The organism is Streptantibioticus silvisoli (assembly GCF_027947535.2).
GTDB classification, from domain to species: Bacteria; Actinomycetota; Actinomycetes; order Streptomycetales; family Streptomycetaceae; genus Streptantibioticus_C; species Streptantibioticus_C silvisoli.
In genome coordinates this window covers 1-57671 of the sequence record NZ_JAAGKO020000022.1, presented here as the reverse complement: position 1 = coordinate 57671, position 57671 = coordinate 1, and the positions used below count along the sequence as shown (strand labels likewise).

Below are 57671 nucleotides of genomic sequence, written 5' to 3'. Positions count from 1 at the left end.
TGGGCGCCGAGTGGGTCGTCGGCGTACTGGACCGGCTGCACGCCGCGTATCCCACCGGCCGGTACGCGCCCTGCCCCGAGCTGAACCGGCGGCGACCGCGACGTGGGCCGGCCGGTGTGATCTCATCATGACCATGGCCGAGCCGGACGCTCCTCACGACGCCGTTCCCGACGGTACGCCCAGGCGTGACACGTACACCCCGGAGTCCCTGCTCGCGGTGGCGGTCGAGGTGTTCATCGACCGCGGTTACGACGGCACGTCGATGGAGCACCTCTCACGCGCCGCGGGGATCTCCAAGTCGTCGATCTACCACCACGTGCGTGGCAAGGAAGAGCTGCTGGAACGGGCGGTGGGCCGCGCGCTCGACGGGCTGTTCGGCGTCCTGGACGAGCCCGCCGCCGACCACGGCCGCGCGGTCGACCGGCTGGAGCACGTGCTGCGCCGCACGGTCGAGGTGCTGATGGCCGAACTGCCGTACGTCACGCTGCTGCTGCGGGTGCGCGGCAACACCCGCACCGAGCGGTGGGCGATGGAACGCCGCCGGGAGTTCGACCAGCGGATGGCCGACCTGCTCAAGGCCGCCGTCGCGGAGGGCGACCTGCGCTCCGACATCGACGTCCGGCTGGCGACCCGGCTGCTGTTCGGCATGGTCAACTCCCTGGTGGAGTGGTACCGCCCGGCCGGCGGCGGCACGCTGTCCAGCGACGAGGTGGCCGACACCGTCGTGCGGATCGCGTTCGACGGCCTGCGAACCTGACACCCGCCCCGGCCGGGAGCACCGCCCGACGGTGCCCCGGCCGGGCGCGTACGCCGACGGTGCCCTTGGCCGGGGCGCGTACGCCTGACGCACGCCTGCGCGCCGCCGGGGCGTGAACGTCGGCGGGGGTACGCGGAAGGTCGCCGGGGCGTGAACGTCGGCCGGGGTACGCGGAAGGTCGCCTCAGGCAGACCAACGTCATCGGGGGCACGCCAGCCCCGGCGGGGGCACACCGGCGCCAGTGGGGGCACGTCAGCGCCGGCGGAGGCACGCTAATGCCTCGGCCCGTTTCCGCGCCCTCCCGCGCCTCCTTGCGCCGCGGGGCGCACGCCCGCGCACTCCGGGCACTCCGCGCGCCCCCGGGCCCTGAGCCCCGATCCCGTAGCCCCGCGGACCGTCGACCGCGACCGCCGACTCCGCCGGCCGCGGACCCCGCCGACCGCGCCCTCCCGAGCCCCGCAGACCTCGACCGCGGCCCCCGCAGGCCCCCGCCGCCCCCACCACCCCACCGACCGCCCGTCCGCCCGACCGCCCCCCGCCCCCTCAGCCGTCCACCACGAGGTCCGTCTCCTCGAAGACCAGCAGGGTGCGGCTGCTGAGTACCTCCGGGATCGCCTGGATGCGGGTCAGCACCAGTTCGCGCAGGCTGCGGTTGTCCGCGGTGTGGACCAGCAGCAGGACGTCGAAGTCGCCGCTGACCAGCGCGATGTGCGCGACACCCGGAAGGGTGAGCAGCTGCTCGCGGACCGTACGCCAGGTGTTCTGCACGATTTTCAGCGTGATGTACGCGGACGCCCCCTGGCCGGAGCGCTCGTGGTCGACCCGGGCGGTGAAGCCCCGGATTATGCCGTCCTCGATGAGCCGGTTGATGCGTGCGTAGGCGTTCGCACGGCTGACGTGGACGCGTTCGGCCACCGAGCGGACCGACGCGCGGCCGTCCTCCTGGAGCAGTCGCAGGATGTGCCGGTCGATCGCGTCGAGCGGGCGCGGCGGCTCTTGCGGCACGCCCCCGCGCGGCGGCTCGGCGACCGAGTCGGCCAACTGTTCAGTAGCCATCCCCCGGGGCCTCCTTACCATGGACGTACTGCCTCCATCTCAGGCTGTGGAGAACCGTTTGTCCACAGGCTGATCGCGACTGTGGTCAAAATGCCATCGGCGACCGAACAATCGGTAGGGAGCGGGACCGCCGCTCGACCAGCAGGCACTCGCGAACGGCGGGTGCGCGGACACCGCCCACGAGGAGGTGCGCAATGGCCCGATCGTCCCTGGCCTCCGGCTCGGGAAAGCCCGCCACCCGGTCCGGGAAGCGCCCCGGAACGACCGCCGCCGCGCGGCCGGAGACCACCGGCCCCGGACACACCCCGCCGCCCGGCTGGCGTCCCATGACCGACCCGGCGCCGCTGCTGCCCGACCCGGAGCCGTTCCGCGTGCTGGGCACCCCGGCCGCCGCCGACGCCGATCCGGTCCTGATGCGCGAGCTGTACGAAGCGCTGGTCCGCGGCCGCCGCTTCAACCGGCAGGCCACCGCGCTGACCCAGCAGGGCCGGCTGGCGGTCTACCCGTCGACCACCGGCCAGGAGGCCTGCGAGGTCGCCGCCGCCCGCTGCCTGGGCGAACGCGACTGGCTCTTCCCCAGCTACCGCGACACCCTCGCGGTCGTGGCGCGCGGCGTGGACCCGGTCGAGGTGCTGACGCTGCTGCGCGGCGACTGGCACAACGGCTACGACCCGGCCGCCACCCGGGTCGCCCCGCTCAGCACCCCGCTGGCCACCCAGCTGCCGCACGCGGTCGGCCTGGCGCACGCCGCCCGGCTGCGCGGCGACGACACCGTGGCGCTGGCCCTGGTCGGCGACGGCGGTACCAGTGAGGGCGACTTCCACGAGGCGCTCAACTTCGCCGCCGTCTGGAAGGCCCCGGTGGTCTTCCTCGTGCAGAACAACGGCTTCGCCATCTCGGTGCCGCTCCACAAGCAGACCGCCGCGCCCTCGCTGGCCCACAAGGCCGTCGGCTACGGCATGCCCGGCCGCCTGGTGGACGGCAACGACGCGCTCGCGGTGCACCAGGTGCTCACCGAGGCGGTCGAACGCGCCCGCGGTGGCGGCGGCCCCACCCTGGTCGAGGCGCTCACGTACCGGATCGACGCGCACACCAACGCCGACGACGCCACCCGGTACCGGGACGCCGCCGACCTCGAACCGTGGCGGGCGCACGATCCGCTCGTCCTGCTGGAGAACGCCTTGCGCGACCGTGACCTGGTGGACGACGCGGAGCTGCGCGCCGTCGAGGCCGGCGCCGAGGAGATGGCCGCCGAGCTGCGGCGCCGGATGAACGCCGACCCGGTGCTCGACCCGATGTCGCTCTTCGACCACGTGTACGCCAGCCGTACGACCCAGTTGCGCGAGCAGGCCGCCCGCCTGCGGGCCGAACTCGACGCCGAGGAGGCGTGATGGGCACCGCGACCGCTCCGGCGGCCCCCGCGAAGGCCGCCCGCAAGCCGGCCACCATGGCGCAGGCGCTCAACCGGGCCCTGCACGACTCGCTGGCCGCCGACCCCACCGTGCACGTCCTCGGCGAGGACGTCGGCACGCTGGGCGGCGTCTTCCGCATCACCGACGGCCTGGCCGCCGCCTTCGGGCCCGAGCGGGTCACCGACACGCCGCTGGCCGAGGCCGGCATCCTCGGTACCGCGGTCGGCATGGCCATGTACGGCCTGCGTCCGGTGGTGGAGATGCAGTTCGACGCGTTCGGATATCCGGCGCTGGAACAGCTGATCAGCCACGTCGCCAAGATGCGCAACCGCACCCGCGGCACGATGCCGATGCCGATCACCGTCCGCATCCCCTACGGCGGCGGCATCGGCGGCGTCGAGCACCACAGCGACTCCTCCGAGGCGTACTACCTGCACACCCCCGGTCTCCAGGTGGTGACCCCGGCGACCGTCGCCGACGCCTACGGGCTGCTGCGCGCCTCCATCGCCAGCGACGACCCGGTGATCTTCCTGGAGCCCAAGCGGCTCTACTGGGGCAAGGCCGACTGGTCGCCGGACGAGCCGGAGACGGTGCCGCCGCTCGGCCGGGCCGTCGTGCGGCGCCCGGGCCGCTCGGCCACGCTGATCACCTACGGCCCCTCGGTCCCGGTGTGCCTGGAGGCCGCCGAGGCCGCCACCGCGGAGGGCTGGGACCTGGAGGTCGTCGACCTGCGCAGCCTGATGCCGTTCGACGACGAGACGGTGTGCGCGTCGGTGCGGCGCACCGGCCGGGCGGTCGTGGTGCACGAGTCCTCCGGCTTCGCCGGCACCGGTGCGGAGATCGCCGCCCGGGTGATGGAACGCTGTTTCCACCATCTTGAGGCACCCGTTCTTCGGGTAACGGGTTTCGACATCCCCTATCCGCCGCCCATGCTGGAGCGCTACCACTTGCCCGGAGTCGACCGGGTGCTGGACGCGGTGGCCCGCCTGCAGTGGGAGGACTGATGGCCGCGGTGAAGGAGTTCGCCCTGCCGGACCTCGGTGAGGGACTGACCGAGGCGGAGATCGTGCGCTGGATGGTCGAGGTCGGCGACGTCGTCGAGATCGACCAGCCGGTCGTCGAGGTGGAGACCGCCAAGGCGATGGTCGAGGTGCCGTGCCCGTACGCGGGCGTGGTCACCGCACGCTACGGCGACCCCGGCGACGAGGTGCCGGTCGGCCGCCCGCTGGTCACGGTCGCCGTCGGTGACGCGGGTGACGGTGACGCGGCCTGCGGTGACCCCGCCGGCGCCGCGCCGCAGGAGCCCGCCGACCGCGCCCGCCTCGCCGCCGGGGCGACCGCGCAGGCCGTCGCCGTCGACGACGCCGGCGGTACTGCCGGCTCCGGCTCCGGCAACGTGCTGGTCGGCTACGGCACCGCGGGCGCCGCGCCGCGCCGCCGCCGGGTCCGGATGCCCGCCGACGGCGTGGACACCGGTACCCGGCGCGGTACCGGCCGGGCCGACGACGCGCCCGCCGCGCCGCTGGGACCGGTGGCCGTCGTCTCGCCGCTGGTGCGGCGGCTGGCCCGGGAGAACGGCGTCGACCTGCGGACGCTGCGCGGCACCGGCAGCAACGGGCTGGTCCTGCGCGCCGACGTGGAACGGGCCGTCGCGGACGCCGCCACCGCGTCCGCGTCCGCCGCGAAGCCGGTCGCGGTGACCGAGGGGGAGACCCGGGTGCCGTTGCGCGGGGTGCGCGGCGCGGTCGCCGAGAAGCTCTCGCGCAGCCGCCGGGAGATCCCGGACGCCACCACCTGGGTCGACGCGGACGCCACCGGGCTGCTGGCCGCCCGCGCCGCGATGAACGCCGGCCACCCGGACCGCAAGGTGTCCGTGCTGGCGCTGCTGGCCCGTATCTGCACCGCCGCGCTGGCCCGTTACCCGGAGCTGAACGCGGTGGTGGACACCGCGAGCAACGAGATCGTCCGGCTGGCCCCGGTACACGTGGGGTTCGCCGCCCAGACCGACCGCGGACTCGTCGTCCCGGTGATCCGGGACGCGCACGCCAGGACCACCGAGGACCTGGCCGCCGAGATCGGCCGGCTGACGGCCGCGGCCCGGGACGGCAAGCTGTCGCCCGCCGATCTCACCGGTGGCACCTTCACCCTGAACAACTACGGCGTCTTCGGGGTGGACGGCTCCACGCCGATCATCAACCACCCCGAGGCGGCGATGCTCGGCGTCGGCCGGATAGCCGCCAAGCCCTGGGTGGTGGACGGTGAGCTGGCGGTGCGGCAGGTCGTGCAGCTGTCGTTCACCTTCGACCACCGGGTCTGCGACGGCGGCACGGCGGGCGGCTTCCTGCGCTACGTCGCCGACTGCGTGGAGAGCCCGGCCCTCCTGCTGCGTTCCATCTGACGATCCGATCAACCGACGAACGGCGCTCCGCCGCAGCCGGGTACCCGCCGCAGGGCCGGGCCCGGCCCGGCGGACGGGATACTCCCCGCATGAGTACGCGCAGTGGGGAACGGGAGCCGGCCGACGTCAGCGGTGGACGCGCCGCTGAGGCTGCTGGCGGTGGAGGTGCGTCGGCTGGCGCCGGAGGTGGACGCGCCGCTGAGGCTGCTGGCCAACGTGCGTCTGCTGGCGTCAGCGGGGAACGCGCCGCCGGAGCCGCCGGAGCCGCCGGAGCCGCCGGAGCCGCCGGAGCCGCCGGAGCCGCTGACGCCGCCGGAGGCCACCGTGTTTGTGGCGGCGTCGGCACCGGCCGGTCGCCCGGCGGTGACGGCCGGCCCCGGGAGCCCTTCGACGTCGTCGTGCTGGCCGGGGGTGCCGGGCGGCGGCTCGGCGGTGCGGACAAGCCGGGGCTGCGGGTCGGCGGCAGCACGCTGCTGGACCGGGTGCTCGCCGCCTGTCCCGGCGCGGCCGCCACCGTGGTGGTCGGACCCCGGCGCGGCACCGCGCGCCCGGTGACCTGGACCCGTGAACAGCCCGCGGGCGGCGGTCCGCTGGCCGCGCTGACCGCCGGCGTCCGGCACACCACCGCCGGCCTGGTCGCGGTACTCGCCGCCGACCTGCCGTTCGTCACACCGGCGGCGGTCGGCGCGCTGCTGGACGGCGTGCCGGCCGGTGCCGACGGCGTGCTGTACACCGACCCCGGCGGGCGCGACCAGCCGTTGCTCGCGGTCTACCGGGGCGAGCCGCTGCGCCGGGAGATCGCGCTGCTGGCCGCCGAGCACGGCGGCACCGGCGGGCTGCCGCTGCGGCTGCTGACCGCCGAACTCACTCTGGGACGGCTGGCCGATCCGGGTGGCGTGGCGACGTTCGACACCGACACCTGGGAGGCGCTGACCGCGGCCCGCTCCCGGATCAGGGAGCATGGACGGGTGCTGGATGAATGGATCGCCGCAGTCAAGGCCGACCTCGGGATCGATCTCGACGTCGACACCGCCGCCCTCCTCGACCTCGCCCGGGACGCCGCGCACGGTGTGGCCCGGCCCGCCGCGCCGCTGACGACGTTCCTGGTCGGCTACGCGGCCGCCCTGGCCGGCGGTGGCCGCGAGGCGGTCGCGGAGGCCGCCGCCAAGGCCGCCGCCCTGGCCCGCCGCTGGGAGGAGGAGGCCGCTCCCGGCAGCCCGGGGGACGGTGGCGCCGGATGACCGCGCCCGCGCCGGACGCCGCGCGTGTCGCGCCGGCCCCGCACCACGAGACGGACTGGCGGACGGCCCGCCGGATCGCCCGCGACACCGGCCGGCCGCGACCGCCGGTCGACCGGCCGCTGCGCGACGCGCTCGGCGACGCGCTGGCGGCACCGCTGACGGCGCTGACCGACCTGCCCGCGTTCGACACCGCCGCGATGGACGGCTGGGCGGTGGCCGGACCCGGGCCGTGGCGGCGGACGGAGACCGGCGCGCTGCTGGCCGGCCACGGCACCGGGGCGGCGCTGGCGGACGGCGAGGCGGTCCCGATCGCCACCGGCGCGCCGCTGCCGCCGGGCGCGACGGGCGTCCTGCGCCGCGAGCACGGGGAGACCGGCCCCGGTGACGCCGGCCCGCTGCGGGTGCGCGAACCGTACCCGGCGCCCGGCCCGGGCCACGAGGTGCGGCCGCGCGGTCAGGAGTGCCGGGCCGGCGAACGGCTGCTGGAGCGCGGCACGGTCGTCGGACCGCCGGTGCTGGCGCTGGCGGCGGCGGCCGGTTACGACGTGCTGCCGGTGGTGCCGAGGCCGCGGGTGGACGTGCTCGTGCTGGGCGACGAACTGCTCACCCGCGGACTGCCCGACGACGGCCGGGTGCGGGACGCGCTCGGTCCGCTGCTGCCGCCGTGGCTGCGCCGGCTGGGCGCGCGGGCGCCGGAGGAACCGCGGCGGATCGGCGACGACGCCGAGGCGCTGCGGCAGGCGGTCGCCCACAGCACCGCCGATCTGATCATCACCACGGGCGGTACGGCCGCCGGTCCCGCCGACTTCGTGCGGCCGGTGCTGGCCGGGCTGAAGGCGCGCGTCCTGGTCGACGGCGTCGCGGTCCGCCCGGGGCACCCGATGCTGCTGGCGGTGCTGCCCAGCGGCCGTCCGCTGGTGGGCCTGCCGGGCAACCCGCTGGCGGCCGTCTCCGGCGTGCTGACCCTGGTCGAGCCGCTACTGCGCACCTTGACCGGCCGCGCCGACCGCGAGCCGCGCTCCGGCGCCCTGGAACAGCAGGTGCCCGGCCACCCGCACGACACCCGCCTGGTCCCGGTGGCCTTCCGCTCCGGCGGCCGGGTCGCGCCGCTGCGGTTCCACGGCCCCGCGATGCTGCGCGGCCTCGCCGAGGCGGACGCCATGGCCGTCGTCCCACCGGGCGGCGCCCCGGCCGGCACGGAGGTCGAGCTGCTGCTGACGCCGTGAGGCGGACGGCGTGGCGTGGGACGGCGTGGCGGGAGACAACGTGACGTGGGACGGCGATACGTATGACCGTCTGATCTGTGACCGGCGTGACCGGCGTGACCGGCGTGACCGGCGTGACGGCGTGACGGCGTGACGGGGCGAAGGCGTGAGGCGTGAGGCGTGACAAACGTGCCGGGGCAACGGGCCGAAGGCGCGACGGCGCAAAAGCGCGAAGCCGTCACGCCGGAGCACCCGTCACTCCGTAAACGGCACCGCCCCGCACCGCGGTCGCCGCACCGGAAGCCACCCCGTGCCCCGCGTCCGGCGCGGCCCCGTACCGCCGTGACCGCACTCAACGCCGCGCCCCGTGCCGTCCTCACCGGTGGCGGATCGCGGGGGTAGCCTCGCGGCATGTACGCGATCACGATTCCGGAACCCGGCGGCCCCGAGGCCCTGGTGTGGGCCGAGGTGCCCGACCCCGAGGCGGGCGAGGGTGAGGTGGTGGTCGAGGTGGCCGCCGGCGCCGTCAACCGCGCCGACCTCCTCCAGCGGCAGGGCCACTACCCGCCGCCGCCGGGCGCGCCGGTCTACCCGGGACTGGAGTGCTCGGGGCGGATCGCCGAGGTCGGCGAGGGGGTGACCGGCTGGTCGGTGGGCGACGAGGTCTGCGCGCTGCTGGCCGGCGGCGGGTACGCCCAGCGGGTCGCGGTGCCGGCCGGCCAGTTGCTGCCGGTGCCGGACGGGGTCGGCGTCGTCGAGGCCGCCGCGCTGCCCGAGGTGACGGCGACGGTGTGGTCCAACGTCTTCATGGTCGCCAACCTCCGTCCCGGCGAGACCCTGCTGGTGCACGGCGGCGCCAGCGGCATCGGCACGATGGCCGTCCAGCTCGCCAAGGCCGTCGGCGCGCGCGTCGCGGTCACCGCGGGCGGCCCGCAGAAGCTGGAGCGCTGCCGCGAGCTGGGCGCCGACATCCTCATCGACTACCGCGAGCAGGACTTCGTCGCCGCGCTGAAGGACGCCACCGACGGCGCCGGGGCCGACGTCATCCTGGACATCATGGGCGCCAAGTACCTGTCGCGGAACATCGACGCCCTCGCTCTCAGCGGCCGGCTCGCCGTCATCGGCATGCAGGGCGGGTCGAAGGCGGAACTCGACCTCGGCAAGCTGCTCGCCAAGCGGGCCGCGGTCACCGCCACGTCGCTGCGCGGCCGCCCGCGCGGCGAGAAGGCCGCCATCATCGCCGCCGTGCGCGAACACGTCTGGCCGCTGGTCGCCGACGGCAAGGTCCGCCCGGTCGTCCACGCCTCCGTGCCGATGGAGAACGCCGCCGAGGCGCACCGCGCCCTGGATGCCGGTGACCACGTCGGCAAGATCCTGCTCACCGTCTGACCCCCGCCGCGCCCCCTTCCCGGTGATCCCGCACGCGCCCCGGCCGGTTCCGGGATGCCGCGCCGGTCGCTCCGTGTGACCCTGGGTATACGGAACGATCCCACCGGACGGTAAGGGGGCCGGCGTGCCCGTCGCTCGCCGTATCCGACGCAGACTCCCCCCGGCCCGCCTCGCGTCGGCCGTCCCGCTGGCGGTGGCCGCCGCGCTGGCCCTGGCCCCGGTGGCGTGCGCGGCCGACGCGCCCGCGTCCGGCGGGGTGTCCGGCGCCGCCCGGCCGTGGCCCGCGGCGTCCGACGGCCGGGCCACGGCGTCCGGCCCCCCGCCCCCCGCCGCCGGCGTGCCGCCCACCGCCGACCCCGCCTCCGGCTCGCCGACCGCCCGCCCGCCGGGCCACCGCACCCCGGGCCACCGCGCAACGGCCGCCCGCGCCCCGGGCCACCGCACCCCCGCCCCCGGTGACGCCCCCTCCGCCGACCCCGACCCGCCCCACGACGGCGGTACCGCCGCGGACGACGCCCCCCGAGCCGATCCCTACGCCCCCTGGAGCCCCTTCACGCAGGTCAGCGCGTCGTCGGCGCCGGGCGGTGGCGGCATGGGGCTGGTGGCCGACGACGCGGTCGGCGCGGTCGTGGCGGACGGCGGTGAGCAGCAGCACCCGGCGCCCGGCGGCGATCCGGCGCTGGCCGGCAACCGGGCCGGTGAGGGCCGGCCGCACCCCGGGCGGGACGCGGATCACGACGAGCTGGGCCTGCCGCTGGGCCGCGGCGCCGTCTGGCAGCTCACCTCCGGCGACGGGCCGGACGGCGCGGGACCGGACGGCGGAGGAGCGGACGGCGTGGGGGCGGGGCCGGCCGGCGGCGCCGACCTGCCGCGGCAGGCGGACCCGGGAGCGGAATCGGGCGCGGACCCGGGCACGGAGGCGGGCGCGGCCACCGGGCAGGTTGTTCCCGCGCTGCCCCCGGTGCCGGGCGGTGCGGCGAGGAACAGCACGGCATGGCCGCCGGGCGGGGCGTCGGGCGGTTCGTCGGCCACACGGGCGCCCGGTGAGCCGGTTCCGGGGCGGTCCGGGCCGGCCCGGGCGGCCGGGGAGGAACCGCAGACGGCGGCCGGGCCGGCCGGGCGGGCGCTGCGGGTGCTGCCGTTCGGCACCGGCCTGGCGCTGCTGGGCGCGGGGCTGGGCGTGCTGGCGGTGCGGCAGCGGCGGCGCTGAGGCGTTGCCGGCGGGCGGCCGGGCGGGCGCCGCGGGGGTCCAGGGACGGCTCCGGGACGGCCCCGGGACGGTTCGCATCCCGGACCGGGACGTGGACTGCGTCATACGTGCGAGACAATGAACGTATGGATACGCCGATGAACGAACGGTCGCAGGACGGGGGCCCGCACGTGCTGGTCGTCGGCCCGGACGGAATGGCGCTGGGCAACGCCGGCCGGGGTGATGACGGCGAGCCCCGCGAGATCCCGGTGACGGAGATGGTCGAGCAGCCCGCGAAGGTCATGCGCATCGGCAGCATGATCAAGCAGCTGCTGGAGGAGGTCCGCGCCGCACCTCTCGACGAGGCGAGCCGGGTCCGGCTGAAGGAGATCCACCGAAGTTCGGTCAAGGAGCTGGAGGAGGGCCTGGCGTCCGAACTGGTCGCCGAACTCGACCGGCTCTCCCTGCCGTTCACCGACGACACGGTGCCCAGCGAGGCCGAACTGCGCATCGCGCAGGCCCAGTTGGTGGGCTGGCTGGAGGGGCTGTTCCACGGCATCCAGACCGCCCTGTTCGCGCAGCAGATGGCCGCGCGCGCCCAGTTGGAGCAGATGCGCCGCGCGTTGCCGCCCGGCGTCGGCGGTGACGGGGAGTCCGAGGACCCCGCCACCCACCCGGGTGCCACCCGCACCGGACCGTACCTGTGACACCGGTGCGGCCCTCACGTACCGGTCCTTCCGCCGGGACGTGACGGATCGCCGCACGACACGGATCGCCGCACGACACGAACCGCCGCACGACACGGAACGGCCCCGGCGCACGCGCCGGGGCCGTTCCGTTCCGTTCAGGTCCGCTCAGATCCCGCCCAGGAGGCAGGGCGGCGGGGAGGGTCAGTCCAGCTTGCCGGTCGAGACGTACAGCACGATCTTGGTCGTCTTCGGGTTGAACGAGTCGTACGGGGAGGGGTTGCTGTCCATCACGGTGCCCTTGCCGAACAGGTGCTCGTCGGTGGGCACCTCCCGGTACTTCCAGCCGGCCCGGTCCAGGCACGCCTTCACCGAGTCGATGTAGGTGAAGTCCAGGTCGGGCATGGTGACCGTGCTGCCGCCGCCCATGCCCTCGTTGGCGTCGGTGCACTCCGAGGCGTTGATGGTCTTGCTCGGGTCGCCCATGGTGACCGACGGCGCCGGTGCGGTCGACGCCCCGTAGGTGTTCGTCGTCGGGTCCGGGTCCGTGCTGCCGTTGTTCTTGTTGGTCAACGCGCCGATGACCAGCAGCAGCACCACCGCCGCGATCACCGCGATGATCCCGAAGATCACCAGCGGCTTCCAGTTGCCGCCGCCGCTCGGGGGCGTCGGCGGCTTCTGGGTGTAGGCCGGGGACGGGCCCGGGCCCATCGGCCGCTGCTGCACCGGGGGCGCCGGCGTCTGGTAGTTCATCGGCGCGTACTGCTGCGGCATCGGGTTGGGCGTCGGCGGCCCGTAGCTCATCTGCTGCGCGAGCGGCTGCTGTTGCGGCGGCGGGGTCTGGGACGGCTGGGACGGGTAGGGCGGCGGGGTCCGCGGGCCGTCGACGGTCGCGTTGGGGAAGACCGCGAACGAGTCCGGGTTGGTGTGCTGGTAGCCGTGGTGCGCCTTGGGGCCCTCGCCGATCACCAGCGGCGTCGCGGCGTGCGCGCTGCCCGCCACCCGCACGCACTCGTCCTGCATCGCCTCGGCGGTCGGGAAGCGCTCCGCCGGGTTCTTCCGCAGCGCCCGCGCCACCAGCGCGTCCACCGCCGGCGGCAGCGAACGGTTGATCGACGACGGGACCGGCGGCTCCTCCTGCACGTGCTGGTAGGCCACCGCCAGCGGCGAGTCGCCCTCGAACGGCAGCCGTCCGGTGAGCAGTTCGAACAGCATGCAGCCGACCGAGTACAGGTCGGAGCGGGCGTCCACCCCGCGGCCCAGCGCCTGTTCCGGCGACAGGTACTGCGGGGTACCGACCACCATGCCGGTCTGCGTCATCGACGTCACCCCGGACTGGAGGGCCCGCGCGATGCCGAAGTCCATCACCTTGACCACGCCGCGCCGGGTCAGCATGACGTTGCCCGGCTTGATGTCCCGGTGCACCAGGCCCATTTCGTGACTGGCGGTCAGCGCGGCCAGCACGTCGGCGGTGATCTTCAGCGCCCGGTCCGTGGGCATCGCGCCCTGCGCCGCCACGTCGCGGTCCAGCGCGTCGCGCAGCGGGTCGCCGTCCACGAGCTCCATCACGATGTACGGGACGGAGCGGCCGTCTATCTCGTCCTCGCCGGAGTCGTAGACCGAGACGATGTTGGTGTGGTTCAGCTTGGCGACCGCCTGCGCCTCGCGGCGGAACCGCTCGCGGAACGACGCCTCCCGGCCCAGCTCGCTGTGCAGCGTCTTGACCGCCACCGGCCGGTCCAGCACGGTGTCGTGCCCCAGGTGCACCGACGCCATCCCGCCCTCGCCGAGCATGCGGCGCAGCTGGTACCGGCCGCCTCCCACGGTGCTGCCCGAGAAGTCGCCGCGCGCGTCCCCGCTCATTGAACCGCTTCCCCCTTGGCGGGTTCGCCCGCACGTCACACGAAGACCTATGCTTACCTGTCCGCCAAGTGTGCCGGAGAGCGGATATGCGTCAAGTTGCTTGACCGTTCCGTCACCGGATGACCCGGAAACCGTGTCCCAACTGTGAAGCGGCCACCGAGCGGACGTGCGACGGGCGCCTCCGGCTTTTCTGCCGTCCGCGCCGAGACGGTAGGTTCGTCTCCTAAGCACTCAGCACCACTTGGCACTCAGCACGTCCAGGTACCGAGAGCCCACCTGGCACGCAGGCGATGAGCGACGGCGAGGACTGATGGACCACACGCAGGCCGCCTCCGACGACCCCGACCAGTCCAAGGCCCCCGGGGACCCGACCGGGCGGCCAGCCGGTCCGGGGGACGACACACCGGCCGAATCCGTCGCCCAGTTCGGCGACAACGGGCTGATCGGCGACGGGCGTTACCGCCTCACCCGGCGTCTGGGCCGCGGCGGCATGGCCGAGGTCTACGCCGCCGAGGACGTCCGGCTCGGCCGCACCGTCGCGGTCAAACTGATGCGCGGTGACCTCGCCGAGGACCCGATCTCCAAGGCCCGCTTCACCCGTGAGGCCCAGTCCGTGGCCGGCCTCAACCACCACTCCATCGTCGCGGTCTACGACTCCGGCGAGGACCGGTACGGCCAGGACACCGTGCCGTACATCGTGATGGAGCTGTGCGAGGGCCGCACGATCCGCGAACTGCTGGTGGACTCCGACGCGCCGCCGGTCGAACAGGCGCTGGTCATCGTCTCCGGCGTCCTGGACGCGCTGGCCTACAGCCACCAGCACGGCATCGTGCACCGTGACATCAAGCCGGCCAACGTCGTCATCACCCACGCCGGCGCCGTCAAGGTCATGGACTTCGGCATCGCCCGCGCGCTGCACGGCGCGTCCACCACGATGACGCAGACCGGCATGGTCATGGGCACCCCGCAGTACCTGTCGCCGGAACAGGCGCTCGGCAAGGCCGTCGACCACCGCAGCGACCTGTACGCCACCGGCTGCCTGCTCTACGAACTCCTCGCGCTGCGCCCGCCGTTCATGGGCGAGACCCCGCTGTCGGTGGTCTACCAGCACGTCCAGGACGACCCCCGGGTGCCGTCCACCGTCAGCGACCGGGTGCCGCCGGAGCTGGACGGCCTGGTGCTGCGCGCGCTGGCCAAGGACCCCGACGACCGCTTCCAGAGCGCCGAGGAGATGCACGGCCTGGTCCAGTACGCGCTGCGCATGCTGGCCGAGAGCGGCGGCTGGACCGGGACCTGGGACACCGGCTACGTCGACCACGCCGCCACCACGGCGCTGCCCGGCCCCGCCGCCACGACCGTGCTGCCCGGTCACTCCGGCAACACCGCCGAACTGGGCCCGCCGCTGATCATGGGCCCGCCGATCGGCCCCGACGAGCCCGCCTACGGCTACGCCGACGCCGCGCCCGCCCACCGCGGCCGCAACGTCTTCCTGGTGCTGGTCGCCGCCCTGGTCGCCATCGGCATCGGCGTCTTCATCGCCCTCAACGCCGCGCAGAACCACGGCAACGGCCACACCCCGCTCAGCCCGGCCTCCCCCCGGGTCGCCGACAGCGGCGGCCCGGCCTCGCAGCCGACCCGGACCGGCTCGCAGGACGGTGACCAGTCGACGGCCTCGCCGTCCTGGACGCGGACCGACCAGCCGTCCAACCCCTACCCGTCGAAGTCGGCCACCACGTCCCAGCCGCCGTCCACGGCCCCGGCGTCCACCCCGCCGGCCACCACCCCGCCGCCGTCCACCCCGCCGCCCAGCACGCCCCCGGCGTCCGACGGCGGCTCGGACGGCGGGAGCTCCCCGTCGCTGCCCCCGATCCTCGGCGGCAGCAGCGGCGGCAGCGGCGGCGACAGCAACGGCCAAGGCGGCAACGACACCTGAGCGCCCGGCCCGAAGCCCGCACCGGCGCCCCCGGCGCCGGACGGGTGAGGGCCGGCACCGGGCCGCACGGCACACGTCACGCGGCACGCGGCTCACCGGTGGAGGGCCGATCGCGGCTCACCCGGTGAAGGCGTCGACCGGGAACGCGGGGGCAGCCGGTGAAGGCTCCAGCCGCGAACCACGCGGGCCCACCCGGTGAAGGCCCCGGCCGCGGAACCCGCCGCGCCCGCGCCCGGTGTGGCTCGCGCAGCACACCGGCTCACCCGGTGAAGGCGCCAGCCGGGAACGCGGGGGCACCCGGTGAAGGCTCCAGCCCCGGCCCCGGCCCACGCGGGCCCACCCGGTGAAGGCCCCGGCCCGCCAACCACACCCGCTCACCCCGTGAAGGCGGCCAGCACCGCCTCGTACTCCCGGGTCCACCACACCACGAGGGCCGCGGCGGCCGGGAAGAGCGGGTCGGCGCGGCAGTCGAGGCGCTGGTAGCGCCAGCGCAGCATCCACAGGTCGTTCAGCCGCTCCCACCACACCCGGCGCACCGCGGCGGCCAGGTCGTTGGCCGGTACGCCGGTGGTGAGCCGGTACGCCCGCGCGTAGGCGCGGACCTTGGCGAGATCCAGTGCGCCGTCCGGCCCGAGGAAGAAGATCACCGCCGCCCGCACCGCCTCCTCGGCGCGCGGCTGGACCCCCAGCCGGTCCCAGTCGATGATCGCGGCCGGCTCGGCCCCGCGGTACAGCAGGTTGAACGGGTGGAAGTCGCCGTGCACCCAGCCGCAGGCCGGCGCCGCCGAGGCGGCCGGCCGGCGGTGCGCGTACCGCTCCAGCAGCGCGCGGCGCTCCAGCAGCCGCCGCTCCGCCAGTACGTCCATCGGATCGCGCGGCCGGTGCCGCCCGGCCAGCCGCAGCAGTTCGCCGATCAGCGTGTCGGTCTCCTCCGCCCGCGCGCTGCCGGACCCGGGCCCCCCGGCGCCGCCGGCGCCCGCCATGCCCGCGGTGATGCCGGCCAGCACGCGTTCCAGTGCCAGGTGCACCCGGCCCAGCAGCCAGCCCAGCCGGCGCGACTGGCCGGTGGTCAACTCGCTGCCCGCCCGGTGCCGCCCGTCGACCCAGGGGTAGAGCGCGTACGGACGGCCGCCCAGGACGTACACGGTCCGGCCGTCGCGGCCGGTCAGCGGCGCCGCCACCGGCAGGCCGAGGGCGCCGAGCCGCAGCGTCGCGCGGTGCTGGCGGACGATGGTCGCCGGATGGGTGGCCCGCCGTTCGGGCCGGTCGGGGTCGTCCAGATAGTGCTTGAGGAAGAACGACCCGCGGGTGGTGCGCAGGCGGTAGCCGTGGTTCAGCAGCCCCTGCGCCACCGGTCGGCACGCCAGCGGATCGCCGGCGCCGTAGTGGTTCAGCAGGCTGTGGAGCGTGCGGTCGGAGGGCATGGCGACCGCCGGACTGCGAGGAGGCACCCGGCGAATGGTAGATCACTCAGCGTGTCCGTGTGATCACACCCCCGCTTGGCCCTTACGTCATCGACCGTCCCGGGATACCGTGCGGGTGTCCCGGTGGCCTGCGGTAATGCGCCGTCGAAGCGGTTTGCTAGGAAATCAAAGCAAAACCGCAGGTAGACGCCCAATCGCGCGCTCGTGTGAAGTGTGGGTAACGTCTGTTGCGCAGGCCGTGTCCGGGGCGGAAGTCACGCCCGGACCGGGCCTGTCGCACACACCCCGTGCGCCGAGCCGATTTGGGTGATCCCGCACGGCGCCCGGCGGACCCCGGGGCCGGCCAGACGGAGGAGCAAGACGTGAGCGTGAAAAGCACTGCCGCGCGCAGCAGCCGCGGCGGCGCCAAGCGCCGAGGGGGAGCCGGGGCGCAGCCCCCGCTCGTGCAGTTGCTGACCCCGGAGGGCGAGCGTGTCGAACACCGCGAGTACTCCATCGACCTGACCCCCGAGGAACTGCGCGGTCTGTACCGCGACATGGTGCTGACCCGCCGCTTCGACGCCGAGGCGGTCACCCTCCAGCGGCAGGGCGAGCTGGGCCTGTGGGCCTCGCTGCTCGGCCAGGAGGCCGCCCAGATCGGCTCCGGCCGGGCCACCCGCGCCGACGACTACGTGTTCCCCACGTACCGCGAGCACGGCGTCGCCTGGACCCGCGGCGTGGACCCGCTGAACCTGCTCGGGATGTTCCGCGGCGTCAACAACGGCGGCTGGGACCCGAACGAGAACAACTTCCAGCTCTACACGATCGTCATCGGCTCGCAGACCCTGCACGCGGCCGGCTACGCCATGGGCATCGCCAAGGACGGCGCGGACTCCGCCGTCATCGCCTACTTCGGCGACGGCGCCTCCAGCCAGGGCGACGTGGCGGAGGCGTTCACCTTCGCGGCCGTCTACAACGCCCCCGTGGTGTTCTTCTGCCAGAACAACCAGTGGGCGATCTCCGAGCCCACCGAGAAGCAGTCCCGGGTGCCGATCTACCAGCGCGCCGCCGGCTTCGGCTTCCCCGGCGTCCGGGTGGACGGCAACGACGTGCTGGCGGTGCTCGCGGTGACCCGGGCCGCCCTGGAGCGCGCCCGCACCGGCGGCGGCCCGATGCTGGTCGAGGCGTTCACCTACCGGATGGGCGCGCACACCACCTCCGACGACGCCAGCCGCTACCGGCTCGACGACGAGCGCGTCGCGTGGGAGGCGAAGGACCCGATCCTGCGGCTGAAGGCATACCTGACCAAGCAGGGCGTCGCCGACGAGGCGTACTACGCCGAGGTCGACGCGGAGAGCGACACGATGGCCAAGCGGGTCCGCGAGGGCGTGCGGTCCATGCCCGACCCCGACCCGATGTCGATCTTCGAGAACGTCTACGCGGACGGCCACAGCCTGGTCGACGAGGAGCGGGCGGCGTTCGCCGAGTACCAGGCCTCCTTCGAGGACCACCAGGAAGGGGCGGCCCGATGACCTCCATGACCCTCGCCAAGGCACTCAACGAGTCGCTGCGGCACTCCCTGGAGTCGGACCCCAAGGTCCTCATGATGGGTGAGGACGTCGGCAAGCTCGGCGGCGTCTTCCGCATCACCGACGGCCTGCAGAAGGACTTCGGCGAGGAGCGGGTGATCGACACCCCGCTCGCGGAGTCCGGCATCGTCGGCACCGCGATCGGCCTGGCCCTGCGCGGCTACCGCCCGGTGGTGGAGATCCAGTTCGACGGCTTCGTCTTCCCGGCGTACGACCAGATCGTCACCCAGCTGGCCAAGATGCACGCCCGGGCGCTCGGCAAGATCAAGCTGCCGGTCGTCGTGCGCATCCCCTACGGCGGCGGCATCGGCGCGGTCGAGCACCACTCGGAGTCGCCGGAGACGCTGTTCGCGCACGTCGCCGGCCTGAAGGTGGTCTCCCCCGCGACGCCGTCGGACGGCTACTGGATGCTCCAGCAGGCCATCGAGTGCGACGACCCGGTGATCTTCTTCGAGCCCAAGCGCCGCTACTGGGACAAGGGCGAGGTCGACACCGCCGCCGTCCCCGCGCCGCTGCACCGCGCCAACGTGGCCCGCGAGGGCCGGGACCTGACGCTGGCCGCCTACGGGCCGATGGTCAAGGTCTGCCTGGAGGTCGCCAAGGCCGCCGAGGAGGACGGGCGCAGCCTGGAGGTGCTGGACCTGAGGTCCATGTCGCCGATCGACTTCGACGGGATCCAGGCCTCGGTGGAGAAGACCCGCCGGCTGGTCGTGGTGCACGAGGCCCCGGTGTTCCTGGGCACCGGCGCCGAGATCGCCGCCCGGATCACCGAACGCTGCTTCTACCACCTGGAGGCACCGGTGCTGCGGGTGGGCGGTTTCCACGCCCCGTACCCGCCGGCCCGGGTCGAGGAGGAGTACCTGCCCGGCCTTGACCGCGTGCTCGACGCCGTTGACCGCGCGCTGGCCTTCTGAAAGCCGAGGAGATCAGTGACCGTGATTGACACAGCGCAGCGCTTCCGCGAGTTCAAGATGCCCGACGTGGGCGAGGGACTCACCGAGGCCGAGATCCTCAAGTGGTTCGTCGCCGTCGGTGACACCGTCTCCGACGGCCAGGTGGTGTGCGAGGTCGAGACGGCCAAGGCCGCCGTCGAGCTGCCCATCCCGTTCGACGGCGTGGTCAGCGAGCTCCGGTTCCCCGAGGGCGACACCGTCGACGTGGGCACCGCCATCATCTCGGTGGACACCACCCCCGGCGCTCCCGTCGAAGAGCCGGCCCCGGCTCCGGCCCCCGCCGCCGCGCCCGCAGCGTCGGCCCCGGCCGCGCCGGCCGCCGACGAGCCGGCGCCGAAGCGGCAGGCGGTGCTGGTGGGCTACGGCGTCGCCACCACGACGTCCAAGCGCCGCCCGCGCAGGACCGCCGCCCCGGCGTCGGCAGCCGTGCGCGAGCAGGTCCAGGCCGAGCTGAACGGCACCGCCGCGCCCGCTGCCACTCCGGTGCCGACCGCTCCGGTGCCGGCCGCGGCGCCCACCGCGGCCCCGGCGTCCGGTGACCGGCCGCTGGCCAAGCCGCCGGTGCGCAAGCTGGCCCGGGACCTCGGCGTCGACCTGGCCGCCGTACTGCCGACCGGGCCGCACGGCGACATCACCCGGGACGACGTGCACGCCGCCGCCGCTCCGGAGCCCGCCGCGCCGCAGGCCGCCCCGGCCCCGGCCGCGCGGGTCGAACAGCCGACCGCCCCGGCGGCCGGCGCGGGCGCGGATGTTTCACGTGAAACACGCGTTCCGATCAAGGGCGTCCGCAAGGCGACCGCGCAGGCCATGGTGGCCAGCGCGTTCACCGCGCCGCACGTCACCGAGTTCGTCACCTTCGACATCACCCGCAGCATGCGGCTGGTGCAGGAGCTGAAGCTCGACCCGGCGTTCGCCGGCCTCAAGGTCAGCCCGCTGCTGCTGGTGGCGAAGGCCCTGCTGGTCGCGATCCGGCGCAACCCGGACGTCAACGCGGCCTGGGACGAGGTGAACCAGGAGATCGTCCGCAAGAGCTACGTCAACCTGGGCATCGCCGCGGCCACCCCGCGCGGGCTGATCGTGCCGAACATCAAGGACGCGAACGCCCTCACCCTCCCCCAGCTCGCCGCCGCGCTCGGCGACCTGGTCGGCACCGCCCGGGAGGGCAGGACCACCCCCGCCGCCATGCAGGGCGGGACGGTCACCATCACCAACGTCGGCGTCTTCGGCGTCGACACCGGTACGCCCATCCTGAACCCGGGGGAGTCCGCGATCCTCGCCTTCGGCGCGGTCAAGGACCAGCCCTGGGTGCACAAGGGCAAGGTCAAGCCGCGCAAGGTCACCACCCTCGCGCTCTCCTTCGACCACCGCCTGGTCGACGGCGAACTCGGCTCCAAGGTCCTCGGCGACATCGCCGCGGTCCTGGAACAGCCCAAGCGCCTGATGACCTGGGCGTGACGGCCAGGGCGTGAACGCCCGCGGGGCCCGGACGGCGGTGACGCGGTCCGGGCCCCGCGGCGTGCCGGGCCGGGCGCTCAGGTCGCGTCGCCGTTGAAGTGCCAGCGCGTCTGGCTGAACTCGCCCTTGCCGAAGCCGAAGGCGGTCACCGGGGCGACCTCGTAGACCAGGGCGCGGCCGTGGCCCGGTGCCCGGCCGGCGGCCGGCAGGACGAACGCGCCGTCGTGGACGTCGTAGTGCCAGCCGGCGCCGTACTTGTCCTCGTAGGCCTCGGCGATCCGGACCAGCCGCGCGTGATCGGTGATGTTGACGGCGTCGCCCTCCACGGTCAGGTCGAAGCCGCTGCCGTAGTCGTTGGCGCCGGTGGTCATGACCACGTGCGGGTTGGCGGCGAGGTTGCGGGCCTTGCGCTCGTCCGGGCCGGTGCAGAAGTACAGCGCGTCGTCGACCCAGACGGAGATCAGCGGCGTGACGTGCGGGCGCCCGTCGGGCCGCACCGTCGAGAGCCAGAAGACCTCGGCCGCCCGCAACCGGTCACGGGCCCGGACCCAGTCGGCCGGCCGCGCCTGCGGATCGCTGTACCGGGCGTCGAGTTCGGTCACCGGTTCGGCCTGCTTGCTGTGCGCCATCGCGAATCTTCCCCTCGTCGGCGTCCCGGGCATCCCTTCCAGGCTGGCACCGAACGTCGCGACGCGCCGCTCCAGACCGGCGCCGAACGTCGCGCCGGGCCGCGCGGGCGGGCGCGGCGGGCCGGGGACGGGGGCGCGGCGGCTGCGCACGGGGGCGCCGCGGCCGGGCCGGGACGGGCCGCGGCGCGGGCGCGCGCCCCTCGCGCACCGACGCGTTGGAGCGCGGCCGGAGCGTTGGGTACCGGCCGCCGACGTGTTGTATCTATGATGCGCGCATGATGAGCACGTCATCGGCCTCCGGCGCCCCGGCCAAGCGTCCCCCCGCTGCGGAACGGGTCTACGCGCACGTCAAGCAGGCGGTCCTCGACCGGTCCTACGAAGGCGGCACGCTGCTGACCGAGGGCGGCCTCGCCGAAGCGGTCGGCGTCTCGCGCACCCCGGTCCGCGAGGGACTGCTGCGCCTGGAGGCCGAGGGCCTGATCAAGCTCTACCCGAAGAAGGGCGCCCTGGTGCTGCCGGTCTCCGCCCAGGAGATCGCCGACGTCGTCGAGACCCGCCTGCTGATCGAGGAGCACGCGGTCCGCAAGGTGCTGCCGGCCGGCCGCGAACTGCTGGCCCGCCTGGAGGAGTTGCTCGACGAGCACGAGGAGCACCGGGAGACCGGCGACCTGGCCCGCGCCGCCGACTGCGACCGCACCTTCCACGCCGAGATCGTCCGCGCCGCCGGCAACGCCATCATGGCCACCCTCTACGACCAGTTGCGCGACCGGCAGTTGCGGATGGGCGTGCAGGTGATGCGCGCCGACCCGCGCCGCATCGCCCGCAACATCGAGGAGCACACCGAGCTGCTGGCCGCCCTGCGGGCCGGCGACGGCGACGCGGCCGCAGCCGCGGTACGGCGGCACGTCGGCCGGGTCAAGGCGATCGCGCGCGGGGAGGAACCGTGAGCCTGGCGGCCGGCGCCGGGCGCGACGGGCCGTCCGGCGACCCGCCGGGCGGCCCGCGCACCGCGCTGATGTGGGGCCTGGGCGTCCTGGTCCACCTGGTGGCCGTGGTCCACCGCTCCAGCCTCGGCGTCGCCGGCCTCGACGCGGCCCGCCGCTTCCACCTCGGCTCCTGCGCGCTGTCCGCCTTCCCCGTCGTCCAGGTGGTGGCCTGCGCCGGCCTCCAGATACCCGCCGGTGCGGCCGTCGCCCGGTTCGGCGCCAAGCGCGTGCTGTCCCTGGGCCTGCTGCTGCTGACCGCCGGTCAACTGGGCTTCGGCTGCGCCCACGGCTACCTGCCCGCGCTGGCCGCCCGCGCGGTGCTCGGCTGCGGGGACGCGATGACGTTCGTCGGCGTGCTGCGACTGGGCGCGCGCCGGCTGCCGGTGCGGCGCGGGCCGCTGACGGCGCAGAGCACGGCGCTGTTCGGCATGGCGGGCAGCCTCGTCAGCACCCTGCTGCTGTCCCGGCTGCTGGGGTCGGCCGGCTGGACGGCCACCTTCACCGGCACCGCGCTGGCCGGCGCGGCGGTGCTGGTGCTGGTCCTGCTGCTGCCGCGCGACCACCCGGCGGCCCTCGCCCCCGCGCCGCCCGAACGCGGCCCGCGCGACCGCGGCCCCGGCTCCGACTCCGACCGTGACCGCGTGCGCGGCCGGCTGTCCGCCGCCTGGCGCGAACCGGGGACCCGGCTGGGCACCTGGGTGCACTTCACCGCGCAGTTCCCCGCGATGGTCTTCCTGCTGCTGTGGGGCCTGCCGTTCCTGGTCCAGGAAGAGGGGCTCTCCCAGGCCGCGGCCGGTGAACTGCTCACCGTCGTCGTGCTGTCCACCGTGCTGCTGGGCCTGGTCTACGGCCAGGTCGTGGCCCGCCACCACGGCGCCCGGCTGCCGCTGGCGCTGGGTACGGTGGCCGCCACCGCGACGGTGTGGGCGGCGGTGCTGGCCCGTTCCGGCCCGGCCCCGCTGTGGCTGCTGGTGCTGCTGTGCGCGGTCCTGGGCGGCTGCGGTCCGGCGTCCATGATCGGCTTCGACCTCGCCCGTCCCGCCAACCCGCCGGAACGTTTCGGCACCGCCTTCGGCGTCGTCACCATGGGCGGCTTCACCGCGTCCGTGACGGCCCTGCTGGCCATCGGCGCCCTGCTCGACGCGACCGGCGGCGACTACCGCGTCGCCCTGTGCAGCGTCTTCGTCCTCCAGGCCGCCGGGCTCACCCAGATCCTCCGCCTGCGCCGCGCCGCCGCCCGCCGCGAACGCGAACGCGTCCCGGTCAGCCGCGTCCACGCGGTCCACACGGCGACCGCACGGGCGTGAGCCGGAGTCCCGCGGGCCCCGCCCCGGCCGGGTACGGCCGCTGAGCGCGTTCCCGGGCCGTCACGGCGCGGCGGCATCCCGTCCGGCACGTCGTCATGGCCCGGGGACGTCACACCGCCGGGGCGGCGGGGCTCACGGGGTGACGGAGAGGCTGGTCAGCAGGCGGTCGGCCAGTTCCTCGTCGCCCTCGATCTTGACGCGGTCCGGCACCCGGCCGCGGACCCGGCCGGTGGTCAGGCGCAGGAACGTCTCCCAGTCGAGCGTCAGCGTCACGGCCGGCCCCAGCGAGACGCTGCCGTCGATCGACACCTCGCCCTCGCCGCTGACCCGCACGGTCCGCATGAACTCCAGCTCGCCGTGCACGTCGAAGACCACCGCGGTGTACGGCCGCAGGCCCAGGTCGATCGCCACCTGCGGCAGCCGCGGCAGGATCACGTCCCGGGCGATCAGCGCGCCCGGCGAGCCGAGGTTGCCCGGCCTGCCCAGCGCCCGCCGCAGGTCCTGCTCGTGCACCCACACCTCGAACGCCCGCGTCAGCATCACGGTTTCCAGCGACGCCTGTTCCCCCATCAGCCAGCGCACCTTGGTCTCCGGCGGCCGCGACTCATTGCGCATCTGCCGGGCCCGCCGGATGATCGTGTAGTCCAGCTCGGCGACCTGCTCGGGGGAGGTGTGGCAGCGGCGGACGTCGACGTGCACCTCGGCGTACCGGCTGAAGTCGTCCTTGACGTGGTACAGATCGCGCGGCAGCGAGTGGATGGGCCGCGGGTCGCCGTACGCCTCGGTCTCGAAGCCGATGATGTGCGAGATGATGTCCCGCACCGACCACCCCGGCAATTCCGTCGCCCGGCTCCAGTCGCTCTCCGGCAGCGGGGAGACCAACTCCAATATGGATTCGACGGAGTGGGTCCAGGCTTCGACGTACGGCTGGAGCTGGCTGTGGACGGTCACGGGACCCCTCGACGGATCGGTGCGCGGTCGTGGTGCGGGCGTGGTGGTGTACGCCCAAAATTACGCGGTGCGCTGGCACCATGGCAGTGCTTTGGTAGGACGATCGTAGGCCCGAACGAGGAGTCCCAACTCATGGACGGTGGTACGGTGCGCGCCAGCCTTATCCAGATCGACGTCAAGCCGGACGAGCCGGTCGAATCGCGGCGGTCCCGTGCGGCGGACCTGGTACGCGAACAGTCCGGGGCCGACCTGGTGGTTCTGCCGGAACTGTGGACGGTCGGCGCCTTCGCGTTCGAGGAATTCGCCGCGCACGCCGAGCCGTTGGACGGACCGACCTCCGCCGCGATGTCGGACGCCGCCCGGGACGCGGGCGTGTGGCTGCACGCCGGCTCGGTGGTGGAACGCGGCGAGGGCGGCGCGCTGTACAACACCGCGCTGCTGTTCGCTCCCAGCGGTGCCCTGCACCGCACGTACCGCAAGATCCACCGCTTCGGCTTCGACCGCGGCGAGGTGAAAGTGATGACGGCCGGCAAGGAGATCGTGACCGCCCGGCTGGAGAGCCCGGACGTCACGCTGGGCCTGGCCACCTGCTACGACCTGCGCTTCCCCGAGCAGTTCCGGCTGCTGACCGACGCCGGCGCCGAGATCATCGTCCTTCCGGCCGGCTGGCCCGCCCGCCGCCGCGCCCACTGGTCCCTGCTGGTCCGCGCCCGCGCGGTGGAGACGCAGACCTACGTGCTGGCCTGCGGCACCGCCGGCACGCACGCCGGCGTCGAGCAGGCCGGGTACAGCGTCGTCCTCGACCCCTGGGGCGAGGTGGTCGCCGAGGCCGGCGCCGGCGAGCAGGTCCTCACCGCCGACTTCGACCCGGCCCGCGTCGCCGAGACCCGCGAGCAGTTCCCGGTGCTCCGCGACCGCGTCCTGGGGCTGCCGACGCCGCCGCCGAGGGCGTGACGGGGCACGGCGGCGCCGGGGGCGCACACGGAGTGCGGAGGGCGTGACGGGGGCGGCCGACGCGGCGGTGGCGCGCGTCCGGCGGAGGTCCGGGGCCGACCGGTGTCCCGGGGCTGACGTGCGCGTACCGCGTTCGGCTCAATCCGGCGTGCGGCGCGGCGTGTCGGCGGACATCGTGAGGGGGCGGTCGCAGTATCACGCGCGACAACGGATTCGCTCCCCTGGAGTCGGCAGTGTTCGGTCACACGTCTCGTTCCCCGCGCGCTCTGCGCGTCCTGGCCTGCGCGTTCGCGGTGTGCGCGCTGTCGGCGTCGGGGGCCGCCGCCCCCGCCGCCGCCCCGCGCGCCCGGTCGGGACCGCCGCCGCTCGTGCGGTACGTGGCGCTGGGCGACTCCGAGGCCGCCGCGCCCGGCGTGCCCCGGCAGGTGGACGCCCGGTGCGAGCGCTCCAGCAACGACTACCCGTCGGTCGTCGCCGCCCGGCTGCGCCCCGCGTCGTTCACTGACGTCACCTGCACCGGCGCGCGGACCACGGACCTGGCGCGCGGTCAGTTCCCGGCACTGCGCCGCGACACCACGCTGGTGACGCTGACGATCGGCGCCAACGACTTCGGGTTCGCCGACATCGCCGTCAAGTGCAGCGCTCTCGGGCTGTTCGACGCGGCCGGCGCGCCCTGCCGGCACCTCTACGGCAGCCGGCTCGCCGGGCGGATCGCCGCGACCGCGCCGAAGGTGTCCGCCGCGCTGCGCACAGTGCACCGGCTCGCCCCGAACGCCCGCGTCCTGCTCGTCGGCTACCTCAACCTCATCCCCGACGACCACCGCGGCTGCCGTCCGCGCGAGCTGTTCGCCGCCGGTGACCTGCCGTGGCTCGACGCGGCTGAGAACAGCCTCGACGCGACCCTGGCGCGCACCGCCCGATCCGCCGGCGCCGCCTTCGTCGACCAGCGGCGGATCAGCGCTGCCCACGACATCTGCCGCCCCGACGGCGTCCGCTGGACCGAGGCCATCCGTCCCACCCGCCCCGCGATCCCCTTCCACCCCAACCAGCTCGGCGAGGCGGCGATGGCCGGCCAGGTGCTGACGGTCCTCGCAAGCCGCTGACCGGCGCGAACGGCGGTATACGGCACGAACGCGAGACGCGGAACGCTGAGCGGCGAACGCCGATGGAACGCGGTACACGGGACGAAACGCGCGGTACACGGCACGCGGCCGACGACCGGACGGAACCGGACGGCAACCGGACGTGACCCGTATGTCAACGCGATGATCGTGCACTCACCCCATCCCCTGCGTCCGTTACGTCCCGCTTTCGACAAATCCGTCGGTCTGTGCTCCATTGGAGTTGAGGCGCGGGAGGTGACCGTCGATGACCGAGGTCGATGTACTGGTGGTCGGAGCGGGACCGGTCGGTCTGACGGCGGCGGTGGAACTGCGGCGGCACGGTGTGGACTGCCGCGTCGTCGACCGGCTCCCGGACCCCGTGCCGTACGCGAAGGCGGTCGGCGTGCAGCCGCGCACCCTGGAGGTCTGGGACGCCATGGGGCTGGCCCGGGAGGTGCTGGACGCCGCGGAGCCGTTGATCGGACAACTCGGCTACGTCAACGGCCGTACCGCCTCCCGCCTCGAACTCGACCTGCCGCCGGACATCCCGTACGGATTCGCCGCGCTGCCGCAGTACGAGACCGAGCGCCTGCTCGCCGAACACCTCGCCACCTTCGGCACCCAGGTCGAACGCGGCACCGAACTCGTCTCCCTCGAGCAGGACGCCGAACACGTCCGCGCCCGGCTGGCCCTGGCCCCCGGCAAGCTGGAGGAGGAGGTCACCGCCCGCTATGTGATCGGCTGCGACGGCGCCCACAGCACCGTCCGCCGGGAGCTCGGCCTGCGGTTCGAGGGCGACGCGTTCCCCGAGGAGTACATGCTCGGCGACGTCGAGGTCGACTGGGACCTGCCGCGCGGCTACGCGGTCCGCTCCACCCACCAGGGCGACGGCGGCACCGACGACCTGCTGGTCTGCGTCCCGCTGCCCGGTGAACGCCGCTACCGGATGTCCATGCTCGTACCGCCCGAGCTGTCCCAGGCGCCCGGCGGCGGACCGGGGGACCCGGCCGGGGCCGACGAGGTCCAGCACGGCCTCGAATCGCGCGCCGCGCCGGACCTGGCCGACATCCAGCAGGTGCTGGACCGCCTCGCGCCCTGCCCGGTCACCGCCTCCCGCCTGCGCTGGTCCTCGGTCTTCCGGATCAGCCACCGGCTGGTCGACCGCTACGGCAGCGGCCGGGTCTTCGTGGCCGGCGACGCCGCGCACATCCACCCGCCGACCGGCGCCCAGGGCATGAACACCGGCATCCAGGACGCGTACAACCTCGCCTGGAAGCTCGCCCTCGCCCTGAAGGGCCTGGCCGCCGACCGGCTGCTCGACAGCTACCAGGCCGAACGCCACCCGGTCGGCGCCGAGGTCGTCGGCCGGACCGTCCAGCACGCCCGCACCGGTTTCGAGACCGACGCGGAGGACGTCGCCACCGTCATCCGACGGGAAGCCCAGCTGCTCATCGGCTACACCGACAGTCCGATCGTCACCCCGACCGTGCCGCACACCGACCCGGACGACGCCGTACCGCCCTTCCCCGGCGACCGCGCCCCGGACTGCGGCGGCCTGCGCGGCGACATCGCCACCTACCCGGTGCGGCTGTTCGACCTGCTGCGCGGCGGCGACCATACCCTGCTGCTGTACGCGGCTCCCGGCGCCGATCCCGACCCGGTCACCGCCTTCCCCGACCTCGCCGCACTCGGCCACCGCCGGGCCCGCGGCCACCTGACCGCCTACACCGTGCTGGCCCCCGGCCTGCTCCCCGACGGCGCGCCGGGGCTGCCGACCGCCCTGCGCGACACCGCAGGCGAGTTCCGCGCCGCCTACCGCCCGCACACCGCCGAGGCGTTCCTCGTCCGCCCCGACGGCCACCTCGGACTGCGCTGCGCACCGACCGACACCGCCGCGCTGCGCGACCACCTGAGCGCGATCTTCGCGGCGGTGTGACCGTACGGTCCTGCGACAAGCCCTACGGCTGCCGCCGGTCCTACGACGGCGTGACGATCGCCCTGCGCCGTTTCTCCGACCGTCCTACGGCACGTTCGTACGTCAGGTCGTACGGCATTCCTCCGACCGTCCTACGACAGGTCGTACGACGACGTGACCGCCGGGCGCCGGAGGACCGGGTGCCGTCAGTGGTCGTGCTCCTCGCGCTCGTGTTCCTGCCGCTCGTGCTCCACGAGCCGGTCGACGCACACCGCGATCGCGATCAGCATCGACGGGTCGGCGTCCTCCCGCTCGATGTGCACGGCGTAGGTGTCCCGCAGCCGGAACCACTTGCGCGAGATCCGTGCCAGCCGCTCGTCGCCGTACTCGATGTCGTACTCCTTGTCCACGATGTCGCCGCGGATCTCCAGCTCCTCACCGGAAGCCAGCTCCGCGCGGTACTTGTCGTGGAACGGGTTGAACATCTTCTTGCGCACGCTGACCAGCGTCTGGCCGTCCCGCTCGACGGTCATCGTGTCGCGCACGCTCAGCATCTTCTTGTGGATGACGCACAGCTCGTTGCCCTGCGGGTCCTGCACGACCAGCGTCTCGCGGATGCGCAGCACCTTGCCGTCCACGTAGAACGCCTTGTTGCCGTGCTCGTCCTCGATCCAGAAGTCGTCGCCGATCGAGAACATCTTCTCGCGCACCAGATACTTCATCCGCAGCCCATCCTTCGTTGTTCGCTCGCCTTCGGGCGCTTATACCCGCTGTCGGCGCGTTCTTGTGCTTCCCGCGGCCCGCCCGGCGACAGCGGCCCGTCACGATCGGACGCGCCGTCACGGGAACGGACGCGGGAAGGCCGGCCGGCGGTTCACCGGCCCCGGCCCAGGATGCCGTGACCGGACCGCCGCCGGGCCGCGGCCGGCGCGGCCACCAGCGTGGCCGTCGCGGGCCGCGGTGAACGGCGGGCCCCGCCCAGGAATGAAAATCCGGCGCCGCGGTGTTCACCGCGACATGGCAACACGTGCGCGCGTCCGGGCCCCCGAGCTGGTCGGCAGGGGTGGCTGGCTGAACACCGGCGGTAAGGAAATCACACTGGCGGACCTGCGGGGATCGATCGTGATCCTCGACTTCTGGACGTTCTGCTGCATCAACTGCCTGCACGTGCTGGACGAGTTGCGGGAGCTGGAGGCACGGCACCGCGACACCGTGGTGATCGTCGGCGTGCACTCGCCGAAGTTCGTGCACGAGGCGGAGCACGCGTCGGTGGTGGACGCGGTCGAGCGGTACGGCGTGGCGCACCCGGTGCTGGACGACCCGGACCTGGCGACCTGGAACCAGTACGCGGTCCGGGCCTGGCCGACGCTGGTCGTCATCGACCCGCAGGGCTACGTCGTCGCGCAGCACGCCGGCGAGGGGCACGCGCACGCCATCGGGAAGCTGGTGGAGGAACTGGAGGCGGAGCACACCGCCAAGGGCACGCTGCGCCGCGGCGACGGACCGTACGTGCCGCCGGAGCCGGAGCCGGCGGACCTGCGCTTTCCCGGCAAGGCGATCCTGCTGCCCGGCGGAAACCTGCTGGTCAGCGACTCGACACGGCATGCCCTGGTGGAACTGGCCGCCGACGGCGAGACCGTCGTGCGCCGGATCGGCACCGGGGAACGCGGCCTGGCGGACGGCACCGCGGACACCGCGCGGTTCAGCGAACCGCAGGGCCTCGCGCTGCTGCCGGACGGCCGTACCGTCATCGTCGCCGACACCGTCAACCACGCGCTGCGCGCCGTCGACCTGGCCTCCGGCGCGGTGACGACGCCGGCCGGCACCGGACGGCAGTGGATGCACGGCGCGCCCGTCAGCGGTCCGGCCGGGGACGTCGCGCTGTCGTCGCCGTGGGACGTGGCGTGGTTCGACGACCGGGTGTGGATCGCGATGGCCGGCACGCACCAGCTGTGGACGTACGACCCGGCGGCCGGCACGGTCGGCGTCGCCGCCGGTACGACGAACGAGGGGCTGGTCGACGGTCCGGCGGCGCAGGCGTGGTTCGCGCAGCCGTCCGGGCTGGCGGCGGCCGGCGACCGGCTGTGGCTGGCGGACTCCGAGACCTCCGCGCTGCGGTACGTGACGAAGAACGCCGATGGGGATGGGGACGGGGACGGGGACGGGGACGCCGACGGCGACGGGGAGAAGGGCGGCTACCGGGTGCGGACGGCCGTCGGCACCGGGCTGTTCGACTTCGGCCACCGGGACGGCGACGCGGACCAGGCGCTCCTCCAGCACCCGCTCGGCGTCACCGTGCTGCCCGACGGCTCGGTCGCGGTCTGCGACACCTACAACCACGCGCTGCGCCGCTACGACCCGGTCACCGGCCAGGTCAGCACCCTCGCGACGGATCTGCGCGAGCCGTCCGACGCGGTGGTCGTCGACGGCGACGTGGTGGTCGTGGAGTCCGCCCGGCACCGGCTGACCCGGCTGCGGCTGCCGCAGGAGGCGGTCCGGGTGGAGTCCGCCGCGCACCGCACCCGGCGGCCGGTCACCGACGTGGCGCCGGGACGCCTGCGGCTCGACGTGGTCTTCTCCGCGCCGGCCGGCCAGAAGCTCGACCAGCGCTACGGTCCCTCGACCCGGCTGCTGGTTGGCGCCACGCCGCCGGAACTGCTGGTCGCCGGGGACGGCAAGGGCACCGACCTCTTCCGCGACCTGGAGGTGAACCCCGAGGTCACCGAGGGCGTGCTGCACGTCTCCGCGATGGCCGCGTCCTGCGACGACGACCCGGACAACGAGTACCCCGCCTGCCACGTCCACCAGCAGGACTGGGGCGTCCCGGTCCGGATCACCGGGGGCGGCACGTCCCACCTGCCGCTGGTGCTGGCCGGCCTGGACCCGACGGACCACCCGCGCGACCCCGGCTGAGGCCCGGCACGGCCCGGCACCCGGCGCCAGCGCCCCGGCCCCGGCACGTCCCCCGTCCCGCGCGGCCCCCGCGCAGGACCTCCCCGTGCGCGCCTCCGCGCAGGAGCAGGCCCTACCCCTGGAGGAACGCCGTGATGGCCCGGGCCAGCAGGGACGGGTCCTGGGCGCCGCACAGTTCGCGGGTGGAGTGCATGGACAGGATCGCGATGCCGACGTCGATGGTGGTGATGCCGTGCCGGGCCGCGGTGATCGGGCCGATGGTCGTACCGCAGGCGGTGGCGTTGTTGGAGACGAACGACTGCCACGGCACGCCGGCCCGCTCGCAGGCGGCGACGAACAGCCCGCGGCCCTGGCCGTCGGTGGCGTAGCGCTGGTTGACGTTGACCTTGAGGATCGGGCCGCCGTTGGGCACCGGGTGGTGGCCGGGGTCGTGCCGCTCGGCGTAGTTGGGGTGCACGGCGTGGCCGGTGTCGGAGGACAGGCAGACGGTGGCGGACAGCGCGCGGGCCCGCTCGTCGAAGCCGCCGCCGCGGGCGTAGACCGAGCGGTCCAGCACGGTGCCCAGCAGCGGGCCGTCGGCGCCGGTGTCGGTCTGGCTGCCGGTCTCCTCGTGGTCGAACGCGGCCAGCACCGGGATGTACGCCAGTTCGGCGCCGGAGGCGGCGACCGCGGCCAGCGCGGTGGCACCGGCGTGCACCGAGACCTGGTTGTCGAGCCGGGCGGCGGCCAGCAGTTCCTCGTCGCGGCCCAGGTAGGCCGGCGGCTGCACGTCGTGGGTCATCAGGTCCCAGCCGACGACGTCGGCCGCCGCCAGGCCCGCCTCGCCGGCCAGGAAGCCGATCAGGTCGCCCTCGCGCGGCTCCCCGAGCCCCCAGATGGGCTGGAGGTGGCGCTGGCGGTCCAGCGCCAGGCCCTCGTTGACCGAGCGGTCGAGGTGGATGGCCAGTTGCGGCACCCGCAGCAGCGGACGGTCGACGTTCACCAGGTGGTGGGCGCCGTCCCGGGTCACCAGGCGGCCGGCGAGGCCCAGGTCGCGGTCGAGCCAGGAGTTGTTCAGCGGGCCGCCGTAGATCTCCACCGCGACCTGCCGCCAGCCGTGGCCGCCGCTGTCCGGGCGCGGCTTGACCCGCAGGTTGGGCGAATCGGTGTGGGCGCCGACGACGCGGAACGGGGTGGCGGGACCGGCGTTGTCCGGGACGTACCAGGCGATGATCGCACCGCCGCGCAGCAGGTACCTGCCGCCGGGCGTGCCGTTCCAGGCGTCGCGCTCCTCGACCCTGGTGAAGCCGGCCGCCTCCAGCCGGGCGGCTGCGGAGGCCACCGCGTGGTACGGGGTCGGGCTGCCCGCGACGAAAGCGATCAGGTCGTCGGCGTGGGCGCGGGCTCTGTCAGGGCTCATGGCTCACCAGCATAGGAGGGACGGTTGCCGCAAACCGGCCGCGGGTCCCGCGTCACCGCAGGTGTACGCGTGAGCGCCGGCGCCGGACGCCGGGCGGGTCACGGCACCGCCCGGCGGGTGGGGTTGCCCGCCGAACGGTGCCGCGCTGTCACAGCGGTCGGACCGCCGGTACCGTCAGAACGCCTCCTCGGGCAGTTCCATCAGCTCACCGGTGACGGTCTCGGCCAGTGCGCGCTGCACGCTCAGGCCGGGCAGCACGGTCTCGGCGAAGAACTTCGCGGCCGCGATCTTGCCCAGGTAGAACGCCTTGTCCTTGGCGTTGGCGGTGGCCAGCTTGCCGGTGGCGACCGCCGCGCCGCGCAGCAGCAGGTAACCGACGATGACGTCGCCGGAGGCCAGCAGCAGGCGGGTGGTGTTCAGGCCGACCTTGTAGATCGACTTCACGTCCTGCTCGGTGGCGGCCAGGTCGGTCAGCATCGCGCCGACGATCGCCTCCAGGTCGACCGCTGCGGTGGCCAGCTTCTCGCGGGAGCCGGCCAGCTCCTCGCCGCCCGCCGCCTCGGCCAGGAACTTCTTGATCTCGCCGGAGACGGTGGTCAGCGCCTGGCCGCCGTCGCGGACGATCTTGCGGAAGAAGTAGTCCTGGCCCTGGATCGCGGTGGTGCCCTCGTAGAGGGTGTCGATCTTGGCGTCCCGGATGTACTGCTCGATCGGGTACTCCTGGAGGTACCCGGAGCCGCCGAGGGTCTGCAGCGACTGGGCCAGCTGCTCGTAGGACCGCTCCGAGCCGTAGCCCTTGACGATCGGCAGCAGCAGGTCGTTGAGCCGGTGCTCGGCGGCGGTGTCCTCGCCGGCCGCCTCCTTGACCTGGATCGCGTCCTGCACGGTGGCGGTGTACAGCACCAGGGCGCGCATGCCCTCCGCGTACGCCTTCTGCGTCATCAGCGAACGGCGCACGTCGGGGTGGTGGGTGATGGTGACGCGCGGCGCGGTCTTGTCGGTGAACTGCGCCAGGTCGGCGCCCTGCACGCGCTCCTTGGCGTACTCCAGCGCGTTGAGGTAGCCGGTGGACAGGGTGGCGATCGCCTTCGTGCCGACCATCATGCGGGCGAACTCGATGATCTTGAACATCTGGCGGATGCCGTCGTGCTTCTCGCCGAGCAGCCAGCCCTTGGCGGGGTGGTTGGCGCCGAAGGTCATCTCGCAGGTGTTGGAGGCCTTCAGGCCCATCTTGTGCTCGACGTTCGTGGCGTACACGCCGTTGCGCTCGCCCAGCTCGCCGGTCGCCGGGTCGAACTCGAACTTCGGCACGATGAACAGGCTCAGGCCCTTGGTGCCCGGGCCGCCGCCCTCGGGACGGGCCAGCACGAAGTGCACGATGTTCTCGGACATGTCGTGCTCACCGGAGGTGATGAAGCGCTTGACGCCCTCGATGTGCCAGGTGCCGTCCTCCTGCTGGATCGCCTTGGTGCGGCCGGCGCCCACGTCGGAGCCGGCGTCCGGCTCGGTGAGCACCATGGTCGAGCCCCACAGGCGCTCGGTCATCAGCTCGGCGATCCGGTGCTGCTCCTCGGTGCCCTCCTCGTACAGCACGCCGGCGAACGCCGGGCCGGAGGCGTACATCCAGATGGCCGGGTTCGAGCCGAGGACGGTCTCGGCGAAGCCCCACAGCAGCGAGCGCGGCGCGTTGGTGCCGCCGATGCCCTCCGGGATGCCCAGCCGCCACCACTCGGCGTCCATGTAGGCGGAGAAGCTCTTCTTGAACGACTCCGGCACCGGCGCGGTGTTGGTGGCCGGGTCGAAGACCGGCGGGTTGCGGTCGGCGTCCGTGTAGGACTGCGCCAGCTCGTTCTCCGCGAGCCGGCCTATCTCGGCGAGCACGCTGCGCGCGGTCTCCCCGTCCATCTCGGCGAACGGACCTGTGCCGTAGACGGCGTCGCGACCGAGGACCTCGAACAGGTTGAACTCGATGTCGCGCAGGTTCGACTTGTAGTGGCCCATACGGCTGGCTCCGTCTGCTCAGGAGGGCTGTCCCTCGCACATGTACTGCTGGGTGTCGCTGTCGCTTTCCATGATGCTACCCGTCGGTAATAAGAAGCAAGCCCCTTGGGTGCACCTCACACTCGTTACTCTGTACGTCGTGTACGGCTACGACCAGAACGCCTCCCCCGGAGCCGCGCCGCCCAGCGGCGCGCCGGGGATGTCCGGCATGCCGGGCGGAATGCCCGGTGGCATGGCGTCCGGGATGCCGGGAGCCCCGGGGCCCGGGGGGTACGGCGCGCCGCAGCAGCCGCTGTATCCCGAGCCCTCGCCCCCGTCGCTCGCCGACGCGGTGCGGGCCTTCACCACCGGCTCGATGTCCGCCGAGGACTTCCAGAGCATCTTCTCCACCTCCAAGGTGTACTGCCCGCGCGGCGACAACCCCGGATTCCTCGCGCTGCACAACACCCAGCAGCCGGTGATCCCGATGTTCAGCTCGCTCAAGGAGCTGCGCCGGTACGCGGGCAAGGAGTCGAAGTACTTCGTCATCACCGGCGCCGAGGTCATCGACCTGCTCCCGACCGGCTACGGCTTCGTCCTCGACATGGAGGGCGACCACCGCATGGTCTTCGACGCCAAGGCCGTCGAGCAGATGGTCGACTTCGCGATGCGCCGGATGTACGGCTGACGCGGTCGGCTGCGCGGTGCGCCCGGGTGAACGGCTGACGCGGCCGGCTGCGCGGTGCGCTCGACGTACGCCCGACGCGGTCGACCCCGCGCGCCCGGCGTGGCCGGCCGGGCGGGTGACCGTGCATATCACCGGAGGATTCCGGCATGCCGGGGAAATCCGCACGTATGAGTGACGGATTCCGCCGCCCGGTGAGCGGTTCGCGGACCGGACGCGTACGGGAGCGGGACAGGTCCCCCGAACCCCACCGGCCGAGGAGTCCATGAACGGCACCGGAGCACTCCAGCTCACCGACTGGCGCCGCCGCGTCGGCGAGCTGTACGCCGTGACGCGTACCGCGTGCGCCACCGACCCGGAAGGCGGTCACGCGCTGTGGCGGTCCGGGCGCGACGCGCTCTTCCGCGACCACCCGCAGTCCCCGCTGGCCCCCGGCGACCCGTTGCGCGACACCGGGCTGCCGTACTGGCCCTACGATCCGGCGCTGCGGTTCGAGCTGCCGCTGCTGCCGGCCGCCGGTGACGCCGAGCTGGGCCTGCCCACCGGCGCGGACGGCACCACGACGCTGCGCCCGGCCGGCCGGGTCCGGCTGCCGGCGCCGGTGGAGGCGGCGGTCGGCGTGTGGTGGCTGGCGCAGTACGCCGGCGGCCTGTTCCTGCCGCTGCGCGACGGCACGTCCGGCACCACCAGCTACGGCGGCGGGCGGTACCTGCTCGACACCGCCAAGGGCGCCGACCTCGGCGGTGGCGACGGCGCGCTGGTGGTCGACCTGAACTTCCTCTACCACCCCTCCTGCCGCTACGACGCCGCGTGGCAGTGCCCGCTGGCGCCGGCCGGCAACGTGGTCGGCGCCCCGGTGCGGGCGGGGGAGCGGCTGGGCTGACGGCGCCGCGGGCGGCGACCCGCACCGGCAACCGTCCGGCAGCCCACCGGCAGGAGTGCCACTGCGGGCTGCCGGGAATCGATGACGCCTTGCAGGTTGTTCACTGTTCAATTAACTTGGACGATGAAGCCGAGGAGGCCGTCATGCCAGCTGTGACCACAGACAACCCGCTGACCCTGCCGCGAGTGGCGGCGCCGGCGGACGCCAGGCAGCGTCCGGTGCTGGGTGTCGCGACCGCGCCCCAGGGTTTCGAGGGTGAGGGGTTCCCGGTGCGGCGGGCCTTCGCGGGCATCGACCACCGCCACCTGGACCCGTTCATCATGATGGACCAGATGGGCGAGGTGGAGTACGCGCCCGGCGAGGCCAAGGGCACCCCCTGGCACCCGCACCGCGGCTTCGAGACCGTCACCTACCTGATCGACGGCACCTTCGTGCATCGTGACTCGCACGGCGGCGGCGGTGTGATCAACGGCGGCGACACCCAGTGGATGACGGCCGGCAGCGGCCTGCTGCACATCGAGGCGCCGCCGGAGGAACTCGTGGTCACCGGCGGCCTGTTCCACGGCCTCCAGCTGTGGGTCAACCTGCCGCGCGAGCACAAGATGATGCCGCCGCGCTACCAGGACATCGGCGGCGGCCAGGTCAAGCTGCTGACCTCCGCGGACGGCGGCGCGCTGCTGCGGCTGATCGCCGGCGACCTCGACGGCCACCGCGGACCCGGCTCGACCCACACCCCGATCACCATGATCCACGCCAGCGTCAACCCCGGTGCCCAGCTCACCCTGCCGTGGCGCTCCGACTTCAACGCCCTGGCGTACGGCCTGGCCGGCCGCGGCACCGCGGGCACCGGCGGCCGGCCGTTCGGCACCGGCCAGTCGGTGGTCTTCGGCGCCGGCGACTCGCTGACGCTGACCGCCGACGCCGCGCAGGACGCCCACACGCCGAACCTCGAGGTCGTCCTGCTCGGCGGCCTGCCGATCCGCGAGCCGATGTTCCACTACGGCCCGTTCGTGATGAACTCCCACGCCGAACTCGCCCAGGCCTTCGACGACTTCCAGGCCGGCCGCCTCGGCAGCATCCCCGCCGACGACGCCCCGCGGACCGCGCCGAGCACCGCGCCGAAGACCGGGGAGTGACCACCGCGGTCCCTTCGGCACCCTGAACGGCCTCCCCCCGGCGTTCCGCACGCCGGGGGCCCGGCCGGTGTCGCGGCGCCCGGCGCGGCCGGTCAACGCCGGAAGCCATCGCACCGTCAACCCGGCGGCGCCGGTGCGGCCGGTCAACGCCGGAGGCCACCACACCGTCAACCCGGCGACACCGGTGCGGCCGGTCAACGCCACCCCCGTCCGCCGGAAGGCACCCCCCTCAACCCTCCTCCGGTGTCTCGTACAGCTCGAACCAGATCGACTTGCCCCAGCCCGACGGCATCACGCCCCACGCGTCGGCCAGTTCCTCCATCAGCAGCAGGCCGCGCCCGAAGGAGGCCATCTCGCCGGGGTGGCGCAGGTGCGGCATGTCGTCGCTGCGGTCGGCCACCTCGGCCCGCATCCGCCGGACGCCGGGGCGGCCCAGCACCTCGACGCTCAGCAGCGCGTCGCCCTCGGTGTGCACCAGGACGTTGGTCACCACCTCCGACACCAGCAGCGCGGCGACGTCCACCCGTTCGCGGTCGGACCAGTCGTACAGCACGGCCCGCACCTCGTCGCGCGCGTCGCGGATCTGCCGCGGTTCGTCCTGGCCGACGGTCAGCACGGTCCGGCGCGGCGGGTACGACAGGCTCTCCTCCGCCGCGCCGCGCCGCAGCAGCATCAGCGCCACGTCGTCCTCCCGGCGGTCCGCCAGCCGCCCGGTGGTGTGGTGGGAGGCGGGCCCGTGCACCGCGGTGACCAGCGCGTCCGCCAGCGTCTCCAGATCGTCGGCCGGGCCGTCGCGGAGCACGTCGAGCAGCCGGCGCCAGCCGGAGTCGAGGTCGTGGCCGCCGGTCTCGATCAGCCCGTCGGTGCACAGCAGCAGCACCTCACCGGCGTCCAGCTCCAGTGTGGTCGTCGGATAGTCGGAATCCGGTGCGACGCCCAGCGGCGGGCCGCCCGGGGTGTGCCGCACGATCGTGGTGCCGTCGGCCAGCCGGATCGCCGGGTCGGGATGGCCGGCGCGGGCGACCTCCAGCGTGCCGCTCTCCGGGTCCGCCTCCAGGTACAGGCAGGTGGCGAACCGCTGGTCGACCAGGTCCACGTCGGCGGGCTGCTCGGCGCCGTGCGGCCCGAGGTACCGGGACGCCGACAGGCCGGCCAGGAACCGCGAGGCCCGCGACAGCACCGCGTCCGGCCGGTGCCCCTCGGCCGCGTAGGCCCGCAGCGCGATCCGCAGCTGACCCATCAGCCCGGCGGCCCGCACGTCGTGCCCCTGGACGTCGCCGATGACCAGCGCGGTCCGCCCGGACGGCAGGTCGATCACGTCGTACCAGTCGCCGCCCACCTGGAGGCCGCCGCCGGTCGGCACGTACCGGGCGGCCAGGGTCAGGCCGGCGATCTCCCGCTCGTGGGTGGGCATCATGCTGCGTTGCAGGCCCGCCGACAGCTCGTGCTCCGACTCCTGGAGGTAGGCCCGCGTCAGCGCCTGGGACAGCATGCGGGCGATCGTGGTGAGGACCGACCGCTCATCCGGGGTGAACTCCACCGGCCCCTGGAAGGCCGCCATCCACGCCCCGGTGGTCCGCCCGGCGGTCACCAGCGGCAGGAACGCCCAGGCCGCCCGCCCCAGCGGCTCCACCATCGGCCAGAACCGCGGGAACCGCTGCCGGTAGGACTCCGGCGTCGGCAGGTACAGCGCCCGCCCGGTGCGGGTCACCACCGCGGCCGGGTAGGGCGTGTCCAGCGGCATCTCCAGGAACGGCTGCACGACGCTCTGCCGGTAGCCGTGCTGGCCGACCATCCGCAGCCGGTCGCCCTCGGCCGCGAAGACCGCCTGGCCCTGCGGCTCGAACCCCGGCATCGACAGCGACGCGGCCACCCGCAGCACCTCGGTGGTGCCGGCGGCCTCCGCCAGCGCCCGGCCCGCGTCCAGCAGGAACGCCTCGCGCGAGCGCCGTTCGCCGTCCGGCTCCTGCCGGAAGTACCCGGCCTGCGCCACCTCCACCAGGGTGCCGGCCGCCACCGTCGGCGCGGCCCCGTCGGCCGGCGGCACCCAGGCCAGCCGGGTGTGCAGCAACCGGGTCACCCGGCCGCCCTCGCCCACCACCCGCATCCGCGCCTCGGCCACCGTGTGCTCGGCCAGCCCCAGCGAGACCGCCGCGTTCAGGTCCACGTAGTCCTCGGGCTTCAGGCAGGCGCGCACCGCGCTCGTCCGCACGGTCCCGCAGTCCGCGGGCAGCCCCAGCAGCACCGCGGCACGCCCGTCGAGGGCGACCGTCCCGGCCGCGTTGTCCCAGCGCCACAGCCCGGTGCCGACGGTCGCCAGCACGTCGTCGGCCCGGAGCAGTTGGAGCGCGCCGTCGGTGGACATCGGGACCACTGTAATAAGACATGACCGGATATGCCCCTCGGGCCGACCGCCGTCCGGACCTCCCCGCACACGGAGAGTGAATCTCGCCGGTGCTCCGCGCGACCCGCGATGCCACGGCCCACGGTGCCACGGTGCCACGGTGCCACGGTGCCACGGCCTGCGGTGCCACGGCCCGCGGTGCTACGGCCCGCAGTGCCACGGCGAGGCGTGCGGTGTCCGGACGCGCGCCGTCCGGGAGGCGTCCCAGCGGGAACCCGGCGCCGTTCGAGCAGCAGCGGTACGTCACCCGTGCGCCGTCCGAGGGGAACCCCGCGCCGTTCGAGCAGCAGCCGTACGTCATCCGTGCCGCGTCCCGGCGGAAGTCCGGCGGAAGCCCGGCGGAGGCCGGCGCCGTCCGCGCCGCCCGCCGCGCGGTGGTGGGCGGCGAGTGGGTGGCGACCGGGCGCCGGCCATGCATATGCCGAGGACTGCGGCCATGTATATGCCAAGGACTTCGGAGGAAACGCCACGGTACCCTTGCCAAGCCTGACACCGGCCCGTTGAGGGGCTTCCCGCGATCCGACCTTGGATGGACGATGCATCGGTACCGTTCCCACACCTGCGGCGCGCTGCGCGCCAGCGACGTCGGCGCCACCGTGCGCCTGTCGGGCTGGCTGCACAACCGACGGAATCTGGGCGGCATCCTCTTCGTCGACCTGCGCGACCACTACGGCATCGTCCAGCTGGTCGCCCGCCCGGACACCCCCGCCTACGAGGCGCTGGAGCGGCAGTCCAAGGAGTCCGTGCTGCGCGTCGACGGCGTGGTGCTCGCCCGCAGCGCGGAGAACGTCAACCCCGAGCTGCCCACCGGCGCGATCGAGGTCGAGGTCTCCGCGATCGAGGTGCTCGGCGCCGCCGACCCGCTGCCGTTCCCGGTCTTCCCGGAGGACAACGCCAACGAGGAGGCGCGGCTGAGCAACCGCGTCCTGGACCTGCGACGCCAGCGCATGCACCGCAACATCATGCTGCGCTCGGCCGTCATCGCCTCGATCCGCCGCCGGATGACCGACGCCGGGTTCAACGAGATGGCCACCCCGATCCTGTCGGCCACCTCCCCCGAGGGCGCCCGCGACTTCCTGGTCCCCTCCCGGCTGCACCCCGGGAAGTTCTACGCGCTGCCGCAGGCGCCGCAGCAGTTCAAGCAGCTGCTGATGATCTCCGGCTTCGACCGCTACTTCCAGATCGCGCCGTGCTTCCGCGACGAGGACAGCCGCGCCGACCGCTCGCCCGGCGAGTTCTACCAGCTCGACGTCGAGATGAGCTTCGTCGAGCAGGAGGACGTCTTCCAGGTCATCGAGCAGATGATGACCGGGCTGTTCGAGGAGTTCGGCGGCGGCCTGCCGGTCACCTCGCCGTTCCCGCGCATCCCGTTCCGCGAGTCGATGCTCAAGTACGGCTCCGACAAGCCCGACCTGCGCGCCAAGCTCGAACTCACCGACGTCTCCCACGTCTTCGCCGGCTCCGGCTTCAAGGCGTTCGCCGGCAAGCACGTCCGCGCGCTCGCCGTGCCGGACACCGCCGGCCAGCCGCGCAAGTTCTTCGACCAGCTCGGCGACTACGCGGCCGAGCAGGGCGCCAAGGGCCTGGCCTGGGTCCGGGTCGGCGACGACCTCGCCCTCAGCGGCCCGATCGCCAAGTTCCTCACCGAGGAGGACGTCAAGGCGCTGCTCGGCGAGCTGAACGCCGGCCCCGGCCACGCGATCTTCTTCGGCGCGGGCGAGTTCGACGAGGTCTCCAAGATCATGGGCGCGGTCCGCGTCGAGGCCGCCAAGCGGGCCGGCCAGTTCGAGGAGAACGTCTTCCGGTTCTGCTGGATCGTCGACTTCCCGATGTACGAGCGCAACGAGGACACCGGCGCGGTCGAGTTCAGCCACAACCCGTTCTCCATGCCGCAGGGCGGCCTGGAGGCGCTGGAGACCAAGGACCCGCTGGACATCCTGGCCTGGCAGTACGACATCGTGTGCAACGGCGTCGAGCTGTCCTCCGGCGCCATCCGCAACCACGAACCCGACGTCATGTACAAGGCGTTCGAGATCGCCGGCTACTCGCGCGAGACCGTCGAGGCCGAGTTCGGCGGCATGCTGCGCGCCTTCCACCTCGGCGCCCCGCCGCACGGTGGCATCGCCCCCGGCGTCGACCGCATCGTGATGCTGCTGGCCGACGAGCCCAACATCCGCGAGACCATCGCGTTCCCGCTCAACCAGAACGCCCAGGACCTGCTCATGGGCGCGCCGAGCGAGGTCGGCGAGGCCCGGCTGCGCGAGCTGCACCTGAACATCCGCAAGCCGGCCGCCAAGGCCTCCGGCAAGCCGGAGTAATCCCGCGCTACGGTTCGACGGGCCCCGGTGACCACGGTCGCCGGGGCCTCGTCCGGGTCCGCCGACACGGGCTGCCGGGACGGGACGAGAGGCGGGGCGGGCGATGACGACGTGGCACGAGGTGGAGCCGGCCGGCGGCCCGGTGGAGATCCGCGGCGCGCTCGACCTGGAACGCACCCTGGCCGGCGTCCTGCCGCGTCGGCTGCCGGCCTGGACCCGGGCCCAGTACCCGGGGCCGTTCCTGGACGCGGTCACCATGACGCCGTCCGGGGTCCGGCTGGCCTTCCGCACCGCGGCCACCGCGGTCGAACTGCGGCTGCTGACCACGGTCTCGCCCACCCCCGACGACACCCGGCGCCCGGACCCCGGCACCGTCGACCTGGTGGTGGACGGCGAGCTGACCGGGTCCGCCGCCGCGCCGGCCGGCAACGTCCTGTGGCCGGACGGCGAGCTGGAGGCCGGTGAGCCGGGGACCGTACGGTTCGACGGGCTGGCGTCCGGTGCCAAGGACGTCGAGCTGTGGCTGCCGCAGGACACCCCCTGCGAACTGGTCGCGCTGCGCGCCGACGCGCCGATCACCGCGCCGGGCCCGCACGGCAGGCGCCGCTGGACGCACTACGGCAGCTCCATCAGCCAGGGCCCCGGCGCGGACCGGCCCACCGGCACCTGGCCGGCCGTGGCGGCCCGCGCGGCCGGCGTGGAACTGCTCAACCTCAGCCTGGCCGGCAACGCCGTGCTCGACCCGTTCGTCGCCCGGACGATCCGCGACACCCCCGCCGATCTGATCAGCGTCAAGATCGGCATCAACGTCGTCAACACCGCGACCTTCCGCCGCCGTTCGTTCGCCCCCGCGGTGCACGGCTTCCTCGACACCGTCCGCGACGGCCACCCCGAGGTGCCGCTGCTGGTGGTCTCACCGGTCTCCTGCCTGGCCGTCGAACACCACCCCGGCCCCACCGGCGCCGGCCCCGACGGCACGCTCGTCGCCCTCGGCGACCCCGACGACGTCGCGGCCGGCGCGCTGACCCTCACCGTCATCCGCGAGGAGCTGGCCGCCCTCGTGCGGGACCGCGCCGCCGACGACCCCCACCTGCACCACCTCGACGGCCGCGCCCTCCTGGGCCCGCACGACACCGCCCACCTGCCCGACGGCCTCCACCCCGACGCCGTCGCCCAGCACCGGATGGGCCGGCGCTTCACCGCGGAGGTCTTCGCCCGGCCGGGCCCCTTCGCCGGCCGGGACTGACACCGGCGACCGTCGCGGGTGCCGGGACCGTCGCGGGTGGCGTGGTCGGAACGCTGCCGATCCGACGTGAACAGCGCGGCGGAAACGGTCAGCGGCTCCCCACCTCCGGCCCGGGGCGGCGGCTCACGCCCCGGCCGGAGCCTGCGACTCCCCGTCCGCGTTCAGGTAGATCGCCGACACCTCCTCGGAGCGGCCGTTCTTCGACCGCAGCGCCGACTCGACCAGGACGATCCCGCCGGGCTTCGCGGTGAACACCGGCGGCTGGAAGCCGGGCGGGAGCGCCGCGGTGAAACGGGCGACGCGGGCGCGCTGGGCGTCGGTGAGGTCGGCCTCGGTGAGCACCCGCAGCTCGCCGCCGAGGAACGCGGTGACCTTGGCGGCGTTGTCCGGGTTGCCGGTGGACAGCCGCGCCCACGAGCCGTCGGCGAACGTCAGCCGGACGTCCATCCGCGCCTCGCTGTAGACCAGGTGCTCGGCGTCGGCCAGCCGGTCGCGCGGGATCTCGGCGAGCACGTCGGCCGGCCCGAGACCGGCGCCGACGCCCAGCAGCACCAGGCGCCGGTCGGTCAGTACGGCCTCGGTGCGGTACCCGGCCGGCCGGCGCCCGGGGTCCAGCTGCCACGGCAGGGTCCTGGCCAGGGTGCCCGGCGCGGCCCACAGCACGGGGAAGTCCTCCACCTCGTCGGCGGGCTCCTGCGGCGAGCCGTTGCCGTCGCTGCCGCCGAACGGGGTGCCGAGCGCGCCCAGCACCTCGGCGGCCAGGTTGAGCACCAGCGGGATGCCGATGCCCAGCGCCCGCCCGGTGCGCCGCGCGGCCCGGTCGCCCCTGGAGTGCGGGGTGAACTGCGGACCGGGCGGCCAGCCGGCCAGCTCCCCCTGGATGTCCCGGCGCTCGGGGTCGCGGAAGTACCGCTGGCCGGCCACGGCCGGGTGCAGCCCGGAGGCGAAGTTGGCGGTGAATCGCACGACGACCGTCTCGTCCGCGTCCGGGTACCAGTTCATTGCCTCGGTCTCCTTCACCGTCTCGCCGTGCGCGGGGCCCGCGCCGTTCGCTTCGTCCGCGCCGTCAGGTTGTCGGGCCATCGGGTCGTCGGGTCGTGAGGTCGTCGGACGTCGGGTTTTCACATCGTCGGGTCGTGAGCTCTTCCGGTGGTCACGTCTTCGGGACCTACGGTTTTCCGGACTTCACGTCTTCGGGACTTCACGTCTTCGGGACTTCACGTCTTCAGGACTTACGGTTTCCTGGACTTCACGTCTTCGGGACATGAGGTTGTCGGATGGTGCGGTCTTCGGGACTTCACGTCTTCGGATGTCATGCCGCTCAGATCATCACGCCGTGCGGATCATCGGATCGTGCGGATCATCACGCCGTTCGGATCGTCAGGCCGTCGGCCCCACCGCGCCGGACGGCGACTCGGCGTCCTCCTCCGCCGGGAACGCCACCGACGCCAGGATCGCGCCCATCAGCGCGCCGAAGTCCTCGACGTGCTCGACGGCCGCGGTGTCCATGGTGAAGACCGCGGTGTACGGCGCCGCGGGGAACGGTACGTACACCTGGAGCTGTCCGCTGGTCACGGTGACGTCCTCGCCGCTGGCCGTGTAGGCGCCGTCGATGACCACGCTGCGCGAGGTGGTGACCGACACGCCGGGACCGCACGGCAGGTCGAGCCACTGGACGTCGTGCAGCGGGCGCCGGCCCCACAGCTCACGCAGGCCGAGCGCGGCGATCTCGGCGTCGGGCTGGCCGGACGGCATCGCGCCCACGGTCAGCGAGCAGTGGCCGACCTGGCCCTCCCCGACGTCGAACAGCCCGATACCGGTGAAGGCGACCCCGGCCGCCACCAGGTCCTCCGCCACCTGGCCGTAGACCGCCTGAAGGACGGTCCACAGGTCGGCGTCGCCCTCGGGGAAGATGTCGCGGACCAGTTCGGCCACCGCGGCGCCGCGTTCGGCGGCGTCCAGCGGCAGCGGTACCGCGTGCAGGCCCTCCGGCACCCCGAAGGTCATCGGTGGCAGCCGGACCCCGCCGGCGGGGCCGGAGCCCGGATCCGGGCCCGCGCCCGGCGCGAAGCCGGCCGCCGTGTCCGTCATGGCGTCCCTCTCAGTGCGCCGGGACCGGGGAGGCCCCGAGCCCGAAGTCGTTCTTCGCGATGCCGTGGATCTTGCGGGCCGTCATCGCGCCCTTGACGGTGGCGTCGATGCCCCGGCCCAGCCCGCTCATCGGCGCGATCAGCTCGGTCGATTTGATGAACGGCAGCTTGGTCAGCATGTTGACGCCCTTGGAACCGAGCAACTGCCCGCCGCGCACGTTCTGGTACGCGCCCTCCATGGCCAGCGTGGCGCGCCCGGCCGCGTTGTTGGCCCTGAGCACGGGGAACGCCTTGAGCGGACCGAAGAGCTTGAACTGCTTGCTGATCCCGGTCACCCCGCGCACGTCGTCACCGAGCTGCCCGGCGCGGGCCGCCACGTCGGCGCCCTCGGCGAGCTTGACGCCGGAGGTGGCGCCCTTGATGCCGGGGATGAGGCCGACCGCGTCGAAGGCCAGGTCGGCCCAGCTGACGTCGGCGCCCTCCAGCTTGGCCAGGCCCTGGGTCAGCAGCGCCGCGCCGCTGAACGCCATCGCGCTGGCGGCGAAGATCGCGCCCAGCGGCTCCAGCGGCGCGGTGATGATGGCCAGTACGCCGAGCACGCTGCTGATGGCGCTCAGGATGTCGCCGATATGGGCGATCATGTCGGCGTGGTCGTGCAGCCACTGGGCGCAGTCCGTCCAGGCGCCCTCCACGTCGTGGACCATGCGGCTGAAGAAGCCCGGCTTGTCCGGCGCGATGTCGCCGGCCTTGTGCAGCTGGCCGCCGATCGCCTTGGCGGCCGAGTTGTAGCGGTCCTGGAGCTCGTGGGCGCGGCTGATGACGCCGTTCAGCGCGGAGTCGGCGTCGCTGAGGGCGTGCTGCTTGCGCTTGGCGTCGGCGGCCGCGGCGGCCGCCTGCGCGGCGGAGGGCTGCGGCGCGGTTTCGGGGGACGGGCTGGGCACCGGGCGGTGGCCGTCGACGCTGACACCGGCCGCCGCCTGCGCGGACGACAGCGCGGACTTCTTGGCGGCGGCCTCGCGCTCCAGCGCCCGGGCCTCCTGCTGGAAGCCGTCCAGCCTGCTCGCCCAGTTCGCCATCGCGTGCGAGGAGTGCTCGAAGGACTCGTGCGCCTTGCGCAGCAGCGGTTCGACGTCGTGCGCGACGTGGTCGGCGAAGGCCTTGGCGGCCTTGCCCTTCCAGGCGCCGCACTCGATCTGGTCGATCTCCTGGACGGTGGTGCCGAGTTCGGTGGCTATGGAGCCCAGCTGCCGTGCCAGACCCCGGGTCAGGTCCACGTCGCCGGGGGCCGGGTCGAACCCGAGGGCGGGGAAGTCGTGCGCGGTGGTCACTTGGTCGCCTTGTGCAGTGAGTTGGCCAGTTTGATGTCGGCGTCGTCGAACGTCTTGCCGATCTGGTCGATGGTTTCCACCGTGCTGTGGGTGTGCTGGCCTATCTGGCCGATGCCGTACTTCCAGTCGTTCGCGTAGTCGTGCACCGCGTCGATCAGCGAGGGCGCGCCGACCACCGTGCCGTCGGCGTTGGACAGCGCCTTGCGGGCGGCGTCCATCTGCTGCGTGATGTGGCTGAACGTGCGCTTCAGGTCGTCGAGGACCTCGCTGTGCACCGTCAGATCCGCCATGCCGAAATCCTCCCCGTCAAGCCATGGCAATGGTTGAGCATGTCAAACGGGACACCCGAAGTGCCCCCAGAAGTTGCGTAGATGGTGTGAAGACGTGGGGCGGGTACGCCGATGCCCCGGAACGCGGTGGGTGTTCCGGGGCATCGGCGGACGATCGGTGCGGTGCCGACCGCCGGTCGCCGGGGCCGCACGCGCGCGGCGCCGGCCGACGGCGGTCGTCAGGCCGTCGCGTCCGGGTCGCCGCCGAAGCGCTCGCGGAAGGCGTCGAGGTCCTCGTCGGTGATCTTGGCGAACAGCACCGGCGGCACGGTGAACGGCGTGCCGGCCGGGACGGCGTCCAGCGCGCGGGCCCGGTCGGGGCCGACCCAGGTCGCGGTGTCCGACTCCAGCGTGAAGGCGTCGCGCATCGCCCGGGCGGAGGAGGGGATGAAGGGCTCGGAGACCACCGCGTACAGGTGGATGAGGTTCATCGCGGTGCGCAGGGTCAGGGCGGCGGCGTCCTGGTCGGTCTTGATCTCCAGCCAGGGCGCCTTCTCCTCCAGGTAGGCGTTGCCCGCGCTCCACAGCGACCGCAGCGCCTGCGCGGCCTTGCGGAACTGGAGCGCCTCCAGCTGCTCCTCGTACTCCGCCAGCAGCGCGGCGATCTGCTCGCCCAGCTTGTGCTCCGCCTCGCCCGCCGGGCTGCCGGCCGGGACCGCGTCGCCGAACCGCTTGCGGGAGAAGGACAGCACCCGGTTGACGAAGTTGCCGAGGGTGTCGGCCAGGTCCTTGTTGACGCCGGCCGCGAACAGCTCCCAGGTGAAGCTGGTGTCGTCGGACTCCGGGGCGTTGGCCATCAGGAAGTAGCGCCAGTAGTCGGCCGGCAGCACCTCCAGCGCGGCGTCGGTGAAGACGCCGCGGCGCTGCGAGGTGGAGAACTTGCCGCCGTAGTAGTTCAGCCAGTTGAACGCCTTGACGAAGTCCACCTTCTTCCACGCCGCCCGGGTGCCCAGCAGGGTCGCCGGGAACATGACGGTGTGGAACGGGACGTTGTCCTTGGCCATGAACTCGGTGTAGCGGACCGTGTCGTCGGCCTCCCACCACCACGAGCGCCAGTCCCGGGCGGCCGGGTCGAGGTCGGCCCACTCCCTGGTCGCGCCGATGTACTCGATGGGCGCGTCGAACCAGACATAGAAGACCTTGCCCGCGGCGGCCAGCTCCGGCCAGGTGTCGGCCGGGACCGGGACGCCCCACTCCAGGTCACGCGTGATGGCCCGGTCCTGCAGCCCCTCGGTCAGCCACTTGCGGGCGATGGAGGAGGCCAGGTTCGGCCACTCCTTGCCGTGCTCGTCCACCCACGCCTCGACCTCGGCGGCCAGCAGCGACTGGAGCAGGAACAGGTGCTTGGTCTCGCGGACCTCCAGCCGGCTGCTGCCGCTGATCGCCGAGCGGGCGTCGATCAGGTCGGTCGGGTCCAGCACCCGGGTGCAGTTCTCGCACTGGTCGCCGCGCGCCTTGTCGTAGCCGCAGTGCGGACAGGTGCCGACGATGTACCGGTCGGGCAGGAAGCGCTCGTCGTCCAGCGAGTAGACCTGCCGGATCGCCCGCTCCTCGATGAACCCGTTGCGCTGGAGTTCGCGGGCGATCTCCTGGGTGGCCTCGTGGTTCTGCGGCGAGGAGCTGCGGCCGAAGTAGTCGAACGAGATCTGGAAGCCGTCGTAGACCGCCTTCTGCGCCCGGTGCTGCTGCGCGCAGAACTCGGCGACCGGCAGCCCGGCCTCCTTGGCGGCCAGCTCGGCCGGGGTGCCGTGCTCGTCGGTGGCGCAGATGTACAGCACGTCCTGGCCGCGCTGGCGCAGGTACCGCGCGTAGACGTCGGCGGGGAGCATGGAGCCGACCATGTTGCCCAGGTGCTTGATGCCATTGATGTACGGCAGGGCGCTGGTGATCAACTGTCGGGCCATGAGCCAGGTGCTCCCAAGTCGCTACGAAGCGTGAGGATTCCGCTGAACGGGGTGCCGGCGGAGTGCGGCAATCGTATCCGACCGTCCCCCGCCCACCCGCCCGATTCCCGTCCCGCACAAGGCTTCCGGGCCGTCGCGCGGCCCGCGCGGGCGGTACGCGGCGATCGCGGACCGGAGGTCACGCCCGGTTCGCGAGCAGCTTCTCCAGCACGAGCGCGACGCCGTCCTCGTCGTTGCCGGCGGTGACCTCGTCGGCGACCGCCAGCAGCTCGGGGTGCGCGCCGTCCATCGCGACGCCGTGGCCGGCCCAGCGCAGCATGGGGATGTCGTTGGGCATGTCGCCGAAGGCGATCGTGCCGGCCGCCCGCACCCCCAGCCGCCGGGCGGCCAGCGACAGGCCGGTGGCCTTGGTCAGGCCGGGCGGCAGCAGCTCCACCATGCCGGGGCCGGCCATCACCACGTCGACCAGGGCGCCGACGACCGCGCGGGCGGCGGCGGTCAGCTCGTCGTCGGACAGCACCGGGTGCTGGAGGAAGACCTTGCCCAGCGGTTCGGCCCACACCTCGGCGCGGTCGGTGAACGTCCGCACCCGCTGGCCGGGGTAGTAGGAGTACCCGGGGCCGGCCAGGAAGGTGCCGTGCAGCCCGTCGCGGGTCGCGGCCACGAAGACCTCGCCGACCTCCGCCTCGATCTTCTCCAGCGCCGCCGCGGCCGACCGGCGGTCCAGCGTGACCGAGGTCAGCAGCCGCCCGGCGCCGGCGTCGTAGACCTGGCCGCCCTGCCCGCAGACCGCCAGGCCCTGGTAGCCGAGGGCCTCCAGGACCGGCTGGGTGCTGGCGGCGGACCGCCCGGTGACCACGATGTGCGCCGCGCCCGCCGCGGTGGCCGCGGCGAGCGCGGAACGCGACCGTTCCGAGACCGTCAGATGATCAGACCGCAGCAGGGTGCCGTCGAGGTCGGTGGCGATCAGCCGGTACGGAAAAGGGGCGCCGCTGTCGTTCACTTGGCGACCGGCTCCAGCACGTCACGCCCGCCGAGGTACGGACGCAGCACCTCGGGCACCGTGACCGAACCGTCGGGGCGCTGGTGGGTCTCCAGCAGCGCGACGATGGTCCGCGGCACCGCGCACAGCGTGCCGTTGAGGGTGGCGAGCGGCCGGGTGACCTGCTTGCCGTCCTTGTTCTCCCGCATGCGCACCGACAGCCGGCGGGCCTGGAACTCGTTGCAGTTGGAGGCCGAGGTCAGCTCGCGGTACTTGCCCTGGGTGGGGATCCACGCCTCGCAGTCGAACTTCCGCGACGCCGAGGCGCCGAGGTCGCCGGTGGCCACGTCGATGACCTGGTACGCCAGCCCCAGGCCGGACAGCCACTGCTTCTCCCACTCCAGCAGCCGGGTGTGCTCCGCCTCGGCCTCCTCGGGGGCGACGTAGGAGAACATCTCGACCTTGTCGAACTGGTGCACCCGGAAGATGCCCCGGGTGTCCTTGCCGTACGTGCCGGCCTCGCGGCGGAAGCACGGGCTGAACCCGGCGTAGCGCAGCGGCAGCTGGCCCGCGTCGATGATCTCGTCCATGTGGTACGCCGCGAGCGGGACCTCGGAGGTGCCGACCAGGTAGAAGTCGTCCTTTTCGAGGTGGTAGACGTTCTCGGCGGCCTGGCCGAGGAAACCGGTGCCCTCCATGGCGCGCGGCTTGACCAGCGCCGGGGTCAGCATCGGCGTGAGGCCGGCCGCGGTGGCCTGCGCGATCGCCGCGTTGACCAGGGCCAGCTCCAGCAGGGCGCCGACACCGGTCAGGTAGTAGAAGCGCGAGCCGGACACCTTCGCGCCGCGTTCCACGTCGATGGCGCCGAGGCCCTGGCCCAGCTCCAGGTGGTCCTTGGGCTCGAAGCCCTCGGCGGCGAAGTCGCGCGGGGTGCCGACGGTCTCCAGGACGGTGAAGTCCTCCTCACCGCCGACCGGCACGTCGGGGTGCACGACGTTGCCCAGCCGCAGCAGCAGCGACTGTGCCTCCTCGGCGGCCTGGTCCTGCTCGGCGTCGGCGCTCTTGACCGCGGCGGACAGCTCGGCGGCCTGCCGGAGCAGCTCCGCCTTCTCCTCGCCGGACGCCTTGGGCACGCGCTTGCCGAGCGCCCGCTGCTCGGCGCGCAGCTGGTCGAAGCGGGAACTGGACGACCTGCGCCGTTCGTCGGCGGAGAGCAGCGCGTCGACAAGGCCGACGTCCTCTCCACGGGCGCGCTGGGAGGCGCGCACACGGTCGGGGTCCTCACGGAGCAGGCGAAGGTCAATCACGGCGACAGGCTACCGGGCCCGGCCCGCGCTGCGATAGCGAGTTCTGATGCGGATATGTGGTGATCTGTCCCTTGTAAAGGAATGCCCGGGTGATCTCCGGACGCCGCCGTGCAATGGCGCCCGACCGCATTCCGTCCGATCCGCCGAACGGCGAGCCTTCCACGGTCCGCGCGGGCTCCGCGGTGCGGCGGAACGCTGGTTATCCACAGGCTGGTTGGGGATGGTTCACGCGTTGTCCACAGGGTGTGCGAGGGAACTGTGGATGTCGGGCCCGATCGTTTCCAGCGATTTTCGCGGCGCTCATGATTCCCGAGGCAAACCCGGTTAACACTCACTTTCGAGTGAGAATGGTTACCTCTATAGAGTTGATCGGAGCAATTGGGCTGACGAATAATGATCTGATGCCCTGTGAGCGATCTGCTGACTTCGGGGTGATTTGTCGATCCGGCCGCGTTTCGGCGCCGACCGACAGGTCGACTTTTCCCCAGGCGGCGCAACGGCCTGTGGATAACTTGCGGATCATGCACAGCCGCCCTGAGCCCCGGATTCCGCTGACCGTGCGGGGCCCGCCCCGCACGGTCAGATACGGCCGTCGAGCGCCCGCCCGAGCCACTCCGACGCCTCGGTGAACTCCGCGTCGGTGGTGCCGGGCCGCACCTGCGGGCGGACCTCGTCGGCGCGCGGATAGGAGCCGAGGAACCGCACCTTCGGGCAGATCCGCTTCAGGCCCATCAGCGCGTCGCCGACCCGGCGGTCGGTGATGTGGCCCTCGGCGTCGATGGAGAAGCAGTACCGGCCCAGGCCGCCGCCGGTCGGCCGCGACTCGATGCGCATCAGGTTGACGCCGCGCACCGAGAACTCCTGGAGCAGCTCCAGCAGCGCGCCCGGCCGGTCGTCGCCCAGCCACACCACCGCCGACGTCTTGTCCGCCCCGGTCGGCGCGGCGGGCCGGCCCGGCTGCCCGACCAGCACGAACCGGGTCTGCGCGTTCACCGTGTCGTGGATCTCGCTGACCAGCGGCTCCAGGTGGTAGCGCGCGGCGGCGAACTCGCCCGCGAACGCGCCGTCGTAGCGGCCCTCCTGCACCAGCCGGGCACCGTCCGCGTTCGAGGCCGCCGACTCCCAGTGCGCGTGCGGCAGGTGCGCCGCCAGCCAGTTGCGCACCTGCGGCTGCGCGACCGGGTGCCCGGTGACCGTCTTGACGTCGCCCAGCGCGGTGCCCGGCCGCACCAGCAGCGCGAACGAGATCGGCAGCAGCACCTCGCGGTAGATCATCAGCGGCGCGCCGGTGGCCAGTTCGTCCAGCGTCGCGCTGACGCCGCCCTCCACCGAGTTCTCGATGGCGGCGAACGACCCGCCCGCCTCGCCGTTGCGCACCGCGTCGAACGCGGCCGGTACCGACACCATCGGCACCAGGTCACGGGTCGCGGCCTCCGGCAGCGTGCGCAGCGCGGCCTCGGTGAAGGTTCCCTCGGGGCCGAGGTAGGTGTAGCGGGATGCCGAAGACGGTGTCATGCGGCCAGCCTACGCGGACGCCGCCCGCCACCGCCCGGCGTCGCACCCCGCCCCCGACCGGCCGCGACACCCGCCCCCACCCCGCCGGACCGGGGATTTCCCGGGCGGCGGGCCGAGGGCGGGGTTACGCCGTACGGGTTACGGGGGTGGGACGGGTTGCGGGACGCGGGGTCGGGGTTGCGGGGGTGGGGGCGGAGTGGGACGGGGACGGGGCTGGGGGCGCGGTCGGTGGGCGGTGCGGTCCGTTCCGGGTGGTCGGGGCGGCGGCGCGGTCCGGACCGTACGCCGTGGCGTGTCCACCGGGGCCGGTGACCCTGCGCGTCCGCCGGACGGAGCCCGTCGCCACGTCTGCCGGAGCCGACCCGCTGGCTGCCCCTCCATCCTCCGGAGCCGAGCCGGAGGCTACCCCTCCAGCAGGCCCTGCCCCACGTACTCGCCCGGCCGTGCGGCCGGCGGCACCGCGAACAGCGCGCTGGACTCGTGCCGGATGAAGCGGGACAGCGCGTCGGCGCTGTCCAGCTTCCGCTGCACCTTGATGAAGCCGTTCAGCGGCGCCGCCTGCCAGGCGACGAACAGCAGGCCGGCGTCCGGGGTGCCGTCCGGGTCGAACCCGTCATGGAAGGAGAACGGCCGGCGCAGCATCTTCGCGCCGTCGTTGGACTGCGCCGCCGCCACCCGGATGTGGGCGTCGCCGGCCACCGCCAGCGTGCCGTCGCGGTCCATCCGGTCCAGGTCGACCGGGGTGGACTCGGTGCCGCCCGACAGCGGCGCGCCGTCGGACTTGCGCCGGCCGATGACCGCCTCCTGCCGGGCGAGCGGCTGCTGCTCCCAGGGGTCGAGCAGCATGCGGATGCGGCGCACGACCGCGTAGGAGCCGCCGTTCATCCACGCCTGCCCGCCGGGCCGGCCGGCCACGAAGAGCGCGGAGCGGAAGTCGTGGTCGGCCGGCTTGGGGTTGTTGGTCCCGTCGACCTGCCCCATGAGGTTGCGGACCGTCCGCGGCTTCGCGGTGGCGCCGGGGGTGCGGCTGAAGCCGTTCATCTGCCAGCGGACCGCGGCGGTGCCGGCGGCGGCCCGTTGCAGGACGCGCAGCGCGTGGAAGGCGACCAGCGGGTCGTCGGCGCCGATCTGGATCCACAGGTCGCCACCGCCGCGCGCCGGGTCGAGCGCGTCGGAGCTGAACGGCGGGATCGGCGTGAAGTCGGCGGGCAGCCGCGAGGTCAGCCCGGTCCGGGAGAAGAAGCTCCGCCCGAAGCCGAACGTCACCGTCAACGAGGACGGCCCGGCGTCCAGCGCGACCTGGTCGTCGTCGTCCGGGGCCCGGCCGGCCGTCATCGCCTCCGCCGCCCGTGACCAGCGCCGCAGCAGCGCGGCCGCCCGCGCGCGGTCCGCGCCGGCCGCCAGGTCGAAGGCGACCAGGTGCGCCACGGCCTGCGCCGGCGTGGTGATCCCGGCCTGCTGGGGGGCGGCGGCGGTGCCGTGGAACGCCACCGCGTCCGCGCCGACCGAGGTCAGTGCCGCCGGGGCCGGGTCGGCCGCCGCGTACCCGGCCGCGCCGCCCGCCCCGCCGGCCAGGACACCGGCCGCGCCGGCCGCGCCCGCGGTGCCCAGCAGCCGCCTTCGTGTGATGTTCTGATCGCCCATCAGCTGATGGTCACCTTCCTGGTCACGGTCACCTCGTCGATGGCGGAGGTCCGAACGGTCAACGACAGCTGCCAGGTCCCCGGCATCGGCACCTGCAACCCGACCGCCTCCCAGCTGCCGGGGCCGGTGTGCCGCAGCCGCACCGGCAACGGGCCGATGCCGCGGGCGGTGAGCGTGAACGCCACGTCCAGCTCCGGTACGTTCATCGGATTGCCGACCGGGTCGCTGACCACAAGGTGCAGCTGGTCCGCACCGGTCCGGGCCGGTGCCAGGTGGACGTCCACCGTCCCCTTGCCCTTCGGCCCGCCACTGTCGAACGGAACGGTCGCCAGGTACTCCCCGGTCGCGGCCGGCGCGGTGGCCATGCCGTTCGCGGACGCCGCAGCCTTCGCCTCCTCGGCCGCCCGGCCCGGTTCGCTGCCGCTCAGCACGGTGGTGACGGCCAGCACGACGACCGCGATCGCCGCCTCCGCCAGCACCGACCGCCGCAGCCCGGACCGCACCGGGTCCGCGTCCCGCACCCGCAGCCGGCTCACCCGCTCCCGCACCGCCCGCTGCCGCGCGAGCTGAGCGGCCCGCAGGGGGTCGGTCGGCCGGTCGGCTGAGGGGCGAGTGCCGTCGGGGGGACCGGCGCCCACGACAGCGGCGGCCTCCGTCTTGACGGCTTCCGCAGCGGCCTCCGCCTTCAGGGCCTCCGCGTTCACGGCCTCGGTAGCCGCCTCTGCCTTGACGGCCTCCGCCGGTGTCCCCGCTTCCGCCGTCGTCAGCTTCGCCGTCCAGCGGCGGGAGACGCCCGCGACGGCGACCACGCAGGCGACCAGGGCGATCTTCACCAGCAGCCAGCGGCCGTACGCCGTGCCGAACAGCGCGTGCCATGAGCCCACCTGCCGCCAGGACTGGTAGACGCCTGTGGACACCAGCACGCACACGCAGCTGAACGCGATGCCGGAGAAGCGGCGGACCGCGGCCGCCGGCACGCCGCCCGCCCGGTACAGGCCGGTCAGCAGCGCGGTCAGGCCGCCCAGCCAGACCGCCATCGACAGCAGGTGCGCGATGTCCAGCGGCATGGCCAGTGCCGGCTGGACGCCGACGGAGGCGTGCTCGGTGAGCGACCAGGTCGCCGCGATCCCGGCGGCCACCACCGCGCCGGCCACCAGAGCGCCGGTGCGGGGCCGGCCTTGCGGCTCCGCCCGGGGTCCGTCCTCCGGCTCCGCCCGGCGCCCGCCGAACAGCACCGACAGCACCACCGCGGCGGCCGCCAGCAGCAGCAGACGGCACACCAGCGCCTCGCCGGACGGGCTGCCGACCACCGACCGCAGACCCGCGAGGTCGAAGACCCCGCCGAGCCTAGTGCCGTTGACGTACGGGCCGCGCAGCAGCAGCAACGCGATCGTGGCCGCCGCGACCGCCGCCCAGCCGCCGGTCGCCAGCCGGCGCAGCGGCCGCAGCCGGGTGCCGCCCGGCCAGCACAGCGCGAGGAACGCCGCCGAGCCGACCAGCACGGCGAACCCCAGGTAGGCCACGTACCGCCCGATGCCGTACAGCGCGCCGGCGAGCCCGCCGCCCGCCTCGGTCTGCCGCGGGATCGCCGAGGTTTTCGACGGCGCGCCGACCGAGAACGTCCAGGCGCCGCCCACCGGGTGGGTGTCCGCCGAGACGGCCTTCCACGCCACCGTGTACGTGCCGTCGCGCAGCCCGGACCGCAGGCCGATCGTCGCACTGTCCGGCCGGCCGGCCGCGTGACCGGGCGCGCCGCGCTGCACCGGCTTGCCCGCCGGGTCGTAGACGGTCAGCGAGTCCGCGGACAGCAGCACGCCCTCGGAGAAGTAGAGGGTGATCCGGTCCGGCGCCGTCCTGACCACCGAGCCCTGGGACGGGTCGGAGCGCAGCAGGGCCGCGTGCGCGGAGGCGGGCAGGGCGCCGCCGAACAGCACCGCCGTCAGCACGCCCAGTACGACTATCAGTCGCCGCAACCCCATCAGTCCTTCGGCCGGTACGTCGCCGGTTCGACCGGCACGCGCACGGTGATCGGTGCCGAGTGGGCGAAGTGCAGTTCGAACGAGACCTGCTGGCCGATCTTCGGCCGGCCGCCCCGCAGCCCCATCAGCATCAGGTGGTCGCCGCCAACCGCCAGCCGGAGCGTGCCGCCGGCCGGTATCGCCAGGTCCTTGGTGCCCTGCATCGCCCCGGCCGCCGTCGTCACCATCAGCGACGCCTGCGAGGCGAACGCGGTCGACACCGAGGTCAGCGCGTCGTCCCCGCCGCCGGTGTTGCGCACGGTGAAGTACCCGGCCGCCATGTCCGCCAGCGGCGGCTGCGGCACGTACGCGCCGGAGACCGACAGCTTCGGCGTGCCGCCGCCGGACGAGGACGAACACCCGGCCAGCGCGGCCGTCGCCGCGACGGCCGCCGCCGCGGCCGTCAGCGCCGGACGCCTCACGGGGTCACGCCCTTGATCAGGTCGGGCATGTCGTGCTCGTACTGCTTCACCGTGACGCCGGCGGTATACAGGAAGTGCGCCTTGTTGTCCTTCGGCGAGAACGCGAAGACCTCGGCGCCGTGTTCGACGCTGATGCTGCCGTCCTTCTCCTTGACCGGCTTCTCCACCAGGATGCCCAGGCTGTGCGCGGCCGCCTGGATCGCGGCGAACTTCCCCGTCAGTCCGATGAACGCCGGATCCTGCGCCCCCAGCCAGGCCTTCAGGCGCTGGGGGGTGTCGCGGGTCGGGTCGGTGCTGACGAACACCACCTGCAACCGGGACCGCTCGGCGGCCGGCAGCTTGCTCTTGGCGTCCGCGATGTCCGCCATCGTGGTCGGGCAGACGTCCGGGCAGTGCGTATATCCGAAATACAGCAGCGTCGGCTTGCCCGCGGTCTCCTTGACCAGGTCGAACGGCTTGCCGTCCGAGTCGGTCAGGTCGAGGTCGGGCTTGGCGAACGGCTGGTCCAGCGTGATGGCCGCGCTGTCCGGGTTCGCCGTCGACGAGACCACGGCGGCCGGCGCGTTGCCCTGGGCCGGCGACGACGTCCCGCACGCCGTGAGCGTCAGCGCCGCCGCCCCGGCGAGCAGCGCGCCACCGGTGAGTCGATTGCTCCGCATGAAGTGTCCCCAGTAGGTGGTGAGGTGAAGTGCGTGGTGAGGTCAGGTCCGCCGGGCCGAGCCGGGCGGTGAGGTGGGGCGACGGGCCCGGCCGCGCGGCCGGGCCCCGCGGCGGGCGACACGCGGCATGGCCGC

46 protein-coding genes (1 of these 46 running past the window's edge) are annotated in these 57671 nt (G+C 73.8%); 25 read left to right on the top strand and 21 right to left on the bottom strand.

Annotated features, from left to right (window positions below; all coding sequences use genetic code 11):
• On the top strand, nucleotides 1-131 hold the 3' portion of the coding sequence (locus POF43_RS16440) for a 3-hydroxyacyl-CoA dehydrogenase (RefSeq protein WP_271314804.1). 1405 nt of this gene lie to the left of the window's left edge; only the last 131 of its 1536 coding nucleotides appear in the window; its start codon lies off the left edge, out of view; the stop codon is at nucleotides 129-131.
• Nucleotides 128-757 (top strand): TetR/AcrR family transcriptional regulator, encoded by a 630-nt coding sequence (locus POF43_RS16435; protein WP_271314803.1) that lies wholly within the window; start codon nucleotides 128-130, stop codon nucleotides 755-757. The genes POF43_RS16440 and POF43_RS16435 overlap by 4 nt, the downstream gene beginning before the upstream one ends.
• 543 nt (nucleotides 758-1300) lie before the next feature.
• On the opposite strand, the gene POF43_RS16430 is transcribed toward POF43_RS16435, so the two are convergent.
• Nucleotides 1301-1813: an Lrp/AsnC family transcriptional regulator gene (locus tag POF43_RS16430; RefSeq protein ID WP_271315923.1), complete on the bottom strand. Its 513-nt coding sequence runs from the start codon at nucleotides 1811-1813 to the stop codon at nucleotides 1301-1303.
• 194 nt (nucleotides 1814-2007) lie between these two features.
• On the opposite strand from POF43_RS16430, the gene pdhA (POF43_RS16425) reads away from it, so the two are divergent.
• The 8 genes from pdhA (POF43_RS16425) (at nucleotide 2008) to POF43_RS16390 (ending at nucleotide 11354) form a co-directional block, all read left to right on the top strand.
• A complete protein-coding gene (gene pdhA / locus POF43_RS16425; RefSeq protein ID WP_372516036.1) occupies nucleotides 2008-3204 on the top strand; it encodes a pyruvate dehydrogenase (acetyl-transferring) E1 component subunit alpha in 1197 nt (398 codons plus the stop codon).
• Entirely contained in the window at nucleotides 3204-4229 is a 1026-nt protein-coding gene (locus POF43_RS16420) for an alpha-ketoacid dehydrogenase subunit beta (RefSeq protein ID WP_271315924.1), read from the top strand. The genes pdhA (POF43_RS16425) and POF43_RS16420 overlap by 1 nt, the downstream gene beginning before the upstream one ends.
• Complete coding sequence (locus POF43_RS16415) at nucleotides 4229-5623, top strand: dihydrolipoamide acetyltransferase family protein (RefSeq protein ID WP_271324247.1); 1395 nt, start codon at nucleotides 4229-4231, stop codon at nucleotides 5621-5623. The genes POF43_RS16420 and POF43_RS16415 overlap by 1 nt, the downstream gene beginning before the upstream one ends.
• A gap of 398 nt (nucleotides 5624-6021) precedes the next feature.
• Nucleotides 6022-6864: a DUF6457 domain-containing protein gene (locus tag POF43_RS16410; protein WP_271315926.1), complete on the top strand. Its 843-nt coding sequence runs from the start codon at nucleotides 6022-6024 to the stop codon at nucleotides 6862-6864.
• A complete protein-coding gene (locus POF43_RS16405; protein ID WP_271324248.1) occupies nucleotides 6861-8090 on the top strand; it encodes a molybdopterin molybdotransferase MoeA in 1230 nt (409 codons plus the stop codon). Before POF43_RS16410 ends, POF43_RS16405 begins: the two co-directional genes overlap by 4 nt.
• Before the next feature lie 390 nt (nucleotides 8091-8480).
• Complete coding sequence (locus POF43_RS16400; protein ID WP_271315928.1) at nucleotides 8481-9458, top strand: NAD(P)H-quinone oxidoreductase; 978 nt, start codon at nucleotides 8481-8483, stop codon at nucleotides 9456-9458.
• A 124-nt stretch (nucleotides 9459-9582) separates the two neighbouring features.
• Nucleotides 9583-10668 (top strand): hypothetical protein, encoded by a 1086-nt coding sequence (locus tag POF43_RS16395; protein WP_282704615.1) that lies wholly within the window; start codon nucleotides 9583-9585, stop codon nucleotides 10666-10668.
• A 125-nt stretch (nucleotides 10669-10793) separates the two neighbouring features.
• Nucleotides 10794-11354 (top strand): bacterial proteasome activator family protein, encoded by a 561-nt coding sequence (locus tag POF43_RS16390; protein ID WP_271317297.1) that lies wholly within the window; start codon nucleotides 10794-10796, stop codon nucleotides 11352-11354.
• A 183-nt stretch (nucleotides 11355-11537) separates the two neighbouring features.
• Here POF43_RS16390 and POF43_RS16385 read toward each other — a convergent pair whose 3' ends face one another.
• The gene (locus tag POF43_RS16385; protein WP_271317296.1) at nucleotides 11538-13196 is read right to left on the bottom strand and encodes a protein kinase domain-containing protein; all 1659 of its coding nucleotides are present in this window, start codon (nucleotides 13194-13196) and stop codon (nucleotides 11538-11540) included.
• A gap of 310 nt (nucleotides 13197-13506) precedes the next feature.
• Here POF43_RS16385 and POF43_RS16380 point away from each other — a divergent pair, with 310 nt between their 5' ends.
• A complete protein-coding gene (locus POF43_RS16380) occupies nucleotides 13507-15129 on the top strand; it encodes a protein kinase domain-containing protein (protein ID WP_282698742.1) in 1623 nt (540 codons plus the stop codon).
• Nucleotides 15130-15503: 374 nt separating this feature from the next.
• On the opposite strand, the gene POF43_RS16375 is transcribed toward POF43_RS16380, so the two are convergent.
• Nucleotides 15504-16553: a phosphotransferase gene (locus POF43_RS16375; protein WP_271323735.1), complete on the bottom strand. Its 1050-nt coding sequence runs from the start codon at nucleotides 16551-16553 to the stop codon at nucleotides 15504-15506.
• A 362-nt stretch (nucleotides 16554-16915) separates the two neighbouring features.
• On the opposite strand from POF43_RS16375, the gene pdhA (POF43_RS16370) reads away from it, so the two are divergent.
• Genes pdhA (POF43_RS16370) through POF43_RS16360 form a run of 3 tightly spaced genes read left to right on the top strand, consistent with a single transcriptional unit; the run spans nucleotide 16916 to nucleotide 20529 of the window.
• The gene (gene pdhA / locus POF43_RS16370) at nucleotides 16916-18064 is read left to right on the top strand and encodes a pyruvate dehydrogenase (acetyl-transferring) E1 component subunit alpha (RefSeq protein WP_271317610.1); all 1149 of its coding nucleotides are present in this window, start codon (nucleotides 16916-16918) and stop codon (nucleotides 18062-18064) included.
• A complete protein-coding gene (locus POF43_RS16365; protein WP_271317609.1) occupies nucleotides 18061-19035 on the top strand; it encodes an alpha-ketoacid dehydrogenase subunit beta in 975 nt (324 codons plus the stop codon). The genes pdhA (POF43_RS16370) and POF43_RS16365 overlap by 4 nt, the downstream gene beginning before the upstream one ends.
• 57 nt (nucleotides 19036-19092) lie before the next feature.
• Entirely contained in the window at nucleotides 19093-20529 is a 1437-nt protein-coding gene (locus POF43_RS16360; protein ID WP_271323736.1) for a dihydrolipoamide acetyltransferase family protein, read from the top strand.
• Between the two features lie 77 nt (nucleotides 20530-20606).
• On the opposite strand, the gene POF43_RS16355 is transcribed toward POF43_RS16360, so the two are convergent.
• Complete coding sequence (locus POF43_RS16355) at nucleotides 20607-21158, bottom strand: pyridoxamine 5'-phosphate oxidase family protein (RefSeq protein ID WP_271323732.1); 552 nt, start codon at nucleotides 21156-21158, stop codon at nucleotides 20607-20609.
• Between the two features lie 278 nt (nucleotides 21159-21436).
• Here POF43_RS16355 and POF43_RS16350 point away from each other — a divergent pair, with 278 nt between their 5' ends.
• Nucleotides 21437-22105 (top strand): GntR family transcriptional regulator, encoded by a 669-nt coding sequence (locus POF43_RS16350; RefSeq protein ID WP_271323737.1) that lies wholly within the window; start codon nucleotides 21437-21439, stop codon nucleotides 22103-22105.
• 68 nt (nucleotides 22106-22173) lie between these two features.
• Nucleotides 22174-23451 (top strand): MFS transporter, encoded by a 1278-nt coding sequence (locus POF43_RS16345; RefSeq protein WP_271323738.1) that lies wholly within the window; start codon nucleotides 22174-22176, stop codon nucleotides 23449-23451.
• Between the two features lie 132 nt (nucleotides 23452-23583).
• Here POF43_RS16345 and POF43_RS16340 read toward each other — a convergent pair whose 3' ends face one another.
• Nucleotides 23584-24402 carry a maleylpyruvate isomerase family mycothiol-dependent enzyme gene (locus POF43_RS16340; protein WP_271316578.1) on the bottom strand — a complete coding sequence of 273 codons (819 nt, stop codon included), beginning with the start codon at nucleotides 24400-24402 and terminating at the stop codon, nucleotides 23584-23586.
• Between the two features lie 147 nt (nucleotides 24403-24549).
• Between POF43_RS16340 and POF43_RS16335 the strand changes: the two genes are divergently transcribed.
• From POF43_RS16335 to POF43_RS16325, 3 genes are all read left to right on the top strand, one after another.
• Nucleotides 24550-25356 (top strand): carbon-nitrogen family hydrolase, encoded by an 807-nt coding sequence (locus tag POF43_RS16335; RefSeq protein WP_271323733.1) that lies wholly within the window; start codon nucleotides 24550-24552, stop codon nucleotides 25354-25356.
• A 233-nt stretch (nucleotides 25357-25589) separates the two neighbouring features.
• Entirely contained in the window at nucleotides 25590-26459 is an 870-nt protein-coding gene (locus POF43_RS16330; protein WP_282704614.1) for an SGNH/GDSL hydrolase family protein, read from the top strand.
• A 265-nt stretch (nucleotides 26460-26724) separates the two neighbouring features.
• On the top strand, nucleotides 26725-28395 hold the full coding sequence (locus POF43_RS16325) for an FAD-dependent monooxygenase (RefSeq protein ID WP_271325087.1): 1671 nt from the start codon (nucleotides 26725-26727) through the stop codon (nucleotides 28393-28395).
• Nucleotides 28396-28580: 185 nt separating this feature from the next.
• Here POF43_RS16325 and POF43_RS16320 read toward each other — a convergent pair whose 3' ends face one another.
• Nucleotides 28581-29096 carry an LURP-one-related/scramblase family protein gene (locus tag POF43_RS16320; protein ID WP_271317660.1) on the bottom strand — a complete coding sequence of 172 codons (516 nt, stop codon included), beginning with the start codon at nucleotides 29094-29096 and terminating at the stop codon, nucleotides 28581-28583.
• Nucleotides 29097-29391: 295 nt separating this feature from the next.
• On the opposite strand from POF43_RS16320, the gene POF43_RS16315 reads away from it, so the two are divergent.
• A complete protein-coding gene (locus POF43_RS16315; RefSeq protein WP_271325086.1) occupies nucleotides 29392-31287 on the top strand; it encodes an NHL domain-containing thioredoxin family protein in 1896 nt (631 codons plus the stop codon).
• Between the two features lie 112 nt (nucleotides 31288-31399).
• On the opposite strand, the gene POF43_RS16310 is transcribed toward POF43_RS16315, so the two are convergent.
• On the bottom strand, nucleotides 31400-32686 hold the full coding sequence (locus POF43_RS16310; protein WP_271322883.1) for a M18 family aminopeptidase: 1287 nt from the start codon (nucleotides 32684-32686) through the stop codon (nucleotides 31400-31402).
• Between the two features lie 174 nt (nucleotides 32687-32860).
• The gene (locus POF43_RS16305) at nucleotides 32861-34687 is read right to left on the bottom strand and encodes an acyl-CoA dehydrogenase (RefSeq protein ID WP_271313778.1); all 1827 of its coding nucleotides are present in this window, start codon (nucleotides 34685-34687) and stop codon (nucleotides 32861-32863) included.
• Nucleotides 34688-34826: 139 nt separating this feature from the next.
• Here POF43_RS16305 and POF43_RS16300 point away from each other — a divergent pair, with 139 nt between their 5' ends.
• The 3 genes from POF43_RS16300 to POF43_RS16290 all read left to right on the top strand — a co-directional run bounded on the left by POF43_RS16300 (nucleotide 34827) and on the right by POF43_RS16290 (nucleotide 37370).
• Entirely contained in the window at nucleotides 34827-35354 is a 528-nt protein-coding gene (locus tag POF43_RS16300; RefSeq protein ID WP_372516034.1) for an SseB family protein, read from the top strand.
• A 262-nt stretch (nucleotides 35355-35616) separates the two neighbouring features.
• Nucleotides 35617-36234, top strand: a complete 618-nt coding sequence (locus POF43_RS16295; RefSeq protein ID WP_271322884.1) for a DUF1684 domain-containing protein — start codon at nucleotides 35617-35619, stop codon at nucleotides 36232-36234.
• A gap of 143 nt (nucleotides 36235-36377) precedes the next feature.
• A complete protein-coding gene (locus tag POF43_RS16290; RefSeq protein ID WP_271322885.1) occupies nucleotides 36378-37370 on the top strand; it encodes a pirin family protein in 993 nt (330 codons plus the stop codon).
• 229 nt (nucleotides 37371-37599) lie between these two features.
• Here the strand turns inward: POF43_RS16290 and POF43_RS16285 are convergent, their stop codons facing one another.
• Complete coding sequence (locus POF43_RS16285) at nucleotides 37600-39735, bottom strand: ATP-binding SpoIIE family protein phosphatase (RefSeq protein WP_271322886.1); 2136 nt, start codon at nucleotides 39733-39735, stop codon at nucleotides 37600-37602.
• Between the two features lie 575 nt (nucleotides 39736-40310).
• On the opposite strand from POF43_RS16285, the gene aspS reads away from it, so the two are divergent.
• Both aspS and POF43_RS16275 read left to right on the top strand, forming a co-directional pair.
• A complete protein-coding gene (gene aspS, locus POF43_RS16280; RefSeq protein ID WP_271322887.1) occupies nucleotides 40311-42092 on the top strand; it encodes an aspartate--tRNA ligase in 1782 nt (593 codons plus the stop codon).
• A 103-nt stretch (nucleotides 42093-42195) separates the two neighbouring features.
• Complete coding sequence (locus POF43_RS16275; RefSeq protein ID WP_271322888.1) at nucleotides 42196-43338, top strand: SGNH/GDSL hydrolase family protein; 1143 nt, start codon at nucleotides 42196-42198, stop codon at nucleotides 43336-43338.
• Between the two features lie 123 nt (nucleotides 43339-43461).
• On the opposite strand, the gene POF43_RS16270 is transcribed toward POF43_RS16275, so the two are convergent.
• The 12 genes from POF43_RS16270 to POF43_RS16215 all read right to left on the bottom strand — a co-directional run bounded on the left by POF43_RS16270 (nucleotide 43462) and on the right by POF43_RS16215 (nucleotide 57536).
• A complete protein-coding gene (locus tag POF43_RS16270; protein ID WP_271322889.1) occupies nucleotides 43462-44340 on the bottom strand; it encodes a hypothetical protein in 879 nt (292 codons plus the stop codon).
• 378 nt (nucleotides 44341-44718) lie between these two features.
• Complete coding sequence (locus tag POF43_RS16265; RefSeq protein ID WP_271322890.1) at nucleotides 44719-45429, bottom strand: hypothetical protein; 711 nt, start codon at nucleotides 45427-45429, stop codon at nucleotides 44719-44721.
• Between the two features lie 10 nt (nucleotides 45430-45439).
• Nucleotides 45440-46756, bottom strand: a complete 1317-nt coding sequence (locus POF43_RS16260) for an enoyl-CoA hydratase/isomerase family protein (RefSeq protein WP_271313770.1) — start codon at nucleotides 46754-46756, stop codon at nucleotides 45440-45442.
• On the bottom strand, nucleotides 46753-47046 hold the full coding sequence (locus tag POF43_RS16255) for a hypothetical protein (RefSeq protein WP_271313769.1): 294 nt from the start codon (nucleotides 47044-47046) through the stop codon (nucleotides 46753-46755). Before POF43_RS16255 ends, POF43_RS16260 begins: the two co-directional genes overlap by 4 nt.
• Nucleotides 47047-47264: 218 nt before the next feature.
• Nucleotides 47265-48989 (bottom strand): methionine--tRNA ligase, encoded by a 1725-nt coding sequence (gene metG / locus POF43_RS16250; protein ID WP_271313768.1) that lies wholly within the window; start codon nucleotides 48987-48989, stop codon nucleotides 47265-47267.
• Nucleotides 48990-49167: 178 nt separating this feature from the next.
• Complete coding sequence (locus tag POF43_RS16245) at nucleotides 49168-49992, bottom strand: HAD family hydrolase (RefSeq protein WP_271317863.1); 825 nt, start codon at nucleotides 49990-49992, stop codon at nucleotides 49168-49170.
• A complete protein-coding gene (gene serS, locus POF43_RS16240; RefSeq protein WP_271317862.1) occupies nucleotides 49989-51278 on the bottom strand; it encodes a serine--tRNA ligase in 1290 nt (429 codons plus the stop codon). The genes POF43_RS16245 and serS overlap by 4 nt, the downstream gene beginning before the upstream one ends.
• A 579-nt stretch (nucleotides 51279-51857) precedes the next feature.
• Nucleotides 51858-52793: a prephenate dehydratase gene (gene pheA, locus POF43_RS16235; RefSeq protein WP_271317861.1), complete on the bottom strand. Its 936-nt coding sequence runs from the start codon at nucleotides 52791-52793 to the stop codon at nucleotides 51858-51860.
• 402 nt (nucleotides 52794-53195) lie between these two features.
• The gene (gene efeB / locus POF43_RS16230; protein WP_271324746.1) at nucleotides 53196-54437 is read right to left on the bottom strand and encodes an iron uptake transporter deferrochelatase/peroxidase subunit; all 1242 of its coding nucleotides are present in this window, start codon (nucleotides 54435-54437) and stop codon (nucleotides 53196-53198) included.
• The gene (locus tag POF43_RS16225) at nucleotides 54437-56416 is read right to left on the bottom strand and encodes a copper resistance CopC/CopD family protein (RefSeq protein WP_271324747.1); all 1980 of its coding nucleotides are present in this window, start codon (nucleotides 56414-56416) and stop codon (nucleotides 54437-54439) included. Before POF43_RS16225 ends, efeB begins: the two co-directional genes overlap by 1 nt.
• Nucleotides 56416-56877, bottom strand: coding sequence for a copper chaperone PCu(A)C (locus POF43_RS16220; protein WP_271324748.1), 462 nt, complete (start codon nucleotides 56875-56877; stop codon nucleotides 56416-56418). The genes POF43_RS16225 and POF43_RS16220 overlap by 1 nt, the downstream gene beginning before the upstream one ends.
• Complete coding sequence (locus tag POF43_RS16215) at nucleotides 56874-57536, bottom strand: SCO family protein (RefSeq protein ID WP_271324749.1); 663 nt, start codon at nucleotides 57534-57536, stop codon at nucleotides 56874-56876. The genes POF43_RS16220 and POF43_RS16215 overlap by 4 nt, the downstream gene beginning before the upstream one ends.
• Nucleotides 57537-57671 lie beyond the last annotated feature (135 nt).

Bases quoted from the DNA above. Each gene is read 5' to 3' on its own strand.
- efeB (WP_271324746.1), bottom strand. From the start codon at position 54,437: ATGGGCGATCAGAACATCACACGAAGGCGGCTGCTGGGCACCGCGGGC.
- POF43_RS16435 (WP_271314803.1), top strand. From the start codon at position 128: ATGACCATGGCCGAGCCGGACGCTCCTCACGACGCCGTTCCCGACGGT.
- pdhA (WP_372516036.1), top strand. From the start codon at position 2,008: ATGGCCCGATCGTCCCTGGCCTCCGGCTCGGGAAAGCCCGCCACCCGG.
- POF43_RS16275 (WP_271322888.1), top strand. From the start codon at position 42,196: ATGACGACGTGGCACGAGGTGGAGCCGGCCGGCGGCCCGGTGGAGATC.
- POF43_RS16285 (WP_271322886.1), bottom strand. From the start codon at position 39,735: ATGTCCACCGACGGCGCGCTCCAACTGCTCCGGGCCGACGACGTGCTG.
- POF43_RS16405 (WP_271324248.1), top strand. From the start codon at position 6,861: ATGACCGCGCCCGCGCCGGACGCCGCGCGTGTCGCGCCGGCCCCGCAC.
- aspS (WP_271322887.1), top strand. From the start codon at position 40,311: ATGCATCGGTACCGTTCCCACACCTGCGGCGCGCTGCGCGCCAGCGAC.
- POF43_RS16325 (WP_271325087.1), top strand. From the start codon at position 26,725: ATGACCGAGGTCGATGTACTGGTGGTCGGAGCGGGACCGGTCGGTCTG.
- POF43_RS16225 (WP_271324747.1), bottom strand. From the start codon at position 56,416: ATGGGGTTGCGGCGACTGATAGTCGTACTGGGCGTGCTGACGGCGGTG.
- POF43_RS16320 (WP_271317660.1), bottom strand. From the start codon at position 29,096: ATGAAGTATCTGGTGCGCGAGAAGATGTTCTCGATCGGCGACGACTTC.
- POF43_RS16215 (WP_271324749.1), bottom strand. From the start codon at position 57,536: ATGCGGAGCAATCGACTCACCGGTGGCGCGCTGCTCGCCGGGGCGGCG.
- POF43_RS16305 (WP_271313778.1), bottom strand. From the start codon at position 34,687: ATGGGCCACTACAAGTCGAACCTGCGCGACATCGAGTTCAACCTGTTC.
- POF43_RS16265 (WP_271322890.1), bottom strand. From the start codon at position 45,429: ATGACGGACACGGCGGCCGGCTTCGCGCCGGGCGCGGGCCCGGATCCG.
- POF43_RS16255 (WP_271313769.1), bottom strand. From the start codon at position 47,046: ATGGCGGATCTGACGGTGCACAGCGAGGTCCTCGACGACCTGAAGCGC.
- POF43_RS16295 (WP_271322884.1), top strand. From the start codon at position 35,617: ATGAACGGCACCGGAGCACTCCAGCTCACCGACTGGCGCCGCCGCGTC.
- POF43_RS16385 (WP_271317296.1), bottom strand. From the start codon at position 13,196: ATGAGCGGGGACGCGCGCGGCGACTTCTCGGGCAGCACCGTGGGAGGC.
- POF43_RS16310 (WP_271322883.1), bottom strand. From the start codon at position 32,686: ATGAGCCCTGACAGAGCCCGCGCCCACGCCGACGACCTGATCGCTTTC.
- pheA (WP_271317861.1), bottom strand. From the start codon at position 52,793: ATGACACCGTCTTCGGCATCCCGCTACACCTACCTCGGCCCCGAGGGA.
- POF43_RS16345 (WP_271323738.1), top strand. From the start codon at position 22,174: ATGTGGGGCCTGGGCGTCCTGGTCCACCTGGTGGCCGTGGTCCACCGC.
- POF43_RS16360 (WP_271323736.1), top strand. From the start codon at position 19,093: ATGCCCGACGTGGGCGAGGGACTCACCGAGGCCGAGATCCTCAAGTGG.
- POF43_RS16420 (WP_271315924.1), top strand. From the start codon at position 3,204: ATGGGCACCGCGACCGCTCCGGCGGCCCCCGCGAAGGCCGCCCGCAAG.
- POF43_RS16415 (WP_271324247.1), top strand. From the start codon at position 4,229: ATGGCCGCGGTGAAGGAGTTCGCCCTGCCGGACCTCGGTGAGGGACTG.
- metG (WP_271313768.1), bottom strand. From the start codon at position 48,989: ATGGCCCGACAGTTGATCACCAGCGCCCTGCCGTACATCAATGGCATC.
- POF43_RS16430 (WP_271315923.1), bottom strand. From the start codon at position 1,813: ATGGCTACTGAACAGTTGGCCGACTCGGTCGCCGAGCCGCCGCGCGGG.
- POF43_RS16270 (WP_271322889.1), bottom strand. From the start codon at position 44,340: ATGAACTGGTACCCGGACGCGGACGAGACGGTCGTCGTGCGATTCACC.
- POF43_RS16375 (WP_271323735.1), bottom strand. From the start codon at position 16,553: ATGCCCTCCGACCGCACGCTCCACAGCCTGCTGAACCACTACGGCGCC.
- POF43_RS16400 (WP_271315928.1), top strand. From the start codon at position 8,481: ATGTACGCGATCACGATTCCGGAACCCGGCGGCCCCGAGGCCCTGGTG.
- POF43_RS16315 (WP_271325086.1), top strand. From the start codon at position 29,392: ATGGCAACACGTGCGCGCGTCCGGGCCCCCGAGCTGGTCGGCAGGGGT.
- POF43_RS16355 (WP_271323732.1), bottom strand. From the start codon at position 21,158: ATGGCGCACAGCAAGCAGGCCGAACCGGTGACCGAACTCGACGCCCGG.
- POF43_RS16350 (WP_271323737.1), top strand. From the start codon at position 21,437: ATGAGCACGTCATCGGCCTCCGGCGCCCCGGCCAAGCGTCCCCCCGCT.
- POF43_RS16380 (WP_282698742.1), top strand. From the start codon at position 13,507: ATGGACCACACGCAGGCCGCCTCCGACGACCCCGACCAGTCCAAGGCC.
- POF43_RS16390 (WP_271317297.1), top strand. From the start codon at position 10,794: ATGGATACGCCGATGAACGAACGGTCGCAGGACGGGGGCCCGCACGTG.
- POF43_RS16290 (WP_271322885.1), top strand. From the start codon at position 36,378: ATGCCAGCTGTGACCACAGACAACCCGCTGACCCTGCCGCGAGTGGCG.
- POF43_RS16365 (WP_271317609.1), top strand. From the start codon at position 18,061: ATGACCTCCATGACCCTCGCCAAGGCACTCAACGAGTCGCTGCGGCAC.